Annotated in this window: 57 protein-coding genes and 1 tRNA gene (1 of these 58 cut by a window edge); 48 read left to right on the top strand and 10 right to left on the bottom strand. The window is 60.2% G+C overall.

Going from position 1 to position 56,680, the window contains the following annotated elements:
- Positions 1–76: transfer RNA gene (locus tag SB725_RS21420), tRNA-Gly, on the top strand.
- Between the two features lie 255 nt (positions 77–331).
- Here SB725_RS21420 and SB725_RS21425 read toward each other — a convergent pair.
- The 4 genes from SB725_RS21425 to SB725_RS21440 form a co-directional block, all read right to left on the bottom strand.
- Positions 332–2,071 (bottom strand): dipeptidase, encoded by a 1,740-nt coding sequence (locus SB725_RS21425; protein ID WP_410922564.1) that lies wholly within the window; start codon positions 2,069–2,071, stop codon positions 332–334.
- Positions 2,072–2,268: 197 nt separating this feature from the next.
- On the bottom strand, positions 2,269–2,907 hold the full coding sequence (locus SB725_RS21430) for a LysE family translocator (protein WP_027924012.1): 639 nt from the start codon (positions 2,905–2,907) through the stop codon (positions 2,269–2,271).
- Position 2,908: 1 nt separating this feature from the next.
- A complete protein-coding gene (locus SB725_RS21435) occupies positions 2,909–3,679 on the bottom strand; it encodes a 2OG-Fe(II) oxygenase (protein ID WP_027924013.1) in 771 nt (256 codons plus the stop codon).
- 92 nt (positions 3,680–3,771) lie between these two features.
- The gene (locus SB725_RS21440) at positions 3,772–4,398 is read right to left on the bottom strand and encodes a serine-tRNA(Ala) deacylase AlaX (protein ID WP_027924014.1); all 627 of its coding nucleotides are present in this window, start codon (positions 4,396–4,398) and stop codon (positions 3,772–3,774) included.
- Positions 4,399–4,488: 90 nt separating this feature from the next.
- Here SB725_RS21440 and SB725_RS21445 point away from each other — a divergent pair, with 90 nt between their 5' ends.
- Positions 4,489–5,487, top strand: a complete 999-nt coding sequence (locus tag SB725_RS21445; protein WP_027924015.1) for a LysR family transcriptional regulator — start codon at positions 4,489–4,491, stop codon at positions 5,485–5,487.
- Between the two features lie 59 nt (positions 5,488–5,546).
- Here the strand turns inward: SB725_RS21445 and SB725_RS21450 are convergent, their stop codons facing one another.
- Together SB725_RS21450 and SB725_RS21455 are read right to left on the bottom strand one after the other, a co-directional pair.
- A complete protein-coding gene (locus tag SB725_RS21450; protein ID WP_059182330.1) occupies positions 5,547–5,954 on the bottom strand; it encodes a PA2817 family protein in 408 nt (135 codons plus the stop codon).
- 74 nt (positions 5,955–6,028) lie between these two features.
- Positions 6,029–8,476 carry an acyl-CoA dehydrogenase gene (locus SB725_RS21455; protein WP_194940676.1) on the bottom strand — a complete coding sequence of 816 codons (2,448 nt, stop codon included), beginning with the start codon at positions 8,474–8,476 and terminating at the stop codon, positions 6,029–6,031.
- A gap of 248 nt (positions 8,477–8,724) precedes the next feature.
- Here SB725_RS21455 and SB725_RS21460 point away from each other — a divergent pair, with 248 nt between their 5' ends.
- The 4 genes from SB725_RS21460 to SB725_RS21475 all read left to right on the top strand — a co-directional run bounded on the left by SB725_RS21460 (position 8,725) and on the right by SB725_RS21475 (position 11,891).
- Entirely contained in the window at positions 8,725–9,384 is a 660-nt protein-coding gene (locus SB725_RS21460) for a transglutaminase-like domain-containing protein (protein ID WP_059182332.1), read from the top strand.
- Positions 9,385–9,427: 43 nt separating this feature from the next.
- Positions 9,428–10,051, top strand: coding sequence for a glutathione S-transferase family protein (locus tag SB725_RS21465; RefSeq protein ID WP_027924019.1), 624 nt, complete (start codon positions 9,428–9,430; stop codon positions 10,049–10,051).
- Positions 10,052–10,182: 131 nt separating this feature from the next.
- Entirely contained in the window at positions 10,183–11,115 is a 933-nt protein-coding gene (locus tag SB725_RS21470) for an ABC transporter ATP-binding protein (protein ID WP_027924020.1), read from the top strand.
- Positions 11,112–11,891 carry an ABC transporter permease gene (locus SB725_RS21475; protein ID WP_027924021.1) on the top strand — a complete coding sequence of 260 codons (780 nt, stop codon included), beginning with the start codon at positions 11,112–11,114 and terminating at the stop codon, positions 11,889–11,891. The genes SB725_RS21470 and SB725_RS21475 overlap by 4 nt, the downstream gene beginning before the upstream one ends.
- A gap of 67 nt (positions 11,892–11,958) precedes the next feature.
- Here the strand turns inward: SB725_RS21475 and SB725_RS21480 are convergent, their stop codons facing one another.
- Entirely contained in the window at positions 11,959–12,474 is a 516-nt protein-coding gene (locus tag SB725_RS21480; RefSeq protein ID WP_027924022.1) for a DUF2062 domain-containing protein, read from the bottom strand.
- 135 nt (positions 12,475–12,609) lie between these two features.
- Here SB725_RS21480 and SB725_RS21485 point away from each other — a divergent pair, with 135 nt between their 5' ends.
- From SB725_RS21485 to SB725_RS21540, 12 genes are all read left to right on the top strand, one after another.
- The gene (locus tag SB725_RS21485) at positions 12,610–14,844 is read left to right on the top strand and encodes a DNA internalization-related competence protein ComEC/Rec2 (RefSeq protein WP_059182334.1); all 2,235 of its coding nucleotides are present in this window, start codon (positions 12,610–12,612) and stop codon (positions 14,842–14,844) included.
- Between the two features lie 98 nt (positions 14,845–14,942).
- Positions 14,943–15,578, top strand: a complete 636-nt coding sequence (locus tag SB725_RS21490) for a MotA/TolQ/ExbB proton channel family protein (protein ID WP_027924024.1) — start codon at positions 14,943–14,945, stop codon at positions 15,576–15,578.
- Complete coding sequence (locus SB725_RS21495; protein WP_027924025.1) at positions 15,575–16,006, top strand: ExbD/TolR family protein; 432 nt, start codon at positions 15,575–15,577, stop codon at positions 16,004–16,006. Before SB725_RS21490 ends, SB725_RS21495 begins: the two co-directional genes overlap by 4 nt.
- Positions 16,006–17,016 (top strand): tetraacyldisaccharide 4'-kinase, encoded by a 1,011-nt coding sequence (gene lpxK, locus SB725_RS21500; RefSeq protein WP_027924026.1) that lies wholly within the window; start codon positions 16,006–16,008, stop codon positions 17,014–17,016. The genes SB725_RS21495 and lpxK overlap by 1 nt, the downstream gene beginning before the upstream one ends.
- A 25-nt stretch (positions 17,017–17,041) precedes the next feature.
- Positions 17,042–17,227, top strand: coding sequence for a Trm112 family protein (locus SB725_RS21505; protein WP_007945752.1), 186 nt, complete (start codon positions 17,042–17,044; stop codon positions 17,225–17,227).
- The gene (gene kdsB / locus SB725_RS21510) at positions 17,224–17,988 is read left to right on the top strand and encodes a 3-deoxy-manno-octulosonate cytidylyltransferase (protein WP_027924027.1); all 765 of its coding nucleotides are present in this window, start codon (positions 17,224–17,226) and stop codon (positions 17,986–17,988) included. Before SB725_RS21505 ends, kdsB begins: the two co-directional genes overlap by 4 nt.
- Positions 17,988–18,452: a low molecular weight protein-tyrosine-phosphatase gene (locus SB725_RS21515; protein ID WP_027924028.1), complete on the top strand. Its 465-nt coding sequence runs from the start codon at positions 17,988–17,990 to the stop codon at positions 18,450–18,452. The genes kdsB and SB725_RS21515 overlap by 1 nt, the downstream gene beginning before the upstream one ends.
- Positions 18,449–19,468 carry a UDP-N-acetylmuramate dehydrogenase gene (gene murB / locus SB725_RS21520; RefSeq protein WP_059182337.1) on the top strand — a complete coding sequence of 340 codons (1,020 nt, stop codon included), beginning with the start codon at positions 18,449–18,451 and terminating at the stop codon, positions 19,466–19,468. Before SB725_RS21515 ends, murB begins: the two co-directional genes overlap by 4 nt.
- A gap of 240 nt (positions 19,469–19,708) precedes the next feature.
- On the top strand, positions 19,709–20,179 hold the full coding sequence (locus SB725_RS21525) for a (2Fe-2S)-binding protein (RefSeq protein WP_027924030.1): 471 nt from the start codon (positions 19,709–19,711) through the stop codon (positions 20,177–20,179).
- Positions 20,176–22,497, top strand: coding sequence for a molybdopterin cofactor-binding domain-containing protein (locus SB725_RS21530; protein WP_410922565.1), 2,322 nt, complete (start codon positions 20,176–20,178; stop codon positions 22,495–22,497). The genes SB725_RS21525 and SB725_RS21530 overlap by 4 nt, the downstream gene beginning before the upstream one ends.
- A complete protein-coding gene (locus tag SB725_RS21535) occupies positions 22,497–23,480 on the top strand; it encodes an XdhC family protein (RefSeq protein WP_410922566.1) in 984 nt (327 codons plus the stop codon). The genes SB725_RS21530 and SB725_RS21535 overlap by 1 nt, the downstream gene beginning before the upstream one ends.
- Entirely contained in the window at positions 23,477–24,073 is a 597-nt protein-coding gene (locus SB725_RS21540; protein ID WP_027924033.1) for an NTP transferase domain-containing protein, read from the top strand. The genes SB725_RS21535 and SB725_RS21540 overlap by 4 nt, the downstream gene beginning before the upstream one ends.
- Positions 24,074–24,152: 79 nt before the next feature.
- Here the strand turns inward: SB725_RS21540 and rne are convergent, their stop codons facing one another.
- Entirely contained in the window at positions 24,153–27,410 is a 3,258-nt protein-coding gene (gene rne / locus SB725_RS21545) for a ribonuclease E (protein WP_410922567.1), read from the bottom strand.
- A gap of 700 nt (positions 27,411–28,110) precedes the next feature.
- On the opposite strand from rne, the gene rluC reads away from it, so the two are divergent.
- From rluC to SB725_RS21560, 3 genes are read left to right on the top strand one after another with little or no spacing between them, the layout of a single operon-like run.
- On the top strand, positions 28,111–29,073 hold the full coding sequence (gene rluC, locus SB725_RS21550) for a 23S rRNA pseudouridine(955/2504/2580) synthase RluC (protein ID WP_027924035.1): 963 nt from the start codon (positions 28,111–28,113) through the stop codon (positions 29,071–29,073).
- The gene (locus SB725_RS21555; protein ID WP_027924036.1) at positions 29,060–29,722 is read left to right on the top strand and encodes an HAD-IA family hydrolase; all 663 of its coding nucleotides are present in this window, start codon (positions 29,060–29,062) and stop codon (positions 29,720–29,722) included. Before rluC ends, SB725_RS21555 begins: the two co-directional genes overlap by 14 nt.
- Positions 29,723–29,746: 24 nt before the next feature.
- The gene (locus SB725_RS21560; protein ID WP_027924037.1) at positions 29,747–30,736 is read left to right on the top strand and encodes a S49 family peptidase; all 990 of its coding nucleotides are present in this window, start codon (positions 29,747–29,749) and stop codon (positions 30,734–30,736) included.
- Positions 30,737–30,803: 67 nt separating this feature from the next.
- Here SB725_RS21560 and SB725_RS21565 read toward each other — a convergent pair whose 3' ends face one another.
- A complete protein-coding gene (locus tag SB725_RS21565) occupies positions 30,804–31,382 on the bottom strand; it encodes a Maf family protein (protein WP_194940680.1) in 579 nt (192 codons plus the stop codon).
- Between the two features lie 106 nt (positions 31,383–31,488).
- On the opposite strand from SB725_RS21565, the gene SB725_RS21570 reads away from it, so the two are divergent.
- The 27 genes from SB725_RS21570 to SB725_RS21700 all read left to right on the top strand — a co-directional run bounded on the left by SB725_RS21570 (position 31,489) and on the right by SB725_RS21700 (position 56,437).
- Complete coding sequence (locus SB725_RS21570; RefSeq protein WP_004371317.1) at positions 31,489–32,016, top strand: YceD family protein; 528 nt, start codon at positions 31,489–31,491, stop codon at positions 32,014–32,016.
- Positions 32,017–32,029: 13 nt separating this feature from the next.
- Positions 32,030–32,212, top strand: a complete 183-nt coding sequence (gene rpmF, locus SB725_RS21575; protein ID WP_003179396.1) for a 50S ribosomal protein L32 — start codon at positions 32,030–32,032, stop codon at positions 32,210–32,212.
- A 4-nt stretch (positions 32,213–32,216) separates the two neighbouring features.
- Entirely contained in the window at positions 32,217–33,227 is a 1,011-nt protein-coding gene (gene plsX, locus SB725_RS21580) for a phosphate acyltransferase PlsX (RefSeq protein WP_027924039.1), read from the top strand.
- Positions 33,228–33,351: 124 nt separating this feature from the next.
- Positions 33,352–34,290, top strand: coding sequence for an ACP S-malonyltransferase (gene fabD / locus SB725_RS21585; RefSeq protein ID WP_027924040.1), 939 nt, complete (start codon positions 33,352–33,354; stop codon positions 34,288–34,290).
- A gap of 16 nt (positions 34,291–34,306) precedes the next feature.
- On the top strand, positions 34,307–35,050 hold the full coding sequence (gene fabG / locus SB725_RS21590; protein WP_027924041.1) for a 3-oxoacyl-ACP reductase FabG: 744 nt from the start codon (positions 34,307–34,309) through the stop codon (positions 35,048–35,050).
- A 191-nt stretch (positions 35,051–35,241) separates the two neighbouring features.
- The gene (acpP, locus tag SB725_RS21595) at positions 35,242–35,478 is read left to right on the top strand and encodes an acyl carrier protein (RefSeq protein WP_003442511.1); all 237 of its coding nucleotides are present in this window, start codon (positions 35,242–35,244) and stop codon (positions 35,476–35,478) included.
- A 109-nt stretch (positions 35,479–35,587) separates the two neighbouring features.
- Positions 35,588–36,832, top strand: coding sequence for a beta-ketoacyl-ACP synthase II (gene fabF, locus SB725_RS21600; protein WP_027924042.1), 1,245 nt, complete (start codon positions 35,588–35,590; stop codon positions 36,830–36,832).
- Entirely contained in the window at positions 36,832–37,647 is an 816-nt protein-coding gene (pabC, locus tag SB725_RS21605; protein WP_027924043.1) for an aminodeoxychorismate lyase, read from the top strand. The genes fabF and pabC overlap by 1 nt, the downstream gene beginning before the upstream one ends.
- A 3-nt stretch (positions 37,648–37,650) precedes the next feature.
- Positions 37,651–38,892 (top strand): endolytic transglycosylase MltG, encoded by a 1,242-nt coding sequence (gene mltG / locus SB725_RS21610; RefSeq protein WP_410922568.1) that lies wholly within the window; start codon positions 37,651–37,653, stop codon positions 38,890–38,892.
- A gap of 19 nt (positions 38,893–38,911) precedes the next feature.
- Positions 38,912–39,544: a dTMP kinase gene (tmk, locus tag SB725_RS21615; protein WP_027924045.1), complete on the top strand. Its 633-nt coding sequence runs from the start codon at positions 38,912–38,914 to the stop codon at positions 39,542–39,544.
- A complete protein-coding gene (locus SB725_RS21620) occupies positions 39,537–40,523 on the top strand; it encodes a DNA polymerase III subunit delta' (protein WP_027924046.1) in 987 nt (328 codons plus the stop codon). The genes tmk and SB725_RS21620 overlap by 8 nt, the downstream gene beginning before the upstream one ends.
- A gap of 42 nt (positions 40,524–40,565) precedes the next feature.
- Positions 40,566–40,922, top strand: a complete 357-nt coding sequence (locus tag SB725_RS21625; RefSeq protein WP_059182343.1) for a PilZ domain-containing protein — start codon at positions 40,566–40,568, stop codon at positions 40,920–40,922.
- A 14-nt stretch (positions 40,923–40,936) separates the two neighbouring features.
- Entirely contained in the window at positions 40,937–41,725 is a 789-nt protein-coding gene (locus SB725_RS21630) for a TatD family hydrolase (RefSeq protein WP_059182344.1), read from the top strand.
- 377 nt (positions 41,726–42,102) lie between these two features.
- On the top strand, positions 42,103–42,741 hold the full coding sequence (locus tag SB725_RS21635) for a TetR/AcrR family transcriptional regulator (protein ID WP_008152317.1): 639 nt from the start codon (positions 42,103–42,105) through the stop codon (positions 42,739–42,741).
- A gap of 139 nt (positions 42,742–42,880) precedes the next feature.
- Positions 42,881–43,849 (top strand): GTP 3',8-cyclase MoaA, encoded by a 969-nt coding sequence (locus SB725_RS21640; protein ID WP_027924049.1) that lies wholly within the window; start codon positions 42,881–42,883, stop codon positions 43,847–43,849.
- A 232-nt stretch (positions 43,850–44,081) separates the two neighbouring features.
- Entirely contained in the window at positions 44,082–44,687 is a 606-nt protein-coding gene (locus SB725_RS21645; RefSeq protein ID WP_027924050.1) for a DUF4823 domain-containing protein, read from the top strand.
- Positions 44,688–44,703: 16 nt separating this feature from the next.
- Positions 44,704–45,264: a DUF1285 domain-containing protein gene (locus SB725_RS21650; RefSeq protein WP_410922569.1), complete on the top strand. Its 561-nt coding sequence runs from the start codon at positions 44,704–44,706 to the stop codon at positions 45,262–45,264.
- A 190-nt stretch (positions 45,265–45,454) separates the two neighbouring features.
- Complete coding sequence (locus tag SB725_RS21655) at positions 45,455–46,171, top strand: FadR/GntR family transcriptional regulator (protein ID WP_027924052.1); 717 nt, start codon at positions 45,455–45,457, stop codon at positions 46,169–46,171.
- Between the two features lie 132 nt (positions 46,172–46,303).
- On the top strand, positions 46,304–47,179 hold the full coding sequence (locus tag SB725_RS21660; protein WP_027924053.1) for an SMP-30/gluconolactonase/LRE family protein: 876 nt from the start codon (positions 46,304–46,306) through the stop codon (positions 47,177–47,179).
- Between the two features lie 195 nt (positions 47,180–47,374).
- Positions 47,375–48,193 (top strand): SDR family oxidoreductase, encoded by an 819-nt coding sequence (locus SB725_RS21665; RefSeq protein WP_410922570.1) that lies wholly within the window; start codon positions 47,375–47,377, stop codon positions 48,191–48,193.
- 123 nt (positions 48,194–48,316) lie between these two features.
- Positions 48,317–49,321, top strand: coding sequence for a substrate-binding domain-containing protein (locus SB725_RS21670; protein ID WP_027924055.1), 1,005 nt, complete (start codon positions 48,317–48,319; stop codon positions 49,319–49,321).
- Positions 49,322–49,384: 63 nt separating this feature from the next.
- On the top strand, positions 49,385–50,929 hold the full coding sequence (gene araG, locus SB725_RS21675; protein WP_027924056.1) for an L-arabinose ABC transporter ATP-binding protein AraG: 1,545 nt from the start codon (positions 49,385–49,387) through the stop codon (positions 50,927–50,929).
- 12 nt (positions 50,930–50,941) lie between these two features.
- Entirely contained in the window at positions 50,942–51,910 is a 969-nt protein-coding gene (gene araH / locus SB725_RS21680; protein WP_410922571.1) for an L-arabinose ABC transporter permease AraH, read from the top strand.
- Positions 51,911–52,132: 222 nt separating this feature from the next.
- Entirely contained in the window at positions 52,133–52,846 is a 714-nt protein-coding gene (locus SB725_RS21685) for a GntR family transcriptional regulator (RefSeq protein WP_027924058.1), read from the top strand.
- Positions 52,843–53,841 carry an ADP-ribosylglycohydrolase family protein gene (locus tag SB725_RS21690; RefSeq protein WP_027924059.1) on the top strand — a complete coding sequence of 333 codons (999 nt, stop codon included), beginning with the start codon at positions 52,843–52,845 and terminating at the stop codon, positions 53,839–53,841. Before SB725_RS21685 ends, SB725_RS21690 begins: the two co-directional genes overlap by 4 nt.
- A 219-nt stretch (positions 53,842–54,060) precedes the next feature.
- Positions 54,061–55,527: a purine-cytosine permease family protein gene (locus SB725_RS21695; protein WP_194940684.1), complete on the top strand. Its 1,467-nt coding sequence runs from the start codon at positions 54,061–54,063 to the stop codon at positions 55,525–55,527.
- Positions 55,520–56,437 carry a PfkB family carbohydrate kinase gene (locus SB725_RS21700; protein WP_194940685.1) on the top strand — a complete coding sequence of 306 codons (918 nt, stop codon included), beginning with the start codon at positions 55,520–55,522 and terminating at the stop codon, positions 56,435–56,437. The genes SB725_RS21695 and SB725_RS21700 overlap by 8 nt, the downstream gene beginning before the upstream one ends.
- A 131-nt stretch (positions 56,438–56,568) precedes the next feature.
- On the opposite strand, the gene SB725_RS21705 is transcribed toward SB725_RS21700, so the two are convergent.
- Positions 56,569–56,680 carry the 3' portion of a termination factor Rho gene (locus SB725_RS21705; protein WP_059182348.1) on the bottom strand. The gene runs 269 nt beyond the window's last position, so the window shows 112 of its 381 coding nt (coding positions 270–381); its start codon lies beyond the right edge, outside the window; the stop codon is at positions 56,569–56,571.

The following is a 56,680-nucleotide window of genomic DNA, read 5'->3' on the forward strand; positions in this document are numbered from 1 at the left end:
GCGGGAATAGCTCAGTTGGTAGAGCACGACCTTGCCAAGGTCGGGGTCGCGAGTTCGAGTCTCGTTTCCCGCTCCATATTTAACGAAAACGCCGCTCAGCAATGAGCGGCGTTTTTGTTTGTGCGTTTTTTATGGCGCAACAAAAAAGCTTCTTCGAGTTGTGCCGATCAGTTCAAGTGTTCAGCAACGCAATCCTTGTGGGAGCGAGCTTGCTCGCGATGGCGGAGTTACATTCAACATCAATGTTGACTGCCCCATCGCTATCGCGAGCAAGCTCGCTCCCCCAGGTTTTGTTCCCTGATTGATGAGCATCAGGTGGGTCGGAAGGCGATCAGAGCTTCGGCAACTGCCCGATGCGCCCCATCATTTCGGTCACGATCTGCAGGTCCAGCAGGAACTGGTCGACCGTCTTGAACTCGTTATCCGTGTGGCCGGTGTATTTCACTTCCGGCCGGGCCAGGCCGAATTGCACACCATTGGGCAGTTCATGCACCGACGTGGCGCCGGCAGAAGTGCCGTACTTGTGTTCCATGCCCAGGTTTTCGCTGGCCACGGCCAGCAAGGCCTTGACCCACTCACCCTCAGGATTGCGATACATCGGCTCGGCGATGGAATAGTCGAACGTTGCCGCTACGTGGCTCTTCTTGCTCCAGGCGCCAATCTTTTCGGCAATTTCGGCCTTGAGGGCTTCCGGGGACTTGCCCTTCGGCACGCGCAGGTTGACCGCCAGCTTGAAGGTTGTGTCATTCATCCCGACAAAGGTCAGAGACGTCGTCAGCGGCCCCATGAAGTCATCGGCAAAACCGACACCCAATTTCCCGCCCAGGTAATCCAGCCCCCAGTTGTCGGCAGCGTAGCGGGCGGCGTCGGTGATGTGGTTGTGCTTGAGCGCGACTTTTCCGTCGAGGCTGTTGATGAAGTCCAGCATCCTGGCGACCGGGTTGACGCCAGACTCGGGCTCGGAGGAGTGGGCGGAAACGCCGGTCACCGTGAGCTTGACGTCCTTGTCGACGACTTTGGCGCTTACCTCGAAGTTTCCACCATTGCGCTTGGCATACTCGCTACCGGCCTTTTGCAGGCTGGCGGCCAGTTCGGCAGGCTTGTCAGTCACTAATGTGGCGACCGAAGCCGACGGAATCTGGTTGGTGGCCAAGCCGCCGGTCATCGAGGTGATTTCCGCGCCCTGGCCCTCGCCGTCACGCCGGGCAAAGCTGCCCATCACGGTGCCGTAGCCTTTTTCGGCGATGACCACCGGGTAGCCGCCGTCCAGCGCCAGGTTGTAGTTGGGCGTCGGGTTGTGTTCGAAGTAATAGGGGATGGCGTCGCCGGTGGTTTCTTCGGTGGTGTCGATCAGCAGCTTGAAATTCCTTGCCAGCGGCAGCTTCTCTTCCTTGATCACCTTCATGGCGTACAGGGCCACCACGATACCGTTCTTGTCATCCTCGGTGCCCCGGCCATACATGCGGTCGCCGATCAGGGTGACCTTGAACGGATCCAGGCGGGTGCCGTCTTTCAGGACCCAGTTCTCTGGCGTCACCGGCACCACGTCGGCATGTGCGTGAATGCCCACCACTTCATCACCGCTGCCCTCAAGGGAAATTTCATAGACACGGTTGTCGATGTTGCGGAAATTCAGGTTGAAGGACTGGGCAAGGCTTTTGATCTTGTCGGCGATCTTGATGAATTCGGGGTTGTCGTGCTGAGCAACGCCCTCCACCTGGAAGGTCGGGATTGCCACCAGCTCACGCAACGTCTCGGTAGCCGCAGCGCCATATTTCACCCGTGCATAGAGGCCCAGAAGACGATGGATTTCGTTCTGCTGTTCCGGGGTAAGCGTCTTGTTGTCCTGGAAAGCGCTGATGGCCGGGCCGAGGTCGGCGGTTTTGGCCAGGTTGCTTTTGGCCACGCCGGCCAGGAACTGCCTGAAATCCGTGGCGGAGACGTCGCTGAAATTCTTGAGAATGGTCGCACTCTGTTGCGGGGTGATGTTGGTTTGCGCGGCTACGGTAAACGACGAAAGGCTGGCCAGAATCAGGGTCGACGCGGCCAGATGCTTAAGTGAGAAGTCCATTGTGAAAGGCATTCCTTTGCAGGCGGTTTGTGGGAAGTGTCTGATCGATTGGTCAGAAACATTTCCAAACTAACACCACGTAGGCGTGAAAGGGGAGGCTTTAAAGTGGGATCTGTCGCACAGAAATGCAAAAGCGACGCAGATATGAAAAAGGCCCGCGAGTCAGACTCGGCGGGCCTTTTGCGTGGGCGCAGGTTTTACATCGACAGAATCAGGCGCCCGGCGAACAGGATCAGAATCACCCCCATCGTCCGTTCAAACCAATGCCCCATGCGCATGAACAGCACGCGCACCCGGGTGCTGGAAAAGAACAGCGCGACGATCACAAACCACACCGCATTCACAAAACACATCCAGACCCCATACAGCGCCTGGATGTTCAGCGGTGTTGTGGCGCTGATGATGGTGGTGAAAATCGCCAGGAAAAACAGCGTCGCCTTGGGGTTGGTCGCGTTGGTCAGAAACCCGGTGGTGAAGGCCTTCAACAGCGTTTGTTCGACGACGGGTTCGTCCGGGACTTTATCGCCCTCAAGCGTGGATTTTGGTTTGCTGCGTAGCAAGCTGATCCCGAGGTACAAAATGTAGGCGCCGCCCACGACCTTGGCCACGGTCAACAGCCACGGTGTGGTATGCATCAGGGCGCCGACCCCGAGCAGGGTGTAAAGCACGTGCACGGAAATCCCCGCGCCGATACCCAGCGCCGTGCAGATGCCCACCAACCGGCCGAAACGCACGCTCTGGCGGATGGTCACGGCAAAGTCCGGCCCGGGTGCGACCACGGCCAGGAAGTGAATGGTTGCCAGCGCCAGGAACTCGCCCAAGTAATTCGAAAGCATCTCAACTCCAGAAGGTAAGGGGTGAAGCATTGCCGCGGTAGCCGACAAAGAATGAAAGGCTCAATCGCGGATCCGCCACGCCCGGTGTCACCGAGTGCATACAGCGCGAATTGAACATGATGAAATCGCCCGGCTCGGGGCGTATCTCCAAGGTCGGAGGGCCGAGCAAGGCCGGGTCGATGCCGTAGCTGTCGCCGCGCATCTCGTCGAACCGGTCCGGCGAAATGTCGTCGTCCCACATCTGCAGTGCGCCGCCCTCGGTCGGCATGTTCAGGTAAACGTTGCAGGCAAACTGTGCTTCCAGGCTTCTGGCCTGGTAACTGTCGGGGGCGTCCTTGGCGAAAATGTCGTGGTGGGCAAGAAAACAAACGCCCGGTTTCACCACCCGCGACAAGCCGACATACATCTTGCGACCGTAGAGGTTCTCCAGGTGCGCGCCTGCCGGCCAGGATTCGTCGAGCATGCAGCGCAGGGTGTCGACCGGGGACGAATAGGGCGCGCACCGGTTACGCAATTCCGCAATGTTGCGGGTGGCGCGTTCGAAGTAGTCCTCGATCAGCAGCGGCTGGTTTTCCGCTTCATAAAACGCCATGCCAATGCGGCCGATGCTTGGCGCATTGATATAGCCTTCGAAACCGGGGGCGAGGATCTTGTCGCCAATCTGAATCGCCAGCGGCTGGGGCAGCAAGCCTTTGACGCGGATGGCGAGGACTTCTTCATTGGCCAGTTTTTTTATGCACGTCTCATCGAGACGCTCGACGTCAAGCATCATGTCTTAGGTCCATCTATCAGATAGTCAACAGAACCCGCGAGCGCAGGCTCCCCCGGCGTCAGGCGATGACGGTGCCGTCATCGCCCAAATGCTCAGTCCACGGTGTAGTGGACTGACAGCGTTCCCTTCTTCAATGAAAGGGAGGCGATCGTGACCGTGGCCAATTCCTTCAGGCTACGTACATGGGTGCCGCCGCAGCCGTAGGCGGGCAGTGCCCCGAAACCGATTTCCCGGGCGCCTTCGCGCAATGACGTCAGGCGCGGAAAATCCTCGGCAATCCACTGTTCAATGCCGAGTTGAACGGTTTGGGCGTCGACGTCCTGTGCACTTTCCAGTGCTTTGAACTGCACCCGCCCTTCGCCCGGCCAGTGATGCGCCTTGATCGGCATCCAGCCCTTGGCCTGGACGAAGTGACCGATCAGATGCCCGGCTGAATGCATGCGCGTATTGAACTGGCGTCGCTCGCCGTCCACGCGAATCTGGGTCATGCCGGGTTTTACCGGTCGGTCGACGAAATGAATGATCCGCTCAGGATCCTGGATTACCCGCAGGACCTGGCTATCGCCAATTGAGCCGGTATCAAAGGGCTGTCCGCCACCTTGTGGGTGGAACAGCGTGGCGCGCAGCACCACCGCAAATTCGTTTTCGTGGGGCGTGCAATCCAGGACTTCCACATTAGCCTTGAGGTCATCACTATGGAAAAAGAGGCGAAGCGTCATATTCCATGCCCTTATTAAAGTTTCTATTTTTATTATATGAAGCGTGGAATTGCGTGATAATCCGTTCAAACATCAAAGGACTGTTGCGCTGTGAGCATAAATCTTCCACTGCCGCTGCTTGGGGAAATGGCGATTTTCGTCAAGGTTGTCGAGACCGGCAGCTTTTCCGAGGCGGCCCGCCAACTGGGTTCTTCACCTTCGGCGGTCAGTCGCAGCATTTCGCGGCTGGAGAAGGCGCTGGCCACGCGCCTGCTGCAACGAACCACGCGCAAATTACGCTTGAGCGACGGTGGCGAAGAAGTGTTCAAGCGTTGCCAGGAAATGGTCAGCGCGGCCAAGTCGGTGATGGAAATCAGCGGGCAGTTCACTGACGAAGCCGAAGGGTTGGTGCGTCTGAGCGTTCCAAAAGCGGTGGGAAGAATTGTGATTCACCCGCACATGCCGGAGTTTTTACGCCGCTATCCCAAAGTGGATGTAGAACTGATGCTTGAAGATCGCCAGGTCGATTTGATCGATGATCACGTCGACCTGGCGATTCGCATCACCGATCGGCCACCTTCGGGGCTGGTGGGGCGGCAGTTGCTGACGATCGACCATTTGCTCTGTGCGACACCGCAATATTTGGCCGAACACGGGACGCCGACGCACCCCCATGACTTGCTCAATCACAGTTGTATCTACCTGGGTGAAACCCCGAGCGATGCGCGCTGGAAATTCAAGAAAGGCAGCAAATCGGTGACTGTCGGTGTGCGCGGGCGATATGCCGCCAATCATACTGGCGTACGGTTTGGAGCGGTGTTGCAGCACATCGGCATTGGCAGCCTGCCGTATTTCACGGCGCGGCGGGCCTTGGAGAAGGGGGTGATGGTGCAAGTGCTGCCGGACTGGACCTTTCTGGCCTCCTACCACGGCGGGGCCTGGTTGCTGCATTCGCCCACTCGGTACCTGCCTCCCAAAATACGGGTATTGATTGATTACTTGGTGGAGTGTCTGGAGAAGGAGCCGACGTTGGGCAAGCCCGGTAAGTCGAGCAGTCTGGTGATGGGCGTATCGGAGTATGAGCTGCCCGAGAGTGACGGCTTGTTTTGATCGCACAAAAAAGGCCCGCATGTTCAACCATGCGGGCCTTTTGTGTAACTGGTCGGAAATCAGTGCTTGCTTTCGTCGTTCGACATCGCCAGCAGCTGCTTTTCCTGGTTCCAGTCAAACGGTTCGTCGTTCTGTTCAGCTTCGAAGCGACGTTCTTCCAGCGCCTGATACAGATCGATTTCATCATCGGGCATGTAATGCAGGCAGTCACCGGCGAAGTACCACAGCAGGTCGCGCGGAACCAGGTGGGCAATTTGCGGGTAGCGGGTGATTACCTGGCAGAGAATGTCCTGGCCCAGGTATTGGCTTTCGATCGGATCGACCGGCAGCAACGCACGCAATTCATCGAAGCGCTCCAGGAACAAGGCATGGCTTTCTTCGGGAACCTGTTCGGCCTCACCCACGGCGACCAGGATGCTGCGCAAGTGGTCAAGCAAGACGAGATGGTCGGCAACGACGTTGGACACGAGATAAGTCCTCAAGAGCAAAACGGGCGCGGGAGTATAAAGCCCCTGCGCCCGTTTTGCATGGGGGCACTGGATCAGCGGACCTTTCCGGGTGCCAGTGCCAGTTCTTCTTTGTCAAAATCATCGACGTCGATCACCTTGCGTCGTGCCGCTTCGGCGGCCCGCAGGGTTTGCGCTTCCGTTGCCTGCAATACTCCCGCCTCCAGCGCGGCATCGATGACGTGTTCCCCGGCGGCCGGTTTGACCTGGCCACTTTTGAGCGCGATGTGCAGTTTTTTCTGCAGCGGCTGCGCAGCGTTCAACAAATTGCAGGCGTGTTGCAAAGCACCGACGGCGTCCTCGGCCGATTGCGGACGGTAGCAACCGCCCAGCAGCTCTTCGAGCGTCGGGTCGCCCTTGGCGCGACCAATCACGGCAGCCACTTCGGCGCCGAGTTTGTCCGATGGCCCTTTGTGTCGACGGCCGAACGGGAACACGATCACCCGCAACAGGCAACCCAGTACCTTGTTCGGGAAGTTGGTCAGCAGTTCATCCAGTGCCCGTTCCGACTGACCAAGGCTTTCCTCCATGGCCCAGGTAAACAGCGGCGCCATGTGCTCTGGTGAATCGAGATCGTGGTAACGCTTGAGGGCGGCAGAGGCGAGGTACAGGTTGCTGAGTACATCCCCGAGGCGTGCAGACAGGCGTTCGCGGCGTTTCAGTTCACCGCCCAACAGCATCATGCTCAGGTCCGCCAGCATGGCGAACGCTGCGGCCTGACGGTTGAGTGCGCGGAAGTAGCCCTGGCTGAGCGTGTTGCCCGGCGTGTGCTCGAAGTGCCCGAAACCGAGGTTCAGCACCAACGTGCTGGCGGCGTTGCTCACGGCAAAACCAATGTGTTTGAGCAGCAGGCCATCGAACTCGGTAAGGGCCTGGTCCTTGTCTTCACGACCGGCGAGGGCCATTTCCTTGAGTACGAACGGATGGCAGCGAATGGCACCCTGGCCGAAGATCATCAGGTTGCGCGAAAGAATGTTCGCGCCTTCCACGGTGATGAAAATCGGCGCGCCATTCCAGCTGCGACCGAGGTAGTTGTTCGGTCCCATGATGATGGCTTTACCGCCGTGAACGTCCATCGCGTGGCTGATGCACTCGCGACCGCGTTCGGTAAGGTGATACTTGAGAATCGCCGAGAGCACCGACGGTTTCTCACCCAGGTCCACCGCGTTGGCAGTCAACATGCGCGCCGCGTCCATCATCCAGGCGTTGCCGCCGATGCGCGCCATGGCTTCCTGAATCCCTTCGAACGCCGACAATGGAACGTTGAATTGCTCGCGAACCTGAGCGTACTGCCCCGTCACCAGACTGGTGAACTTGGCCGCGCCGGTGCCGACTGCTGGCAACGAAATCGAACGCCCGACCGACAGGCAATTCATCAGCATCATCCAGCCCTTGCCGAGCATTTCCTGGCCGCCGATGAGGAAATCGAGCGGCACGAACACGTCCTTGCCGGAGTTCGGGCCGTTCATGAACGCGGCCCCCAGCGGCAGGTGACGGCGGCCGATTTCAACACCGGCCGTGTCGGTTGGAATCAGCGCCAGGCTGATGCCCAGGTCTTCCTTGTCTCCCAGCAAGTGGTCCGGGTCATAGGCCTTGAAGGCGAGGCCGAGCAGGGTCGCCACCGGGCCTAAGGTGATGTAACGCTTTTCCCAGTTCAGGCGCAGGCCGAGGGTTTCCTTGCCTTCCCATTCACCTTTGCAGATCACCCCGGTGTCGGGCATTGCCCCGGCGTCGGAACCGGCCAGCGGACCGGTCAACGCGAAGCACGGAATGTCGTCACCACGGGCCAGCCTTGGCAGGTAATGATTGCGTTGTTCATCGGTGCCGTAATGCAGCAGCAGTTCGGCCGGGCCGAGGGAATTGGGGACCATCACGGTGGACGCAAGATCGCCGCTGCGGGTCGCCAGTTTCATCGCGACCTGTGAGTGGGCGTAGGCGGAGAAGCCCTTGCCGCCAAATTCCTTGGGAATGATCAGCGCGAAGAAGCCGTTTTCCTTGATGTGTGTCCAGGCTTCAGCGGGCAGGTCCATGTCTTGCCCGATCTGCCAGTCGGTGACCATGGCGCAGAGTTCCTCGGTCGGGCCGTCGATGAAAGCCTGTTCCTCCTCAGTCAGTTGGGCTTTTGGATAGGACAGCAATTTGTCCCAGTCCGGACGGCCGCTGAACAATTCGCCGTCCCACCATACGGTGCCGGCGTCGATGGCGTCGCGTTCGGTTTGCGACATCGGCGGCAGGGTTTTCTGGAACCAGCTGAACAGCGGCGCGCTGAAGAACTTGCGACGCAGGTCGGGCAGCAGCAAGGGTGCCGCAACGGCTGCAATCAACACCCAGAACACCAGCAGCAGCCAACCCGGCGCGTGGCTGAAAGCGCCCATCGCGACGATGTAGACGGCAATAATGCACAGGGCGGGCAGGGGGGCGGTGCGACGATGGGCTAACCAGGCTATCCCGACAATCAGAACCAGTATCCACAACAGCAGCATATTTAATCCTCCGTGAACCAGGGTAAAACCAACCTTCAGAGCTTAGACGGCATCCGCCAAACAGGGTGGTCAGAGCGAGGTGATTGAAATCGTGGGAAACCTTGGGCGAGATTTGTAGGCTCGGTTGGCAACACGCTCGGGAATTCGTTCGTTTCCTACGCGACAATACGCGCATGTTTGGCCGAAACGTCGTTATCTCTGTGCTGAGCCTGTCGCTAGACTCGGGGCTTCCCCAGGAGATTGATCTCATGCACGAGTACTTGAGTCCCGGCCGCTTCATCGATAGTGACCACCCCTCGGTGGTGGAGTTCGCCGAAACACACCGCGGCAGTGGTCGCGATCCGCTTGAGCAGGCAATCAACCTCTATTACGCGGTGCGCGAGGCCGTGCGTTACAACCCCTACACGTTCAGCCGCAACCCAGAGACCTTGCGCGGCAGTTATGCGCTGGCCGCCGGGGAAAGCTATTGCGTGCCCAAAGCCACGTTGCTGGCCGGTGCCGCACGACATTGCGGGATCCCTGCGCGCATCGGCCTGGCGGACGTGCGCAATCACCTGTCGACCCCGCGATTGCTCGAACTGCTGAAAAGCGATGTGTTCGCCATGCACGGCTACACCGAGCTGTATCTGAACGACCGCTGGGTCAAGGCCACGCCGGCCTTCAACCAGCAACTCTGTGAATTGTTCAATGTTGCGCCGCTGGAATTCGACGGGATCAACGACAGTGTCTTTCATCCGTTCAATCGCGATGGCGCGCAGTTGATGGAGTACCTGGTCGATCACGGCCAGTTCACCGACGTGCCGGAAGCCTTCTTTTTCGAGCACCTGGAAAAGTGCTATCCACACTTGTTCAGCGACACACTGCCGGCCCTGCTGGGGGATATGCAGAGCGATTTGAGTCGCGCCTGATCCGGCGTATGCTGCCTGCCCACTTATCGAAAAAGAGGCGGTCATGCTGAAGATCTGGGGTCGTAAAAACTCGTCGAATGTCAGAAAGCCTTTGTGGGCCGCCGAAGAGCTGGGGCTGGCCTACGAGGCCATCGATGCGGGCGGCGCCTTTGGTGTCGTCGATACACCGGAGTACCGGGCGATGAACCCCAACGGTCGCATTCCGGTGATCGAGGATGACGGCTTTGTCCTGTGGGAATCCAATGCCATCGTGCGTTACTTGATGGCCCGATATGCCGACGGCAGCGCCTGGTATCCGGCGGATGTAAAAGCTCGCGCCACGGCCGACAAGTGGATGGACTGGACCACTTCAAGCCTCGCCGGCCCGTTCCGCACCGTATTCTGGGGCGTGATGCGTACTTCGGCAGACAAGCAGGACTGGTCGGCCATCAACGCCGCAATCAAAGAATGCACTGAGCTGCTGTCGATGGCCGATCAAGCGTTGTCGATCAAGCCTTACCTGTCCGGTGATGAAATCGGCATGGGCGATATTCCGCTCGGCAGTTTTATTTATGCCTGGTTCGAGATGCCGATCGAGCGCGCGCCGCAGCCGCACCTCGAAGCCTGGTATGCCCGGTTGAAACAGCGTCCGGCGTATCAAAAAGCCGTTATGACCGCGTTGAGTTAATACTCACTATCGACACACTTGACTGTACTTGTGTGGCGGCGACAAGCACCATTGCGCTCATGTGCCGTGGTTGCTCCAGTCGCCGCAGGCCGTCTTTTATCCCTTTCTTCCTTCTTGGTGCGTAATCCGATATGAGTTCCGCTCTGTCCATCCGGCAGCTAACCAAAACCTACGGCAACGGTTTCCAGGCCCTGAGTGGTATCGATCTGGACGTTGCCGAAGGTGACTTCTTCGCCCTGCTCGGCCCTAACGGCGCGGGCAAATCCACGACCATCGGCATTCTCTCGACCCTGGTGAACAAGACCAGCGGAACGGTGAATATCTTCGGTCACGACCTGGACAAGGAGCCGGCGGCGCTCAAGCGTTGCATCGGCGTGGTGCCCCAGGAATTCAACTTCAACCAGTTTGAAAAGACTTTCGACATCGTCGTCACCCAGGCTGGTTACTACGGCATCCCGCCGAAAATCGCCAAGGAACGCGCCGAGCAATACCTGACCCAACTGGGGCTGTGGGACAAACGCGATGTGCCGTCGCGTTCACTGTCCGGCGGCATGAAGCGTCGACTGATGATCGCCCGTGCGCTGGTCCACGAACCGCGTCTGCTGATCCTCGACGAACCGACGGCGGGTGTGGACATTGAACTGCGTCGCTCGATGTGGACCTTCCTCACCGAGCTGAACCAGAAAGGCATCACCATCATCCTCACCACGCACTACCTGGAAGAGGCTGAGCAGTTGTGCCGCAACATCGGCATCATCGACCACGGCACTATTGTCGAAAACACCAGCATGAAACAGTTGCTCAGCCAACTGCATGTGGAAACCTTCCTGCTCGACATCAAAAACACGTTGACCAGTGCGCCGCAGTTACTCGGCTACCCGACCCGACTGCTCGATGGTCACACGCTGGAAGTCCAGGTCGACAAGGCCATGGGCATCACCGCGCTGTTTACTCAACTGGCGCAGCAAAACATCGAAGTGCTGAGCCTGCGCAACAAAACCAATCGCCTCGAGGAGTTGTTCGTGTCCCTGGTGGAGAAAAATCTGTCGAAGGTGGCGGTATGAGTTCCGAGCTGCAGCCCAACCTCGTTGCCCTCAATACCATCGTTTACCGTGAGGTCCGGCGTTTTACCCGGATCTGGCCGCAGACGCTGCTGCCGCCGGCCATCACCATGGTTTTGTATTTCGTGATCTTCGGCAATCTGATCGGCAAGCAGATTGGTGGCATGGGTGGCTTCACCTACATGGAGTACATCGTGCCGGGGCTGATCATGATGTCGGTGATCACCAACTCCTATGGCAACGTGGTCTCGAGTTTCTTCGGCAGCAAGTTCCAGCGTTCCATCGAGGAACTGATGGTGTCGCCAGTGTCGCCGCATACGATTCTGATCGGCTATACCCTGGGCGGCGTGTTGCGCGGGCTGATGGTCGGGATCATCGTGACGATACTGTCGCTGTTCTTCACCGATTTGCAGGTGCATCACCTGGGCGTGACCATTCTGGTGGTGGTACTGACGGCGACGATCTTTTCGCTGCTGGGCTTCATCAACGCCGTGTTTGCACGCAACTTCGATGACATCTCGATCATCCCGACCTTCGTGCTGACACCGCTGACTTACCTGGGCGGGGTGTTTTACTCGATCTCCCTGTTGCCACCGTTCTGGCAGACCGTGTCCCTGGCGAACCCGGTGTTGCACATGGTCAACGCGTTCCGATACGGCATTCTTGGGGTTTCGGACATTAAGATCAGCATCGCAATCACCTTTATGCTGGTGGCGACGATTGTGTTGTATGTCGGTTGCGCACGGTTGCTGGTCAGTGGGCGCGGGATGCGTACCTGATTCAAGACCGCCAGCACAAACACCGCATGAAAAAACGGCCTCCAACAATGGAGGCCGTTTTGCATTCCTACATCCGGCTTTTCTTGCGCCGCTTCCACTGCCGCGCCACCCACCACCGCCAGTACGTCATGGTCAGGAAATAGGCGAGAGCCCCCAACACCAACCCTGTCACCACCGAACCCAGCAAAAACGGTTGCCATAACGTCGACAATTCGCTGCTGACCCATTCCCAGGACAAAGAGTCGGGCAACTGGCGAGTGGGCACATCCAACAGCCAGGCCCCGGTCTGGTACGTGCAGAAAAACACCGCCGGCATGGTGATCGGGTTGGTCAGCCAGACCAGGCTCACCGCAATCGGCATGTTGCCTCGCACCATGATCGCCAGCACCGCAGCCAGGAGCATTTGCAACGGGATCGGTAGAAACGCCGCGAACAGGCCAACCGCCATCGCGCGGGCCACGGAGTGACGGTTGAGGTGCCAGAGGTTGGGGTCATGCAGCAGGGTGCCGAGAAAGCGTAAGGATTTGTGTTCCCTGATGCTGGTCGGGTCTGGCATGTAGCGTTTGAACAAGCGCCGGGGCATAAGGCTTCTCGGTCGGTTAAGGCGGCAAGTATGTCTGGATTCTACGAACCGCCCATTCAGACTTTGTGACAATTGATAACGGCGCCGGTGCGGTTGGCCGGCTATGCCTAGGTGGGGACTCTCAAGGATGAGTGTATGCGCACAGGGATGTTGGCGCTCGCGCTGGGTTTGTTGGCCCTGCGTTTTTTGCCGGTTTTACCGCCGGTCTGGTTTTGGATGTGGCTGCCACTGTCGGGTTTGATGCTGCTGCCGTTTCGGACGTATCCGTTGGCGTTTTTCCTGTTCGGCTTCAGTTGGGCGTGCGCGAATGCGCAGTGGGCGCTGGATGATCGGCTGCTACAAAAACTCGACGGCGAAACCCGTTGGGTTGAAGGGCGGGTGACGGGGCTGGCGCAAAATGCCGACGGCGTGGTGCGATTCGAACTGACGGACAGTCAATCCAGGCGAACGAAGCTGCCCAGGCGTTTGCGCCTGGCCTGGTATGGCGGGCCGCCGGTCAGCAGCGGCGAACGCTGGCGACTGGCGGTCAAATTGAAGCGTCCTGCCGGGCTGCTCAATCCGCATGCCTTCGATTACGACGCCTGGCTGCTGGCTCAACGCATCGGTGCGATCGGCACGGTCAAGGACGGTGAGCGACTCGCCGAAGCCCGATGGGCCTGGCGTGACGGTATCCGCCAGCGTTTACTCGCGGTCGATGCCCAAGGCCGAACCGCCGCGTTGACCGCGCTGGTACTGGGCGATGGCGCCGGGCTGAGCCGTGAGGAGTGGCAGGTGCTGCAAGACACCGGCACGGTGCATCTGCTGGTGATTTCCGGGCAGCACATCGGAATGTTGGCGGGGCTGGTCTACCTGCTGATCGCCGGGTTGGCGCGGTTTGGCCTCTGGCCAGGCCGTTTACCGTGGCTGCCATGGGCCTGCGGGCTGGCGTTCTCGGCGGCGCTGGCTTACGGGCTGCTGGCCGGCTTCGACGTTCCGGTGCAACGCGCCTGCGTGATGATCGGTCTGGTGCTGCTATGGCGGCTGCGCTTTCGTCACCTCGGCGCCTGGTGGCCGCTGTTGCTGGCGCTCAATGGTGTTTTGCTGCTGGATCCGTTGGCCAGCCTGCAGCCGGGTTTCTGGTTGTCCTTCGCCGCCGTGGGGGTGTTGATCTTCACCTTTGGCGGGCGGCTGGGCCCCTGGCGATGGTGGCAAACCTGGACGCGGGCTCAATGGCTGATCGCGATCGGCCTGTGCCCGTTGCTGCTGGTGCTCGGCTTGCCGATCAGCCTCAGCGGGCCGGTGGTCAATCTGCTGGCCGTGCCCTGGATCAGCCTGGTGGTGTTGCCGCCCGCCTTGCTCGGGACATTGTTGTTGCTCGTCCCTTATGTGGGCGAAGGCTTGCTATGGCTGGCGGGCGGTTTGATCGACGGGATGTTCTGGGCGCTGACAATGATGGCCGGGCATTTGCCGGCGTGGGTGCCGGTGGCGATCCCGTGGTGGTGTTGGGCACTGGGTACATTGGGCGCCGTCCTGCTGTTGTTGCCGCGAGGCGTGCCTCTACGCCCATTAGGATGGCCGCTGCTGTTGTTGCTGGTGTTCCCGCTTCGGCCGTTGTTGCCGGAAGGCAGGGCCGATGTCTGGCAACTGGATGTCGGTCAAGGCTTGGCCATTCTGGTGCGGACCCGACATCACACGCTGCTGTATGACGCAGGGCCGCGTTTCGGCGATCTGGACATGGGGGAGCGGGTGGTGCTGCCGTCGTTACGCAAACTCGGGGTAAGGGGCCTCGACCTGATGCTGATCAGTCACGCCGATGCCGATCACGCAGGCGGAGCGCGAGCCGTGAGCAATGGCCTGCCGGTCAAGCAGATACTCAGTGGCGATCCCGAGGGTTTACCTGACGCACTGCAAGCCCAAGGCTGTGAAAGTGGCCGGCAATGGACTTGGGACGGTGTGAATTTCCAATTGTGGCAATGGACGTCAGCCCAGGACCGCAATCAGAAATCCTGCGTCTTGCAAATAGAAGCCAGCGGCGAGCGACTGTTGCTGACCGGTGATATCGACACCGCTGCCGAACGGGTCTTGTTGGAGAGCCCGCTGGCGGTGGCCACCGATTGGTTGCAGTCACCGCATCACGGCAGCCGCAGTTCCTCGTCAATGGTTCTTTTGAACGTGTTGCAACCCAAGGCCGTATTGATCTCTCGTGGCCAGGGCAATTCCTTTGGCCATCCGCACCCCACGGTCGTGGCGCGTTATCAAAAACGCGGCATGGCGATTTACGACAGTGCCGAGCACGGTGCCATTCATCTGCAACTGGGGTGTTTCCAGCCACCGTGGACGATGCGTCTGGACCGGCGTTTCTGGCGCGAACCACCGCCGGTCAATAAATAGCCGAGAGTTATTAAAGCCCGACCGGATGCGACATCACGGTCTTCGGTGCGCCGACCCCCTATGTTAGAGTGGCGCACTTTTTCGAGGGGACTGTCACTGTGTGGGAATTGGTCAAATCCGGCGGCTGGATGATGCTGCCGATCATTCTGAGTTCCATCGCGGCCATGGCCATCGTCGCCGAGCGCCTGTGGACCCTGCGCGCCAGCCGTGTGACCCCCGAGCACTTGCTCGGCCAGGTCTGGGTCTGGATCAAAGACAAACAGCTCAATAAAGAAAAACTCAAGGAACTGCGCGCCAACTCGCCGTTGGGCGAAATCCTGGCGGCGGGCCTGGCCAACTCCAAGCATGGTCGCGAGATCATGAAAGAGTGCATCGAAGAGGCCGCCGCCCGGGTCATCCATGAACTGGAGCGTTACATCAACGCCTTGGGCACCATCGCCGCCATGGCCCCGTTGCTGGGGTTGTTGGGGACGGTGCTGGGCATGATCGATATCTTCAGCGCGTTCATGGGCACAGGCATGGGCACCAACGCCGCGGTGCTCGCCGGCGGCATTTCCAAAGCCTTGATCACCACAGCTGCGGGCCTGATGGTTGGTATCCCGTCGGTGTTCTTCCATCGTTTCCTGCAACGCCGGATCGATGAACTGGTGGTGGGCATGGAGCAGGAAGCGATCAAACTGGTCGAGGTGGTGCAGGGTGACCGTGATGTGGACCTGACCGAGGGCCGAGCGTGAAATTCCGCCGCAAGCCGCGGGAAACGGTAGACATCAACCTCGCGTCGCTGATCGACGTGGTGTTCATCCTGCTGCTGTTTTTCGTTGTCACGACCACGTTTACCCGTGAAACCCAGTTGCGCGTCGACTTGCCGGAAGCGGTCAGTGGTTCGCCAGCTGAGGATCAGCAGGTCAAGCAACTGGACATCGGTATTAACGCCGAAGGCGTGTTCTCGGTGAACAATCGAGTCCTGCCCAAGAGCGACCTGGCAACGGTGATGGAAGCGCTGCAAAAAGAGTCCAACGGCGACACTAATCTGCCGCTGTCCATCAGCGCTGACGGCAAGACGCAGCATCAGTCTGTCATTACCGCCATGGACGCCGCCGGCAAGCTCGGTTTCAGCCACTTGCGCATGACCACTGTCGAGGCGGCGCCGCCCGCGCATTGATGGCCATGTCTGATCGCTTGCTCGCCGCGTGGTACGAAGGTCATCCGGCCCTGAAGCTGCTGCAGCCACTGGAGTGGCTGTATCGGCGGGTGGTCATGAACAAGCGCAAGCGTTTCCTCGCGGGTGAGGGCGAGATCTATCAACCGCCCGTGCCGCTGATCGTGGTCGGCAATATCACCGTGGGCGGTACCGGCAAGACGCCGCTGATCCTGTGGATGATCGAGCATTGCCAGCGCAGTGGCTTGCGGGTGGGCGTGGTCAGTCGTGGTTACGGCGCCAAGCCGCCGCAGCTACCCTGGCGGGTCAAAGCCGACCAACGTGCCGAAGTGGCGGGTGATGAACCGTTGTTGATCGTCCAGCGTACCGGCGTGCCGTTGATGATCGACCCGGACCGCAGCCGCGCGGTAGAAGCACTGCTGGCGAGCGAGCCGCTGGACCTGATCCTCTCCGATGACGGCATGCAGCATTACCGTCTGGCCCGCGACCTTGAACTGGTGCTGATCGACGCCGCCCGAGGCCTGGGCAACCAGCGTTGCCTGCCAGCCGGGCCGTTGCGTGAGCCAGTCGAACGCCTGCAAAGCGTCGACGCGGTGCTCTACAACGGCGCCGCGGAGGATCGCGACGGCGGGTTTGCCTTCCAGTTGCAACCGACCGCCCTGATCAACTTGCGCAGCGGTGAACGACGTCCTCTCGATCACTTCCCCGCAGGTCAGGCGGTGCACGCCGTAGCCGGGATCGGCAATCCGCAGCGTTTCTTCACCACCCTCGAAACGCTACACTGCAAACCTGTCCCGCATGCGTTTGCCGACCACGCCGAATACAGCGTGCAGGCCTTGAATTTCACACCGTCATTGCCGTTGGTGATGACTGAAAAGGACGCGGTGAAGTGCCGTGCCTTCGCCGCCGCCGATTGGTGGTACCTGGCGGTCGATGCTGCGCCATCGCCGGCCTTCGTGGCCTGGTTCGATACGCAGCTGATGCGCCTGTTGCCGGCTCGTCTTTTGCCTTAACTCCGTTTTTATCCAGGGAATGCTCATGGACACCAAATTGCTCGACATCCTCGCTTGCCCGGTCTGCAAAGGCCCACTCAAGCTCAGCGCCGACAAGACCGAGCTGATCAGCAAGGGCGCCGGCCTCGCGTACCCGATTCGCGATGGCATCCCGGTGATGCTCGAAACCGAAGCCCGCACCCTGACCACCGACGAGCGACTGGATAAATGACCACAGCCTTTACCGTTGTCATTCCATCGCGTTATGCCTCGACCCGTTTGCCGGGCAAACCGCTGCTGCTGATCGCCGGCAAGCCGATGATCCAGCATGTCTGGGAACAGGCGAGCAAAAGCAGCGCCCAGCGCGTGGTGGTTGCCACTGACGATGCGCGCATCGTCGAGGCGTGCAACGGCTTCGGCGCCGAAGTGGTGCTGACCCGCGAAGACCACAATTCCGGCACCGACCGTCTGGCCGAAGTCGCCGCGAAGCTGGGCCTGGCGCCTGACGCCATCGTGGTCAACGTCCAGGGTGACGAGCCGCTGATTCCGCCGAGCGTGATCGATCAGGTCGCGGCTAACCTCGCGGCCCATACCGAAGCGCGCATGGCCACCCTCGCGGAGCCGATCGAAGACGTAGACACCCTGTTCAACCCCAACGTGGTCAAGGTCGTCAGTGACCTAAATGGTCTGGCGCTGACCTTCAGTCGCTCGACCTTGCCGTGGGCGCGGGACGCGTTTGCCAAAAGCCGCGAGCAACTGCCGGAAGGCGTGCCGTATCGTCGCCACATTGGCATTTATGCCTACCGCGCCGGTTTCCTGCATGACTTCGTCAGCTGGGGCCCGTGCTGGCTGGAAAACACCGAATCCCTGGAACAGCTGCGTGCCCTGTGGCACGGCGTACGGATTCACGTCGCCGACGCGTCGATCGCACCACCCACCGGGGTCGACACCGTTGAAGACCTTGAGCGCGTTCGTCGCCTGCTGGAGGCCTGATGCGCGTTCTGTTCGTGTGCCTGGGTAACATCTGCCGTTCTCCAACGGCCGAAGGTGTGCTGCGGCACAAACTGCGCGAAGCGGGGCTGGCCGATCAGATTGAGGTCGCCTCCGCCGGCACCGGTGACTGGCACGTCGGCAAGGCGCCGGACAAACGCAGCCAGGCTGCGGCCAAACTGCGTGGCTACGACCTGTCCGCCCAGCGCGCCCAGCAAGTCACCCGCGCCGATTTCGCCACTTACGACCTGATCCTGGCGATGGACAACAGCAACCTGCGGCACCTCAAGGCCTTGCAGCCGGCCAAGGGCAAGGCCGAGCTGGACCTGTTCCTGCGCCGCTACCAGTCGGAGCTCGATGAAGTGCCGGATCCGTATTACGACGGCGACCAGGGCTTCGAGCAGGTGCTGGACCTGATCGAGCGCGCCAGTGACTTGCTGGTGATCGAATTGAAGGGACGGTTATGAGTTTGCAGGTTCAATCACAGGTTTCGCTCAAGCCGTTCAACAGCTTTGGTGTCGACGTTCAGGCTCGCCTGTTCGCCGAGGCCCATAGCGATTCTGACGTGCGTGAGGCCCTGGCCTACGCCGCACAGCATGACGTTCCGTTGTTGGTGATTGGCGGCGGCAGCAATCTGCTGCTGACCGCCGATATCCAGTCGCTGGTGCTGCGCATGGCCACGCGCGGAATTCGCATCCTCAGTGATGATGGCAGCAAAGTCGTGATCGAAGCCGAGGCTGGCGAGCCGTGGCATCCGTTCGTGCAACACACCCTGGCGCAGGGTTTGTCGGGCCTGGAAAACCTCAGCCTGATCCCCGGCACCGTCGGTGCGGCGCCGATGCAGAACATCGGTGCGTACGGGGTCGAGATCAAGGACGTGTTTGCCGGCCTGACCGCGCTGGATCGCCAGACTGGCGAGCTGCGGGACTTCACCTTGGCCGAGTGCAACTTTGCTTACCGCGACAGCCTGTTCAAGCAGGAGCCGGGACGCTGGCTGATCCTGCGCGTTCGTTTCACCCTCGACCGTGCGGCGCACTTGCATCTGGAATACGGCCCGGTGCGCCAGCGCCTGACCGAGCAAGGCATCGAGCACCCGACGGCCACGGATGTCAGCCAGGCGATTTGCAGCATCCGCAATGAAAAGCTGCCGGACCCGGCGGTGCTGGGCAATGCCGGCAGCTTCTTCAAAAACCCGTTGGTGCCAGCGGCGCTGGTCGCCCAACTCAGGGGCGAATACCCGGATCTGGTGGCGTATGCGCAGCCCGACGGGCAAATGAAACTGGCCGCAGGCTGGTTGATCGAGCGGGCGGGGTGGAAAGGTTTCCGCGACGAGGATGCCGGCGTGCATAAGTTACAGGCGCTGGTGCTGGTCAATTACGGCGGTGCCACGGGCCTGCAATTGCTCAACCTGGCGCAGCGAATCCGGAAAGACATTTCGGACCGTTTCCATGTCGATCTGGAAATGGAGCCCAACCAGTATTGAAGCTAAGCTTTCAGGACTGATCTCAAAGCCCTGCACACTTCCACTGTGCAGGGCTTTTTTGTTAATGCTGGGTTAACTTAGCCACCTAACGATGCAAGCATTTGCTCCATCAAAGGCCCGGTGCAGACGTTCCCGTCGCATAAGAGAGCCTCTTTAGCCTGAGTCGATCTGCGTATCACGAATCAAGATCCCACGGCAGATTGCTCGACCCCATAACCCTAGATCTATGCGGGCGTGCCCATGATTACCCTGAAACTCAACGGTCAAGACCATCCACTCGACGTCACTGAGGACATGCCGCTGCTTTGGGCGATCCGCGACGTGGCCGGTTACAACGGCACCAAATTCGGCTGCGGCATGGGCCTGTGCGGTGCCTGCACGATTCACATCGACGGATCACCGGCGCGCAGTTGCATTACGCCGATTGGTTCGGTGGTCGGGCAGAACGTCACCACCATCGACAACCTGCACGCCGATCCGGTCGGGCAAGTGGTCCAGCAAGCCTGGCTCGACACCGCCGTGGCCCAGTGCGGTTTTTGCCAGGGCGGGCAGATCATGTCGGCGACGGCGCTGCTCAAGACCAACCCCAATCCTACGGATGCGCAGATCGAAGAGGCGATGGTCGGCAACATTTGCCGCTGCGGGACCTATAACCGCATCAAGACGGCTATCCGCCAGGCTTCCACTCACTTGAAGGAGGCCAAGGCATGAGCCCGTTACCGAATGATTTTGCCCTGAGTAACTTCAGCCGCCGCGGTTTCCTCAAAGGGGTCGGTGCCACCAGTGCCTTGGTGCTCGCGGCCAGCTGGGGCTGGCAGGACGTTTTCGCTGAAGAGGCCTCGAAGAAGTTCGGCGCCGACGGCATGCCCCACGGCGCGATTGATGATCCCAAGGTTTACGTCAGCATCGCCGCCGATGGCACGGTGACCGTGATCTGCAACCGTTCGGAAATGGGCCAGGGCGTACGCACCAGCCTGACGATGGTGGTGGCCGATGAACTGGACGCTGACTGGGCGATGGTGAAGGTGCAACAGGCGCCAGGCGATGAAGTGCGTTTCGGCAACCAGGACACCGACGGTTCACGCAGCATGCGTCACTGGTACGAGCCAATGCGCCGCTGCGGTGCCGCCGCGCGCACCATGCTCGAACAGGCCGCTGCCGAGCAGTGGAAGGTGCCGGTCGCCGAGTGCCATGCGCAACTGCACAAAGTCATCCATAAACCGTCCGGTCGTGAATTGGGCTATGGCGCGTTGGCTGTGGCGGCCGGAGCGCTGGCGGTGCCCGCGCGTGACAGCGTACGGCTCAAGGATCCGTCGGAGTTTCGCTACATTGGCAAAGAGGGCACCAAGGCCATCGACGGTGCCGACATCGTCAACGGCCGTGCCATTTACGGGGCCGACGTGCATTTCGACGGCATGCTCTACGCCACCATTGCGCGTCCGGCGGTGTACGGCGGCAAGGTCAAATCCCTCGACTCCAGCGCCGCGCTGAAAGTCCCTGGCGTGATCAAGGTCCTGCAGATCGAAGGCAGCCCACTGCCGTCTGAATTTCAACCGTTGGGCGGCGTGGCCGTGGTGGCCAGCAACACCTGGGCGGCGATCAAGGGCCGCGAGGCGCTGAAGATCGAGTGGGATGACGGCCCGAACGCCAGTTATGACTCGATTGCCTATCGCAAGGAACTCGAAGCGGCGTCCCTCAAGCCCGGGAAAGTGGTGCGCAATACCGGCAGTATCGACGAAGCAATGAAGAGCGCCGACAGCACCCTCGAAGCGTCTTATTACCTGCCGCACCTGGCGCAGGCACCGATGGAGCCGATGGTTGCCATTGCCCGCTTCAAGGATGGCGTCTGCGAAGCCTGGGGGCCGAGTCAGGCGCCGCAGGTCACCCGTACACGGATTGGCGAACGCCTTGGCGTTCCGTTCGATAACGTTACGTTTAACGTCACCTTGCTCGGCGGCGGTTTTGGTCGAAAGTCCAAACCTGACTTCATCATTGAAGCGGCGATACTCGCCAAAGAGTTCCCCGGCAAGGCCGTGCGGGTGCAATGGACCCGTGAAGACGACATCCACTGTTCCTATTTCCACACCGTGTCGGCCGAGTACCTCAAAGCCAGCCTGAACAAGGACGGCCTGCCCTCCGGCTGGCTGCACCGTACCGTGGCCCCGAGTATCACCGCGCTGTTTGCACCGGGGATGAACCACGAGGCAGCGTTTGAACTGGGCATGGGGTTCACCAACATGGCCTACGCGATTCCCAACGTGCGCCTGGAAAACCCGGAAGCGACGGTGCATACCCGCGTCGGCTGGTATCGCTCGGTGTCGAACATCCCCCATGGCTTTGCGATTCAGAGCTTCGTCGATGAGCTGGCGCACAAGGCCGGTCAGGATCCGCTCAAATACCAGATCAAGCTGCTTGGCCCTGATCGTCAGATCGACCCGCGCACGTTGAGTGAAGAGTGGAACTACGGCGAATCCCCCGAGCGCTATCCGATCGATACCGGCCGCCTGCGCACGGTGCTGGAAACCGCCGCGAAAGCCGCGGGTTGGGGGCGTGAATTGCCCAAGGGCCGAGGCTTGGGGCTGGCGGTGCATTACAGCTTCGTCACCTATGTGGCGGCGGTGATCGAGGTCGAAGTCAAAGATGACGGCACGTTGATCGTGCACAAGGCTGACATCGCTGTGGATTGCGGGCCGCAGATCAACCCCGAGCGCATCCGCTCGCAGTTCGAGGGCGCCTGCGTCATGGGCCTGGGCAATGCGGTGCTGGGGGAAATCAGCTTCAAGGACGGCAAGGTCCAGCAGGACAACTTCCACATGTACGAAGTGGCGCGCATGTCCCTGGCGCCCAAGGAAGTCACCGTGCATCTGGTCACCCCGCCAGGCGTTGTGCCCTTGGGCGGCGTCGGTGAGCCGGGCGTGCCGCCGATTGCGCCGGCGTTGTGCAACGCGATCTTCGCCGCCACCGGCAAGCGCATCCGTAACCTGCCGGTTCGCTTTCAGCTGCAAGGTTGGCAGAAGGCGCAAGCCTGATGGACAGCGTCGATCTGAATGTCCTGCGCAGCGTGCTCGAATGGCGCCTAGCGGGTCAGCGGGTGGTGCTGTACAGCGTGGTCCAGACCTGGGGTACCGCGCCCCGGGCACCTGGCGCCATGCTGGCCTTGCGTGAAGATGGTGTGGTGATCGGTTCGGTGTCGGGCGGTTGTGTCGAGGATGACCTGATTGCCCGGCTGCACCACGGGCGTATCCCGGTGGATGGGCCGCCGGTGCAGTTGATCACCTACGGCGTTACTCGCGAGGAAGCCGCACGGTTTGGTTTGCCGTGCGGCGGCACGTTGCGTCTGACTGAGGAGCGGGTCGGCGATCCGCAGTGGGTAGCCGAATTGCTGGCGCGCTGTGAGGCCCATGAAATCGTCGCTCGTTCGCTGGATATTGCGACCGGTGAAGTGGTTGTGCAGTCAGCGAGTAAATCCGATGTTTTGAGCTTTGACGGCACCACGTTGCGCGCGATTTATGGTCCGCGTTGGCGTTTATTGCTGATCGGCGCGGGGCAATTGTCCCGTTACGTCGCCGAGATGGCGCGGTTGCTGGATTTCGAAGTGTTGATCTGCGATCCGCGCACCGAGTTTGTTTATGGGTGGGAAGAGCAGCACGGTCGTTTTGTCTCGGGCATGCCGGATGAGGCAGTGCTGAATATCCAGACTGACGAACGCACGGCCATCGTTGCCCTGACTCACGATCCTCGCCTGGATGACATGGCGCTGCTCACGGCGCTGGATTCCAAGGCCTTTTATGTCGGCGCGCTGGGTTCGCGGGTCAACAGCGTGAAGCGCCGGGAAAACCTCGCCGAACTGGGCTTGTCGCCAGACGCTATCGAGCGTCTGCATGGCCCGGTCGGGTTGCACATTGGCAGCCACAGTCCGGCGGAAATCGCCTTGTCACTGATGGCCGAAATTGTGGCGATCAAGAACGGCGTCGAACTGAAGCAAAAGAAGCCGTTGCAGGAGGCTGTATGAGTGAATCCATCGGCGTCATCGTGCTGGCGGCGGGGCAGGGCAGTCGTTTTCGTCAGGTGGCCGGGGCTGAAAAAGACAAGTTGTTGGCCGACTGCACGGGGCGCGACGGGGCGGTTCGTTCGGTGATCGAGCAGGTGTTGGCGAGTCTGCCCGCGACGATAGAAAGGCGCGTGCTGGTGACGACAGCGGATCGTCCGCAGGTGATTCGCATGGCTCAAGCGTATGGCTGCGAGATTGTGTTGATCGACTCGACAGGCATGGGCGACAGCATTGCGGCGGGTGTGGCGGCGTGTCAGCAGCTGGATGGTTGGTTGGTTGTGCTGGGGGATATGCCGTTTATCCTGCCTTCGACGGTAGATAATGTGCTGGCGGGTGTGGCTGATGATGCGATCAGCGTGCCGGTGCTGGAGGGAGAGTTTGGGCATCCGGTGGGCTTTGGTCGCCGTTTTGGACCGGGGTTGATGAGGTTGTCGGGGGATCGAGGGGCCAAGCCGCTGTTTGCGCAGGGCAGGGTGGTTGAGTTGGTGGTGGATGATCCCGGAGTGCTGTGGGATGTCGATGTGCCTGAATCACTGACCTTCAGACCTGCATAAAATCCCTGTGGGAGCGATGTTCGGAGGCATAAAAAAGCCCCGCCTGGGTGACCAGACGGGGCTTTTTATGGCCTAGGCGTTAGACGAGAGGTTTAGGCTCGTGCTCTTTTTCCTGGGCTTGTTCGTGTTGCTTTACGGCTTCCTGAACGGAGCGCGGTGCTTCTTCGATGACCGACTCGGCAACAGGTGCCGCTTCGACCACTTCAGCAACAACCGGAGCCGGTTCGGCAGCGACAGGCGCTTCAACCGGTGCCGCAGCGGCAGCCAGTTCGGCTTCCTTCTGCAGACGCTCGGCTTCACGCTTGCGACGACGCACTTCACGCGGGTCGTTCGGCGCACGGCCGCTTGGCGTCAGGGCACTGACCGGGGCCGCTTCTGCGGCTGGTTCAGCCACTTCGGCAACAACCGGAGCCGGTGCTTCAACGACTGGAGCAGGTTCGGCAGCCACAACCACTGGCTCGGAAACCTTCGCTTCAGCCACTACAGCTTCAGCCACTACAGCTTCAGCCACCGGTGCAGGCGCTTCAACAGCAACCGTCTCGGCAACCCAGTTGAACGCGGTTTGTTCTTCACGAACTTCGCGGACAGCTTCGGTCACGGTTTCAGTGACAGTTTCGGCAGCAGGCTCGGCAGCCACCACTGGCTCGGCAGCCACCACTGGCTCGGCGACAACAGCCGCTTCAACCACCGGTTGGGCTTCTTCACGAACAAACGCTTCACGAACCGGAGCCACTTCGATTTCCGGCGCGGCGGTTGCTTCGACCGGAGTCGTTGCTTCAACCACTGGCGCTTCAACCGGAGCCGTTTCCTGAACAGACGCCGTGGCGCGTTCAGCTTGCTCGTGAGCCTGTGCTTCAGCCGGTGCGCTGATCACGGTGCTGGCAACGGCTGCGGTAACCGCCAGGCCAGCGGCCAGATCAGCAGTGCTTGGCGCATCGTTGCTTTCGCCAGCTTCGTTACCTTCGGATTCTTCCGAACCTTCGATCACGTTGCCGTTGGCGTCGCGTTGACGCTCGCGACGGTTGCTGCGACGACGCTGGCCACGGGAGCGGCGGCGTGGACGATCGCCTTCGGCGCCTTCCTGACCGTCTTCCTGCAGTTGCTCTTCGTTGCCGGTCAACTCTTCTTCAGCAACGGCGGCAGCCGCTTGTTCCGCACGTGGCTGACGTTCTTCACGCGGTGGGCGTGGCGCACGTTCTTCACGTGGCTGGCGAGCCGGACGCTCTTCAGCGGTAGCCGTTGCAGCAGCAGCGGCCGGAGCAGCATCCAGTGGCTCGCGCAGTTCACGAACCGGACGCTCTTCACGATCGCCACGTGGCTTGCGGTCTTCGCGCGGAGCACGCGGTGCACGTTCTTCACGAGGGGCGCGAGGTGCGCGCTCTTCACGTGGAGCACGTTCTTCGCGGGCTACGGCCGGAGTTTCTTCACGGGCTTCGCGTGGCTCGCGGGGTGCGCGCTCTTCACGCGGTGCACGTTCCTCACGAGGCTTGCGTTCTTCATCGCGGCGACCATTACGGTTGCGGCTCTGCTGACGACCGTTGCGACGCTCTTCGTTACGGGCCGGACGCTCGGTGGTCACTGGTTTTTCAACCACAACCGGAGCAGCAGGCTCTTCCTTGGTCGCGAACAGGCTGACCAGCGACTTCACCAGGCCTTTGAACAGGCTTGGTTCTGGCGCGGCAGCCGGTGCAGCCACTGGTGCGGCAGCGACGACTTCGGTCGGAACCGGAGCGTTGGCGCGGGCCGGAGCCGTCTTGACCGCAGCTTCCTGGCGAACCAGGGTGCGGGTCGCAGCGGCTGGCTGGACTTCTTCGACTTCGGCAGCGGCAGCAGCGATTTCGTAGCTGGACTGGCCGACAGCGGCTTCCGGGCTGTCATCGCGCAGACGCTGAACTTCGAAGTGCGGCGTTTCGAGGTGATCGTTCGGCAGAATGACGATGCGGGCACGGGTGCGCAGTTCGATCTTGGTGATCGAGTTGCGTTTTTCGTTGAGCAGGAACGCAGCCACCGGGATCGGCACTTGTGCGCGAACTTCGGCGGTGCGGTCTTTCAGGGCTTCTTCTTCGATCAGGCGCAGGATCGCCAGCGACAGCGATTCAACATCACGGATGATGCCGGTGCCGTTGCAACGCGGGCAAACGATGCCGCTGCTTTCGCCCAGGGATGGACGCAGGCGCTGACGGGACATTTCCAGCAGACCGAAGCGCGAAATGCGACCGACTTGCACGCGAGCGCGGTCGGCTTCCAGGCATTCGCGGACTTTCTCTTCCACGGCGCGCTGGTTCTTGGCAGGGGTCATGTCGATGAAGTCGATGACGATCAGGCCGCCGATGTCGCGCAAGCGCAACTGACGGGCGATTTCTTCGGCAGCTTCAAGGTTGGTCTGCAGGGCGGTTTCTTCGATGTCGCTGCCTTTTGTGGCGCGCGCCGAGTTGATGTCGATGGACACCAGGGCTTCGGTCGGATCGATAACGATGGAGCCGCCGGAAGGCAGTTCAACGACGCGCTGGAAAGCGGTCTCGATCTGGCTTTCGATCTGGAAGCGGTTGAACAGCGGAACGCTGTCTTCGTACAGCTTGATCTTGCTGGCGTACTGCGGCATTACCTGGCGGATGAAGGTCAGGGCTTCGTCCTGGGCTTCAACGCTGTCGATCAGCACTTCGCCGATGTCCTGGCGCAGGTAATCGCGGATGGCGCGGATGATCACGTTGCTTTCCTGGTAGATCAGGAATGGCGCGGAACGATCCAGCGAAGCTTCTTTGATGGCGGTCCAGAGTTGCAGCAGGTAATCGAGGTCCCACTGCATTTCTTCGCTGCTGCGGCCAAGGCCGGCAGTGCGCACGATCAGACCCATGTCGGCCGGGGCAACCAGACCGTTCAGGGCTTCACGCAGTTCGTTGCGCTCTTCACCTTCGATGCGACGGGAGATACCGCCGGCACGCGGGTTGTTAGGCATCAGAACGAGGTAACGACCGGCCAGGCTGATGAAGGTGGTCAGGGCGGCGCCCTTGTTGCCACGTTCTTCTTTTTCGACCTGAACGATGACTTCCTGGCCTTCGCTCAGGACGTCCTTGATGTTGACGCGGCCTTCGGGGGCTTTCTTGAAGTATTCGCGGGAGATTTCTTTGAGGGGCAGGAAGCCGTGGCGCTCGGAGCCGAAATCGACAAAGGCAGCCTCAAGGCTTGGTTCGATGCGAGTAATCCGGCCTTTATAGATGTTGGCCTTCTTCTGCTCGCGTGCACCGGATTCGATGTCCAGGTCGTAGAGGCGTTGGCCATCTACCAGTGCAACACGCAACTCTTCGGGTTGAGTTGCGTTAATCAGCATTCTTTTCATGTAGTACCGTCGGTTTCCGGGCTGCCGGAAACGGCGTTCGGCACACACGACTTCTCACGGTCGGTGTCAGGTGCGTCAGGAGTGGTTGGCCACTCCAGTGTCTAGCGAACCCCGACCAATTGGGCCGGTGTCGCGACGTACGCGTCCTGCTTGCTGTGGCTACTTAAGCACTCAGTCAGGAGGAGGAATCAACCAGCGGCTGTGGACGAGATGAAGCGTCTTGATAAAGCCTATTGCTACACAGTCCAGCGGTTGTGCATCTCCACCCTACACGTATCCCTGATAATTCGGGTGCTGCCGCGCGCAGAATCCGCAGCGGGTTGGCATTTACCGTGAGCTCCGAAGGGGGAGGTCACGCATCATGGCTAATTTAGGCGTTGTTTCCGAAGCGTTCGCTCAGGGTCGTTCGTGGCTGACTGCACTTTGTGAACTGGCCGTGAATATTTGCTCGCAAGGCGAGTTAAAACTCTGCTTTGCGGCATGATTCAGGCCTCATGTCACCTGCGCTCGTTACAGCTGCAAACTCCACCGTTACGTAGCGAAAGCCCCGTAGGACGGCCTCGCGTCCTGGTGAATTGCGTTGGTCAGGGCCGGTTTTTGACCGTTGGTCCGCTGTCCAGGCCGCTTTTGGCGGCGTTCGCGACTATAGCAGCAATGATTAAGTGCTTCAATTCCATAAAAAATTGTTATCATCCGCGCCATGACGACTACAACCCCTTCGACCCCAGCCGTACAACTGCTGGAGGTCTCGCCGGAATATGCCGGTCAACGTATTGATAACTTCCTTCTCGCTCGGCTCAAAGGCGTGCCCAAGACCTTGATTTACCGCATTTTGCGTAAAGGCGAAGTGCGTGTGAACAAAGGTCGGATCAAGCCCGAATACAAGCTGCAGGCGGGCGATATCGTGCGCGTGCCGCCGGTTCGCGTGCCTGAGCGCGACGAGCCGGTGCCGCTGGCCCAGGGCCTGCTGCAACGCCTCGAAGCCTCGATTGTCTTCGAAGACAAAGCGCTGATCGTGATCAACAAGCCTTGCGGCATTGCGGTTCATGGCGGCAGCGGCCTGACGTATGGGGTGATCGAAGCCTTTCGTCAGTTGCGTCCCGATTGCAAGGAGCTCGAACTGGTTCACCGTCTCGACCGTGATACCTCCGGCCTGCTGATGATCGCCAAGAAGCGCAGCATGTTGCGCCATTTGCACACGGCATTGCGCGGCGATGGCGTCGACAAGCGCTACATGGCGCTGGTCCGCGGTAACTGGGCGGCCTCGATCAAGCAGGTTCGTGCGTCGCTGGGCAAGAGCAATCTGCGCTCCGGCGAGCGCATGGTCGAAGTCGACGAGGAGGAGGGCAAGGAGTCGGTGACCGTGTTCAAGGTCCTGCGCCGCTTCGGCGACTTTGCCACCCTGATCGAAGCCAAGCCGATCACCGGCCGGACTCACCAGATCCGCGTCCATACCCTGCACGCCGGGCATAGTATTGCCGGCGATACCAAGTATGGCGACGAAGGTTTCAGCAAGGAAATCCGCGATCTGGGCGGCAAGCGCCTGTTCCTGCACGCCTACATGCTGACCGTGCCGCTGCCGGATGGTAGCGAGCTGAAATTGCAGGCGCCTGTGGATGAAATGTGGTCCAAGACCGTGGAGCGACTGAGTGCGCCACTCTGATTACAAGCTGCTGATTTTCGATTGGGATGGCACGTTGGCCGACTCCATTGGTCGGATTGTGGAGGCGATGCATGTCGCCTCCGAGCGCTCCGGATTTCAGTTGCGTGATGATTTTGCCGTCAAGGGCATCATCGGCCTGGGTTTGCCTGAGGCGATTCGCACCTTGTATCCGGAGATTGGCGATACCGAGCTTTTAGCGTTCCGTCAGCACTATGCCGATCACTACATCGCCGCCGAGGCTGTGCCTTCGCCGTTGTTCGAAGGTGTCGCCGAGTCGATGGAGGCGTTTCGTGCCGAGGGTTATCATCTGGCTGTAGCGACCGGCAAGGCCCGTCGCGGACTGGATCGGGTGCTGAAATCCCACGGCTGGGAGGATTATTTCGATATCACTCGTGCCGCTGACGAAACCGCCAGCAAGCCGCATCCGCTGATGCTTGAGCAGATTCTCGCGCATTGCGAGGTCCGCCCCGAGCAGGCGCTGATGATCGGCGATTCGTCCTTCGACTTGCAGATGGCGCGCAACGCCGGCATGGACTCGGTGGCGGTCAGCTACGGCGCGCAATCGATCGAGGCGTTGAAGTTGTTCGAGCCGGCGCTGGCTATTGATCGTTTTTCAGAATTGCATGCCTGGCTGAATCAGCGGGCTTAACCGGTTTTTGCTGGGGTAGATGTCATGACCGACGAATGGAAAGCGCCCGCCAAGGCGAGCGTAGAGAGCGGTGACGAAAAAAGCTGGAAGCTGCTGGAAAAGACCTTGCTGGCCGGCGTGCAGGAACAGCGCCGCTCCCGTCGCTGGGGGATTTTCTTCAAGTTGCTGACGTTCGTGTACCTGTTTGTGGCGCTGATCCTGTTCACGCCGCTGATGGATATGGAAAAGAGTGCGACCCGCAGCTCCAACTACACCGCATTGATCGACGTGGTTGGCATGATTGCCGACAAAGAATCGGCCAGTGCTGACAACATCGTCGGCAGCCTGCGTGCGGCCTTCGAGGACGATAAGGTCAAGGGCATCATTCTGCGCATCAACAGCCCGGGCGGCAGTCCGGTGCAGTCGGGTTATGTGTATGACGAAATCGTTCGTCTGCGTGCCCTGCATCCGCAGATCAAGGTGTACGCGGTGATCTCGGATCTGGGCGCTTCCGGTGCCTACTACATCGCCAGTGCGGCGGATCAGATCTACGCCGACAAGGCGAGCCTGGTGGGGTCCATTGGTGTAACGGCGGCCGGCTATGGCTTTGTCGGCACCATGGAGAAGCTGGGTGTGGAGCGCCGGACGTATACGTCAGGCGAGCACAAGTCGTTCCTTGATCCGTTCCAGCCGCAGAAGCCTGAGGAAACGCAGTTCTGGCAGGGTGTGCTGGACACCACGCACCAGCAGTTCATCAACAGTGTGAAGAAGGGGCGTGGCGATCGCCTCAAGGACAAAGAGCATCCGGAACTGTTCTCCGGGTTGATCTGGAACGGTGAGCAGGCGCTGCCGCTCGGTCTGATCGATGGCCTGGGCAATGCCAGTTCGGTGGCCCGTGACGTGATTGGCGAGAAGGAGCTGGTGGACTTCACCGTTCAGGAATCGCCGTTCGATCGTTTCTCGAAAAAGCTTGGTGCCAGCGTTGCCGAGCAATTGGCGATGTGGATGGGCTTTCACGGTCCATCGATGCGCTGATTCTGAGGCTGCATAATAAACCGGCCTGTGTGGCCGGTTTTTTATGCCTGCGCGGTCCTTGTAGCAGTTAGGGGATTTGCACGCCTTCGGCCAGCAGCATGTCGATCAGGCGAATCAGCGGCAGGCCGATCAGGCTGGTGGCATCAGGGCCTTCGGTGCTTTGAAACAGGCTCACCCCCAAACCTTCGGCCTTGAAGCTGCCAGCGCAGTCGTAGGGCTGCTCGGCGCGCAGGTAGCGTTCGATGCGTGCCTGATCCAGCGTGCGCATGTGGACGGTGAACGGCACGCAATCGACCTGGCATTCACCGGTCTGGCTGTTGAGCAGCGCCAGGCCGGTGAGGAAGGTCACGCTGGCGCCGCTCGCGGCCAGCAGTTGTTCGCGGGCGTTTTCGAAAGTGTGAGGTTTGCCGATAATGCGGTCGCCGAGTACCGCGACCTGATCGGAGCCGATGATCAGATGAGCGGTATGGCTGCCCGAAAGCGCCTGGGCTTTTTCTTTGGCCAGGCGTTTGACCAACTCGATGGCCGGCTCGCCCGGTCGGTGGCTTTCGTCGATATCCGGCGAGCTGCAGGTGAATGGCAGCTGCAAGCGAGCCAGCAATTCCCGGCGATACATCGAGCTTGAAGCGAGTAATAAAGGCAGCATGCGCAACTCCAAAAGTCAGGCGCGAATTCTAGCGGAGGCTTGCAAGTGACGGACAGGGCTGAATTTCCTTTGACATGGCTGGGTGCATCCCTATAATGCTGCGCCTATGTTGAATGACCCGATTCCACCTCACGTTGACCCGCGCAAATTGGCTGACCGTGGCACCACCCTTCAAGGTGAACTGCTGCTGGCCGATTTGGAGAGACTCTGCGACCCGCTTTCCGACACTGTCGGTACGGTGCAGGCTAAATTCGTTTTTGAACGAGATGAACGTAAATCTGTGGTCATCCACAGCTTTATCGACACCGAGGTCAAAATGGTTTGCCAGCGTTGTCTTGAGCTGGTCACCCTGCCGATCCATAGCGAATGCAGTTATGCTGTGGTGAAGGAGGGTGCGAATACCCAGTCGTTGCCGAAAGGTTATGACGTGCTGGAACTGGGCGAAGATCCATTGGATCTGCAGTCACTGATCGAGGAGGAGCTTCTGCTCGCCTTGCCCATTGTGCCTGCTCATCATCCGGAAGAATGCCAGCAGCCGGCGGGTCTCGATGAGCCCGAACCGAGCGAGGACGAGGTAACGCGGTCCAACCCGTTCAGTGTATTGGCGCAGTTAAAGCGTGACCCAAACGTTTAGGAGTTAATCAATTATGGCTGTTCAGCAGAACAAAAAATCCCGCTCCGCCCGTGACATGCGCCGTTCGCACGACGCTCTCGAGGCGAGCACCCTGTCTGTAGAAAAAACCACCGGTGAAGTTCACCTGCGTCACCACGTATCGCCAGAAGGCGTATACCGTGGCCGTAAAGTGATCGACAAGGGCGCTGACGAGTAATCACTTGTCCGCTCAAGTCATCGCGATTGACGCAATGGGCGGGGACTTCGGTCCCCGCAGCATTGTTCAGGCCAGCCTTGCTTGCCTGTCTGCTACACCCTCGCTGCACCTGACCCTCGTCGGTCAACCTTCCCTACTTGAAGAATTGCTCTCTGGCCAATCGGCTGTGGATCGCTCGCGCCTGTCGATCGTGCCGGCGTCCGAAGTCATTACCATGGACGAAAAGCCTGCGCAGGCCCTGCGTGGCAAGCCCGATTCGTCGATGCGCGTGGCGCTGGAGTTGCTACGTGATGGCAAGGTCCAGGCTTGTGTCAGTGCCGGTAATACCGGTGCGCTGATGGCGTTGTCGCGGTTTGTGCTCAAGACCTTGCCGGGCATTGATCGTCCGGCGATGGTGGCGGCGATTCCGACACAAAAGGGCTATTGCCAGTTACTCGACCTGGGCGCCAACGTCGATTGCAGTGCCGAGCACTTGTTGCAGTTCGCCGTTATGGGCTCGGTGGCGGCGGAGACGCTCGGTATTGTCCGCCCGCGTGTCGCGCTGCTGAACATTGGCACCGAAGACATCAAGGGCAATCAGCAGGTCAAGCTGGCTGCCACGTTATTGCAGGCAGCCCGGGGCATCAATTACATCGGTTTTGTCGAAGGTGACGGTTTGTACCGTGGCGAGGCGGATGTGGTGGTGTGTGACGGTTTTGTCGGCAATATCCTGCTCAAATCCAGCGAAGGCCTGGCGACCATGATTGCCGGGCGCATCGAAGCCTTGTTCAGGAAAAACCTCGCCTCGAAAATGGTCGGTGCCCTGGCGCTGCCGTTGATGAAACGTCTGCAAGCCGATCTCGCGCCTGCGCGGCACAACGGTGCCAGCTTCCTCGGTTTGCAGGGGATTGTGGTGAAGAGCCATGGTTCGGCGGGTGTGCAGGGCTTTCAGAGCGCCATTTCCCGTGCGCTGATCGAGATTCAGGAAAACCTGCCGGAACGGATACACGGTCGTCTGGAGGATTTGTTGCTTTAGGCGTTTTCGTCGGACAATGCTTAAATGTGACCGCTCAGTTTAATTGGCCATCCAACTGTCAGTTTCTTGCGTCCCCAAGCGGGACGTCATTTCTCCGACGACAAGATCATTAGGGGCTCGTTACATGTCTGCTTCCCTCGCATTCGTCTTTCCAGGACAGGGTTCGCAGTCCCTCGGCATGCTGGCCGAGTTGGGCGCGCAACATCCGGTTGTCCTCGAAACATTCAAAGAAGCTTCCGATGCTCTGGGTTACGACCTGTGGGCACTGACCCAGCAAGGGCCGGAAGAGCAGCTCAATCAAACCGATAAAACCCAGCCGGCCATTCTGACCGCCTCGATCGCCTTGTGGCGTCTGTGGCTGGCCGAAGGTGGCGCGCGCCCGGCTTATGTTGCCGGTCACAGCCTGGGCGAATACAGCGCCCTGGTTGCTGCGGGCAGCCTGAGTCTGGGTGACGCCGTGAAGCTGGTTGAGCGTCGCGGTCAGTTGATGCAGGAAGCCGTACCGGCCGGGCAGGGCGGCATGGCCGCGATCCTCGGTCTGGATGACGCTGATGTACTGGCTGCCTGTGCCGAAGCGGCGCAAGGCGAAGTGGTCAGCGCGGTGAACTTCAACTCCCCGGGCCAAGTGGTCATCGCCGGCGCCAAGGCGGCGGTCGAGCGTGCCATCGAAGGCTGCAAGGCTCGTGGTGCCAAGCGCGCCATGCCATTGCCGGTCAGCGTGCCGTCGCACTGTGAGCTGATGCGCCCGGCAGCCGAGCGTTTTGCCGCGTCCATCGCTGCTATCGACTGGCAGGCGCCGCAGATCCCAGTGGTACAGAACGTCAGTGCCAATGTGCCGGCCGATCTGGAAACCCTCAAGCGTGATCTGCTTGAGCAGCTCTACAAGCCCGTGCGCTGGGTGGAATCGGTCCAGGCACTGGCTGCCAAGGGCGCGACCCAATTGGTCGAATGCGGTCCTGGCAAAGTGCTGGCCGGTCTGAACAAGCGTTGCGCCGAAGGCGTGTCGACATCCAACCTCAATACCCCAGACGCTTTCGCTGCCGCTCGTGCAGCGCTGGCCTGAATCAGGAGAAGCTTGCATGAGTCTGCAAGGTAAAGTTGCACTGGTCACCGGCGCGAGCCGTGGCATTGGCCAGGCCATCGCCCTGGAACTGGGTCGTCAGGGCGCCATCGTGATTGGCACCGCGACCTCCGCTTCCGGTGCCGAGCGAATTGCCGCGACCCTGAAAGAAAATGGTATTCAAGGCACGGGTCTTGAGCTGAACGTCACCAGCGATGAATCCGTTGCTGCGGTACTGGCGAGCATCACTGCACAGTTCGGTGCGCCGGCGATCCTGGTCAACAATGCCGGCATCACCCGCGATAACCTGATGATGCGCATGAAAGACGACGAGTGGCATGACGTTGTCGATACCAACCTGAACAGTCTGTTCCGCCTCTCCAAGGGCGTTTTGCGTGGCATGACCAAAGCCCGTTGGGGACGAATTATCAGTATTGGCTCTGTTGTGGGTGCCATGGGCAACGCAGGCCAAGTAAACTACGCAGCCGCCAAGGCCGGTCTGGAAGGTTTCAGCCGTGCACTGGCGCGTGAAGTCGGTTCGCGTTCGATTACGGTAAACTCGGTGGCCCCTGGGTTCATCGATACCGATATGACTCGCGAACTGCCCGAGGCACAGCGTGAAGCCTTGCAGACGCAGATTCCGCTGGGCCGTCTGGGACAAGCACAAGAGATCGCGTCTGTGGTCGCTTTTCTTGCGTCGGACGGTGCAGCTTACGTTACTGGGGCTACAATCCCGGTGAACGGCGGGATGTACATGAGTTAAATGTGACGGATCGCTTCAAAAAAATGTCATACGAGCTGTCTAAAATCCGTTATAAAGCTGCAATCTATTTATAGGCAGAGGGCTGTCGGGTTTGAGGAGTGAAGCTTTCAGTTGAAAAGCTGAAAAGTCTTTCTATACACTTACCCACTGGCCAGCTGCCTGAATTTGTCCATTAGGAGTGAAAACAAGGTATGAGCACCATCGAAGAGCGCGTCAAGAAAATCGTTGCTGAGCAACTGGGCGTTAAAGAAGAAGAAGTGGTCAACACTGCTTCCTTCGTTGAAGACCTGGGTGCCGACTCCCTTGACACCGTTGAGCTGGTGATGGCTCTGGAAGAGGAATTCGAGACCGAAATCCCTGACGAAGAAGCTGAGAAGATCACTACTGTACAAGCCGCAATCGATTACGTTACTAACCACCAGGCTTAATAGCTTGTAATCGTTGCTTGCTGTCATGGAAAAACCGCACTGCCATCACGGCGTGCGGTTTTTTCTTTAGGCCTGATGCAAAGTCGTCATTTGAAAAAAGGAGAGTGCTGTGTCGCGTAGACGCGTCGTAGTCACCGGTATGGGTATGTTGTCGCCACTGGGCACGGATGTGCCGAGCAGTTGGCAGGGCATTCTGGCTGGCCGCAGTGGCATTGGTCTGATCGAACACACCGACCTTTCTGCCTATTCCACCCGTTTTGGCGGCTCGGTAAAGGGCTTCAATGTCGAGGAATACCTGTCGGTCAAGGAAGCGCGCAAGCTCGACCTGTTCATTCAATACGGTCTGGCCGCAGGTTTTCAGGCGGTGCGTAACTCGGGGCTGGAAGTTACTGATGCCAACCGAGAGCGTATCGGCGTGGCCATGGGCTCGGGTATTGGCGGTCTGACCAATATCGAAGAAACCAGCCGCACCCTGCATGATTCCGGCCCACGGCGGATCTCTCCGTTTTTCGTGCCAGGCTCGATCATCAATATGATTTCCGGTTTCCTGTCCATCCACCTGGGTGCACAGGGACCTAACTACGCCATCGCCACGGCGTGTACCACCGGTACGCACTGCATCGGCATGGCAGCCCGCAACATCATGTACGACGAAGCCGACGTGATGATTGCCGGCGGCGCCGAAATGGCCGCGTGCGGACTGGGCATGGGCGGCTTCGGTGCTTCCCGCGCGCTGTCGACCCGCAACGACGAACCGACCCGTGCCAGCCGTCCGTGGGACAAGGGCCGTGACGGCTTCGTCCTGTCCGACGGTGCCGGTGCCCTGGTGCTTGAAGAGCTGGAGCACGCCAAGGCGCGCGGCGCGACCATCTATGCCGAGCTGATCGGTTTCGGCACCAGTGGCGACGCTTACCACATGACGTCGCCACCGGCAGACGGTGCGGGTGCTGCACGTTGCATCACCAACGCCCTGCGTGATGCCAAGGTCAACGTTGATCAGGTTCAATACATCAACGCCCACGGCACCTCGACCTCGGCCGGTGACCTTGCCGAAGCCTGTGCGATCAAGTCGGTGTTCGGCGATCATGCCTACAAGCTGGCCGTCAGTTCGACAAAGTCCATGACCGGTCACCTGTTGGGGGCGGCGGGCGCCGTTGAAGCCATCTTCAGCGTACTGGCGATCAACAGCCAGGTCGCGCCGCCGACCATCAACCTTGATGAGCCGGACGAAGGCTGCGACCTCGACTTCGTACCGCACACGGCGCGCAACATGGACATCGATGTGGTGCTGTCGAACTCCTTCGGGTTTGGCGGGACCAACGGCTCGCTGGTTTTCCGCCGGTTCGCTGACTGATGGACAGCTGGGTCGACGGTCAGCCGGCTGACACTCTGTCGCTGAAGGATCGCGGCCTGGCCTACGGTGATGGTCTGTTTGAGACCATTGCCGTGCGCGGCGGGCAGCCGCTGTTGCTGGAGCGGCATCTGTCGCGTTTGGCGCAGGGCTGTTCGCGCCTGGCGATTTCGGCGGATCACGACCTGGTTCGCAACGAATTGCTGGCCTATGCCGCAGCGCTCGGTGAGGGCGTGCTCAAGCTCATCCTCACGCGCGGCGACAGTCTGCGCGGTTATGCGCCTGATCCTTCGGCGCAAGTCCGACGCATTCTGCAAGGCAATCCTCCGGCGGTATATCCCGCTGCGCATGCCGAGCAGGGCGTTCGATTGTTTCCCTGTGCCACACGACTTTCAAAACAACCCTTGCTTGCCGGGCTCAAACATTTGAACCGTCTTGAGCAAGTGATTGCCCGCTCCGAATGGCAAGACAGCGAACATGCCGAAGGCTTGATGCTGGATCAGGCCGGTCGCGTGATCGAGGGTGTGTTCAGTAATCTGTTCCTGGTGCGCGATGGCGTGCTAATCACCGCCGATTTGAAACGCTGCGGCGTGGCCGGTGTGATGCGTGACGAATTATTGTTTCAAGCCGAGTCATCGGGGATCCCCACGCAAGTGGGCGACATCACGCTCGAACAGCTGCAATGGGCCGATGAAGTCTTTGTCTGCAACAGCGTGTATGGCGTTTGGCCCGTGCGCGCCTATGCTGCGCTGAGCTGGCCGGTTGGGCCGCTCACCCGTAAACTCCAAACCATTGCCCGCGCGCTACTGGATGCTTGATACGTGAGACGTAAATTCTTGCTGCTGCTGGAAACCGGATTGGTACTGGCGGGGCTGTGTCTGGGCGCTTCTGCCTGGAAAATCCATTCGGCGCTGGAACAACCGCTGAACATCACCCAGGAAGAGCTGCTGGACGTGCCCAAAGGCACGACACCCACCCGCACCTTCTATCGACTCGAAGCCGACGGCGTCATCAAGGACGCGTTCTGGCTGCGCGTTTACTGGCGCTTCAATCTGCCCAAGCAACCGTTGCACAGTGGCGAATACCGCATGCTTCCGGGCATGACGGTTGAAGGGCTGATCGACCTGTGGAAACGCGGCGAAATGGTTCAGTACAGCGTGACGCTGGTCGAAGGCTGGAATTTCCGCCAGGTCCGCGCCGCCCTGGCCAAAGATGAAAAACTCGAGCAGACAATCGCAGGTTTGAGCGACAGCCAGGTCATGGAAAAACTCGGTCACCGCGGGATTTTCCCGGAAGGTCGTTTCTTCCCCGACACCTATCGCTTTGTACGTGGCATGAGCGACGTCGATCTGCTGAAAAAAGCCTATGACCGCCTCGACGAAGTCCTCGCCAAAGAGTGGGATCAACGTTCTGCGGATGCGCCGTACACCGAACCCTATCAGGCGCTGATCATGGCCTCGCTGGTGGAGAAGGAAACCGGCGTGCCGCAAGAGCGCGGGCAGATTGCCGGGGTCTTTGTTCGACGCATGGCGATCGGCATGTTGCTGCAGACCGACCCGACGGTGATCTACGGTCTGGGTGATCGCTACAGCGGCAAACTGACCCGCGCCCACCTCAAGGAAGCGACCCCGTACAACACCTATATGATCTCGGGGCTGCCACCGACGCCGATTGCCATGGTCGGCCGCGAAGCCATCCATGCCGCTTTGAACCCGGTGGCCGGCAACAGCCTGTACTTCGTTGCGCGTGGCGATGGCAGCCATGTGTTCTCCGATGATCTGGATGCCCATAACAACGCAGTGCGTGAGTTCCAGCTCAAGCGTCGTGCCGATTATCGTTCCAGCCCGGCACCGATCCCTGGGCCAGAGGCGGCGAATGGCGAAGCACCGGAGGCCGAGGCGCCGATTCCGGCGGCTTCACCTGATCCCGATCCCGAGGCGTTGCCCTCCGTCGTGCCGCAAGAACCGGCTCCGGCTCCGGCTCCGGCTCCGGTTCCGGTTCCGATGCCTGCACCGGCAGCTGAGCCCGCGCCGGAAGCTGTCGCTCCGCAAGGCGCGCAATAATTTCTGATAAGGACTGCCCGTGACTGGCTTGTTTATTACCCTGGAAGGCCCGGAAGGCGCCGGCAAAAGTACCAATCGCGAATACCTGGCCGAGCGCCTGCGCGCTGCCGGTATCGAAGTGGTGCTGACCCGCGAACCGGGTGGTACGCCGTTGGCCGAGCGGATTCGCGAAGTGCTGCTGGCCCCGGTTGATGAAGTCATGAACCCCGACACGGAGCTGCTGCTGGTGTTTGCCGCGCGCGCCCAGCATCTGGCCGAAGTGATTCGCCCGGCGCTGGCCCGTGGTGCGGTGGTGTTGTGTGATCGTTTCACGGATTCTACATACGCCTATCAAGGTGGCGGTCGTGGTCTGTCGCTGGAGCGCATCGCGACGCTCGAAACCTTCGTCCAGGGCGATCTGCGCCCGGACCTGACCTTGATCTTCGACCTGCCGGTGGAAGTGGGCCTGGCCCGCGCCAGTGCTCGCGGTCGTCTGGACCGCTTCGAACTCGAAGGCCGAACCTTTTTTGATGCCGTGCGCAGTGCGTTCCTCAAGCGCGCCGAGGCGGATCCGGCGCGCTATGTGCTGGTCGATGCCGCCCAGCCGCTGGTGCAGGTTCAGCATTCGCTGGACGCCTTGTTGCCGCGTCTGCTGGAGTTGACCCGTGGCTGAAGCCTATCCGTGGCAGGACAGCCTCTGGCAACAGTTGGCCGGTCGTAAGCAACACGCTCACGCCTATCTGCTGCATGGCCCGGCCGGGATCGGCAAGCGCGCGCTGGCGGAACGCTTGATGGCCAGCCTGCTGTGTCAGCGGCCAACCGCGCAGGACGCATGCGGTGAATGCAAATCCTGCCTGCTGCTCAAGGCTGGCAGTCATCCCGACAACTACATCCTCGAGCCGGAAGAAGCCGACAAGGCGATCAAGGTCGATCAGGTCCGCGATCTGGTCAGCTTCGTGGTGCAGACCTCGCAAATGGGCGGGCGCAAAGTGGTGTTGATCGAGCCGGTCGAGTCGATGAACGTCAACGCCGCCAACGCCTTGCTCAAAAGCCTGGAAGAGCCGTCGGGCGATACCGTTTTGCTGTTGGTCAGTCACCAGACCAGTCGCCTGTTGCCAACCATCAAGAGCCGTTGCGTACAGCAGGCCTGCCCACTGCCGAGCGAAGCGATGAGCCTTGCATGGTTGGCGAAGGCGTTGCCGGACAGCTCGGAAGACGAGCGCGTCGAACTGCTGACGCTGGCCGCCGGTTCTCCGCTGGGCGCGGTCAAATTGCAGGCCCAGGGTGTGCGCGAACAGCGCGCGCTGGTGGTGGAGGGCGTGAAGAAGTTGCTCAAACAACAGCAATCGCCGACACAATTGGCCGAAGAATGGAAAACCATTCCGCAGTTGCTGCTGTTCGACTGGTTCTGCGACTGGTCGAGCCTGATCCTGCGCTATCAGCTGACCCAGGATGAAGACGGTCTGGGATTGACGGACATGCGTAAGGTGATTCAGTACCTGGCGCAGAAAGCCGCTCAGGATAAAGTCCTGAATATCCAGGACTGGATCCTTGCCCAGCGTCAGAAGGTGATGAGCAAAGCCAACCTCAATCCGGCACTTTTGCTGGAAGCGCTGCTGGTGCAATGGGCCTCGCTGCCTACCCAGAAGTGATCGTCTGCGCCTAGACTCTGTGCATCAGCAGTGGAGGTCAGCATGAATGAACTCGTCAACCCGGGGCCGCGTAACGGCATTTTGTCCCTGACCATCAAGGACAAATCCGTGCTGTACGCGGCCTACATGCCCTTCATCAAGAACGGCGGGCTGTTTATCCCGACCAACAAAAGCTACAAGTTGGGCGATGAGGTCTTCATGTTGCTGAACCTGATGGATGAAGCCGAAAAGATTCCGGTCGCGGGCAAAGTCACCTGGGTCACGCCCAAAGGCGCTCAGGGTAACCGCGCCGCTGGCGTCGGCGTGCAGTTCAACGACGGCGACAACACGGCGCGCAGTCGAATCGAAAACCACCTGGCCGGAGCCCTCAAATCCGACCGTCCCACCCATACGATGTAAGTTGCAGCCCTTTTATGCTCGTAGATTCCCATTGTCACCTTGATCGTCTCGACCTCGCCGCCCACGACGGCTCTCTGGATGCGGCACTCGACGCGGCCCGTCAGCGCGGGGTAGGGCACTTCCTGTGCATCGGCGTCAGTGTCGACAACGCGGCCGACGTCAAAGCCCTGGCTGAACGTTATGACGACGTCGATTGTTCGGTCGGCGTGCATCCGCTGGATGTGCAGCCAGGCGCTGCGCCCGCACTGGACTGGTTGTTGCGCGAACTCAATCATCCGCGCGTCGTCGCGATTGGCGAAACCGGTCTGGATTATCACTACGAACCAGAAGCGGCCGAGTTGCAGCAGGAGTCATTCCGCCTACATTTGCAGGCAGCACAGCAGACCGGCAAGCCAGTGATCATCCACACCCGCGGCGCCCGTGCCGATACTTTAAGCTTGCTGCGTGAGGCGGCACTGCCACAGGCCGGCGTACTGCATTGCTTCACCGAAGACTGGGACATGGCCAAGGCCGCGCTGGACATGGGTTATTACATTTCCCTGTCTGGTATTGTCACTTTCCGCAATGCCGACGCGCTGCGCGATGTGGCCAGCAAAGTGCCTGCCGACCGCTTGCTGGTGGAAACTGACTCGCCATACCTCGCGCCGATCCCGTATCGCGGCAAGCCGAACCTGCCGCAGTATGTAAGGGAAGTCGCGGAATTTCTGGCCATGTTGCGGGGTGAGCCTTACGAGCGATTTGCCGAGCAGACCACCGAGAACTTCAAGCGGCTGTTCCCTTTGGCGCATGTGAAACCGGTTTAGGGCTAGCGCGAGCAAGCTCGCTGCGCAGGGTCAAATCGCAGGCAAAAAAAACCCGGGTTCTGGGGGGTGAATCCGGGTTAAGACCATTAGGAGTAAAACAATGGTACGCGGTCCGTTGGTACCAATATCGGCGCAACACTTGGGGGAGATGTCTCGCCGACAGTTCAAGTATTGATCACTATTGCGCCTAGTCCAGTTTACGGGCCCCGGTTTTTAAACAATTTTGGAATACGCCCGCTTCGGAAGAGTTCTCATCAATGAGCGAGCCTGCGGGAAATCATCAAGAAACACAGATATGGTCGGATGATCCGTGCATTTTTGCGTAAGTTAGGCATAATACGCGGCTTCGAATTTTGACCCCCAACAGACCTTTTCTTATGCATAAAGAACCTCGTAAGGTCCGTGAGTTTCGTCGCCGCGAGCAAGAAATTCTCGATACCGCGCTCAAGCTGTTCCTCGACCAAGGTGAAGACAGTGTCACCGTCGAGATGATTGCTGATGCCGTCGGTATCGGCAAAGGCACGATCTACAAGCACTTCAAATCCAAGGCAGAGATCTATCTGCGCCTGATGCTCGATTACGAGCGTGATTTGAACGAGCTGTTGCATTCGGCCGATGTCGACAAGGACAAGGAAGCGCTGTCCCGGGCCTACTTCGAATTCCGCATGCGCGATCCGCAACGCTATCGGTTGTTCGACCGCCTGGAAGAGAAGGTGGTCAAGGGCAATCAAGTGCCGGAGATGGTCGAGGAACTGCACAAGATCCGCGCCTCGAACTTCGAACGCCTGACCCTGCTGATCAAAGGCCGGATCAGCGAAGGCAAGCTCGAAGACGTGCCGCCGTACTTCCATTACTGCGCATCGTGGGCGCTGGTGCATGGCGCGGTGGCGCTGTATCACTCGCCGTTCTGGAGCAACGTGCTGGAAGATCAGGAAGGCTTCTTCCAGTTTCTGATGGACATCGGCGTGCGCATGGGCAACAAGCGCAAGCGCGATACCGACACTCCGAGCAGCTGAACCATTCAGCTGCCTGATTGCGCCATGATTTCTCTATATGGCGCAGTACCGCAGGAATATACTCAGGCTTGGGACTTGCCAAAACTTGAATTCTGAGTCAAGTTTTGTGCGTTCCACTTGTCCATCGCCGGAGTGATCCATGATCGTTGACCGTCAAGGCAGGCGTTTTCGCAATTTGCGGATCAGTCTGACCTCAGCCTGCAATTACGCGTGTACCTACTGTGTGCCCAACGGCAAGCGGCTGGTAGCTGCGCAGGATGAATTGTCGGCCGAGGCCATGGCGCGCGGCGTGGCGTATTTGATCGAAGCGGCGGGCATCGAGCGTTTGCGTATCACTGGCGGCGAGCCGCTGGTCAGCCCCAAACTCGAAGCCTTCATGACCGCCGTCGGCCAGATGGGCCTGGAAGACATCAGCCTGACCACCAATGGTCAGCTGCTGGCGAAAAAGCTGCCGTTGCTGGTGGACGCCGGCATTCGTCGTATCAACGTTTCCCTCGACACCCTGGACGCCAGCGCCTTTCGCAGCATTGCCCGCGGCGGCGATCTGGCGACCGTGCTCGACGGCATGGATCAGGCCAGCGCGGCGGGCATAAAGATCAAGGTCAACATGGTGCCGCTGCGCGGACAGAACCTTGATCAGGTGATGCCGCTGCTCGATTACTGCCTGGAGCGCGGCTATGAGTTGCGCTTCATCGAGCTGATGCGCATGGGCCACCTGGCCACCGACTCCAATGCGTTCCTGCAACAGTTCGTCAGCCTCCAGCAGTTGCTGAGCCTGATTGGCGAGCGTTATGAGTATCTGCAGGCCGATGCACCGGTCGATGCCACTGCGGTGCGCTACGAGATTCCGGGGCAGGGGCATTTTGGTGTAATCGCCAATGAAAGCGTTCCATTCTGCCGTACGTGCTCGCGCTTGCGTCTTTCGTCCACGGGTTGGCTGCATGGCTGCCTGTCGTCGAGCAACCGTCACTATGTCGGCGACTTGCTCGACAAACCTCGCCATCAAGCGCTGCCGGCGTTGCAGCGGCTGCTGGTGAAGGCCTTGGGTGACAAGCAGGAAGTGGCGTTCTCCGGCGGCGCGACAGTCATGAAGATTATTGGCGGCTGACACGCCCTGTGGCGAGGGAGCTTGCTCCCGTTGGGGCGCGAAGCGGCCCCCGAATTTCCAAAGACACTGCATTCCTCAGAATTTACGGCTGCTGCGCAACCGAGCGGGAGCAAGCTCCCTCACCACAGATTTGCATTATCTATTTGCAAACATCCCTATGCTCAAGACTGGCGCGGAAGCTGCATCCCATGGCCATTCGCCGGTTTTCCGTCACCGGCCTCTGGAGGGTAGGATGCGTAGCCTGGTTTTGCTGCTGGCCGTTTTGGCGCTTGGTGGCTGCATGAATGTCAGCGACATGGCTGAAGGGACTCGCTACCAGATGAGCGACGCGGGGCTGCTGGATCACAGCGACAGCCGTCGGGTGAACAACCTGCGGATTCAGCCGGACTCGTTCATCTACATCGCCCAAGGTGCCTTTTCGCCACCAGGCAGTCCTTATCCGCGCCCAAACGTGGTGGCCGAAGAAGCCTTTAACGGCTTTGTCGAATACTTCCCGATGGTCCGCCGCGCCCGTGCACCCGAAGGCCTCGACCAGGCCATGGCTGAAGCCCGTGCCGCCGGTGCCCATTACCTGCTTTACACGCGGTTCGCCAAGGCTGACGACCGCATCGGCAACTCCGATGAGTGGCTCGATCAGGAATACGTGGACCGCCTCGGCATCGACAGCGGCGTGATTCAGATCATGTTGATCGAGACCAGCACCCAGTATTTGATTGATACTGCACGCATCAAGAGTCGTGGCGGTTTACTGACGTTCCACGACAACAAGCCAGAAGACCTGATCGGCCCACCCCTGCAGCAATACGCGCGCAGCCTGATCGGGATCAGCGACCAGTAATTTAAAGGAGAACGCCATGAGTGGCCCGCAAAAAGCCAACGACTTGTTGGGGCAAATCCCCAAGACCAAAGGCTTGCCGCCGGTCCACCTGTGGAACCCCGACTTCTGTGGCGACATCGACATGCGCATCGCCCGCGACGGCACCTGGTATTACCTGGGCACGCCAATCGGGCGCAAGCCGATGGTCAAATTGTTCTCGACCATCATTCGTCGCGATGGCGATGATTACTTCCTGATCACTCCGGTCGAGAAGGTCGGGATCAAGGTCGATGATGCGCCGTTCGTGGCGATTGCCGTCGATGTGGAAGGCGAGGGTGAGGCTCAGCTCCTGCGATTCACCACCAACGTGGATGAAACGGCCGAGGCAGGCGCGGAGCACCCGATTCGGGTGGTCATTGATCCGGTCACTCAAGAGCCCGCGCCCTACGTGCATGTGCGGACCAATCTTGAAGCGCTGATCCACCGCAATGTGTTCTATCAACTGGTGGAACTGGCCGTGACCCATGAAATCGACGGGCAACGCTGGCTGGGTGTGTGGAGTGGCGGCGAGTTTTTCCCCATCGGTCTCGAGCCTTAATGCAAAACCCTGTGGGAGCGAGCTTGCTCGCGATGGCGGTGTGACAGTCAACATTGATGTTGAATGTTACGGCCTCATCGCGAGCAAGCTCGCTCCCACAGGGTTCTCTGTGTTCTTTCAATAATCCAATTGACACCCAATCGTATGATGATTAGCGTGTTGCTCCATCGCGCGCGGTCTTGAGGTTTCCATGTCCAGCAGTTTTCACGCCTCAACGGTCGATTGGCTGGGTTGCTGGATTGCCGCTGGCGAGGTCAAGCCCGGCGAAACCCTCAAGGTCGAAGCCGACCTGGGCGAGCAGCTGGGTGTCAGCCGCACGGTCATCCGTGAAGCGATCAAGACACTGGTCGCCAAAGGCATGCTTGAAGTCGGGCCGAAAGTCGGTACGCGGGTGCTGCCGGTGCGGCGCTGGAACCTCTTCGATCCGCAAGTCGTCGGCTGGCTGTCACGCAGTGGTTTGCCGGAAAACTTCGTCGACGACTTGCTCGACCTGCGCCGCACCATCGAGCCGATGGCCGTGCGCTGGGCCTGTGAACGGGCGACGGTCGAGCAAGTGCAGGCCATCCTCCTGGCCTACAACGCGCTGGAGCGGGCCGTGGACAGTGGCGTCGATTACAACCGCGCCGACCGGGTATTCCACGAGTGCATCCTCGCCGCCAGCCACAACCAATTCATCGAACAAATGGTCCCGGCGCTCGGCGCGCTGCTGGCGGTGTCATTCGAAGTCTCTGCCGCCGACCCCGACGAACTGCGGCGTACGCTGCCCATCCACAAAGACATGGCCGACGCCATCGCCGCCCGCGACGCCGCGCGCGGGGTGTGGGCGTGCATGACCCTGATCGATAACGCAGACCTGGCGATCAAACGCTTCTACCCCCAAGTCGTGGCCGACAAAAGAACCGGCTGACTACTAAAGAACCCATGTGGGACCGAGCCTGCTCGCGAAAGCGTCGGCACACCCGACATAGATGTCACAGACACACCGCTATCGCGAGCAAGCTCGCTCACACCTAAAAACAAGAACAAGGCAGGAGGTTTCATGACGTTGAATGCGCTGACCCAGCACCGGGCGCGGCTTGGCGAAGGCCCGTTCTGGGATGCCCCGACACAGGCGCTGTACTGGGTCGACATCGCCGGCAAACAAGCCCTCCGGTTAATCGGCGCCAACGTCCAGATTTGGCAAATGCCGGAACACATCTCCGCCTTCATTCCGTGTGAAAGCGGCGATGCGCTGGTCGCGTTGAGCAGCGGCGTCTATCGTCTGGACCTCGACTCCCCGGGCCTTGAACCACGACTGACCTTGCTCTGCATGGCCGACCCGCAACCCGGCAACCGCCCCAACGAGGCCCGTTGCGATGCGCAGGGGCGGCTCTGGCTCGGCACCATGCAGAACAACATCGGCGAAAACGGCGAAGACTTGCCGGTCACCCGTCGCTCCGGTGGCCTGTTCCGTATCGACCGCGATGCCCGGGTTACGCCGTTGCTTCGCGGACTGGGAATTCCCAACACGCTGCTGTGGAGCGAAGACGCCACCACTCTGTTTTTCGCTGACAGCCTCGACGCCACGCTGTACCGCTACTTCATCCACGCCGACGGCAATCTGGACACCGCTTATGTCTGGTTCGGTCCCGACAAGCGTGGGGTCCCCGACGGCTCGGCCATGGATGCCGAAGGTTACATCTGGAACGCCCGCTGGGATGGCAGTTGCCTGATAAGACTGACCCCGGACGGACACGTCGATCGAATCATCGAACTGCCTGTCAGCCGTCCCACCAGTTGCGTATTCGGTGGCGAAGACCTGAAAACCCTGTACATCACCAGCGCGGCGAGCCCGCTCAACCATCCGCTGGACGGGGCGGTGTTGTCGCTTCGAGTAAATGTGGCCGGGAAACCTTGTACGCGCTTTGCTGGATAAATCCCAAAATATGGGATGTAAAATTATATATTGAGATTATTTGCCGGGCAGGTTTATAGTCGGCCATCAGTTACACGCACTCACACTTAAAAAAACAAAACAGGTGAAGTGATGCAGCGATTTTCCAGACAGTCTTTTGACCGGACATCGACAGATGCCCGGTTTTTGTCGTGCCCGCAAAAGGAGTCTTGATTCATGGCTGAACCTCTTTCCTTGCCAGCGGTGCCGGAGCCGCCCAAAGGCGAGCGCCTGAAGAACAAGGTGGTGTTGCTGACCGGCGCTGCCCAGGGCATCGGCGAGGCCATCGTCGCGACGTTCGCGGCCCAGCAGGCCAAGCTGATCATCAGCGATATCCAGGCTGAGAAAGTCGAGAAAGTCGCGGCGCATTGGCGTGAACAGGGTGCGGACGTGGTCGCGATCAAGGCTGACGTTTCGCACCAGCAAGACCTGCACGCCATGGCCAGGGTGGCGATTGATCTGCACGGCCGCATCGACGTCCTGGTCAACTGCGCCGGGGTCAATGTGTTCCGTGATCCGCTGGAAATGACCGAGGAAGATTGGCGTCGCTGCTTCGCCATCGACCTCGACGGCGCCTGGTATGGCTGCAAGGCTGTGCTGCCGCAAATGATCGAGCAGGGCATCGGCAGCATCATCAACATTGCGTCGACCCATTCCAGCCACATCATTCCGGGCTGTTTCCCGTACCCGGTGGCCAAGCACGGTTTGCTCGGCCTGACCCGTGCACTGGGCATCGAATACGCGGCCAACGGCATTCGCGTCAACGCCATCGCGCCGGGCTACATCGAAACCCAATTGAACGTGGATTACTGGAACGGGTTTGCCGACCCGCATGCCGAGCGTCAACGCGCCCTGGACTTGCATCCGCCGCGTCGCATCGGTCAACCGATGGAAGTGGCCATGACCGCCGTGTTCCTGGCCAGCGATGAAGCGCCGTTCATCAATGCCTCGTGCATCACCATCGATGGTGGGCGCTCGGTGATGTACCACGACTGAATAGAACCGCTTTCAGGCGCGGAACTCCGTCTGAAAGCCAATCATCATACGATATGACTATTAGCTTCAAAGTGTTCACCGGCTTTCAAATAACGCTCAAAAAAAATAACAAGGAGTCAGCTTATGAATCGTCGTCGCGGGATCCGTTCCCTGTGCTGTGCCGCTCTGGCGGTCACCGCGGTTAGCCTGAGCAGTACGCTGCTGGCAGCCGAGGAAGTAAAGATTGGTTTTCTGGTCAAGCAAGCGGAGGAGCCTTGGTTCCAGACCGAGTGGGCCTTCGCTGAAAAGGCCGGTAAAGACAAAGGCTTCACCGTTATCAAGATCGCTGTGCCGGACGGCGAGAAAACCCTGTCTGCCATCGACAGTCTTGCGGCCAACGGCGCCAAGGGTTTTGTGATCTGCCCGCCGGACGTCGGCCTCGGCCCGGCCATCGTGGCCAAGGCCAAGGCCAATGGTTTGAAAGTGATGGCGGTCGATGACCGTTTTGTCGATGCCAGCGGTAAGTTCATGGAAGACGTGCCTTACCTCGGCATGGCCGCCTTTGAAGTCGGCCAGAAACAGGGCGCGGCGATGGCCACCGAAGCGAAGAAACGCGGTTGGGACTGGAAAGACACCTACGCGGTGATCAACACGTTCAACGAACTCGACACTGGCAAGAAGCGCACCGACGGTTCGGTCAAGGCGCTGGAAGACGCGGGCTTCCCGAAAGACCACATTCTCTTCACGGCGCAGAAAACCCTCGACGTCCCGGGCAGCATGGACGCCACCAACTCTGCATTGGTGAAACTGCCGAGTGGCGCGAAAAACCTGATCATCGGCGGCATGAACGACAACACGGTGCTGGGCGGCGTGCGCGCTACCGAAACCGCCGGTTTTGCAGCGGCCAACGTCATCGGCATCGGCATTAACGGTACGGATGCTATCGGCGAACTGAAAAAGCCCAATAGCGGCTTCTTTGGCTCGATGCTGCCAAGCCCGCACATCGAAGGCTACAACACCGCCAGCATGATGTTTGACTGGGTCACCACCGGCAAAGAACCACCGAAATTCACCGCCATGGACGACGTGACGCTGATCACGCGCGAGAACTTCAAGCAGGAACTGGAAAAGATCGGCCTCTGGAACTGAGGCGCGGTTGATTTCAACGACGGCCCTGGCGACGGGGCCGTCTGATCTGTGAAGAGGTGGTTTATGCACGCGCAAGTACAGACACATGAGCACAGCGTCGGCGGCAGCCTGCGCTTCAACGGGATCGGCAAGACCTTTCCCGGCGTGAAGGCGCTGGATGGCATCAGCTTCGTCGCGCACCCGGGGCAGGTTCACGCCTTGATGGGCGAGAACGGTGCCGGCAAATCGACCCTGCTGAAAATCCTCGGTGGCGCCTACACGCCGAGCAGCGGCGACCTGCAGATCGGCGAACAGACGATGGCGTTCAAATCCACCGCCGACAGCATCGCCAGCCGCGTCGCGGTGATCCATCAGGAATTGCACCTGGTGCCGGAAATGACCGTGGCGGAGAACCTGTTCCTCGGGCACCTGCCGGCCAGTTTCGGCCTGATCAATCGTGGCGCCTTGCGCCAACAGGCGTTGGCTTGCCTCAAAGGCCTGGCCGATGAAATCGACCCGCAAGAAAAAGTCGGGCGCTTGTCCCTCGGGCAGCGGCAACTGGTGGAAATCGCCAAGGCGTTGTCCCGTGGCGCGCATGTGATTGCGTTCGACGAACCGACCAGCAGCCTGTCGGCACGCGAGATCGACCGCTTGATGGCGATCATCGGACGCCTGCGCGACGAAGGCAAAGTGGTGCTCTACGTCTCCCATCGCATGGAAGAAGTGTTCCGCATCTGCAACGCGGTGACAGTGTTCAAGGACGGCCGCTATGTGCGCACCTTCGAGGACATGAGCGAACTGACCCACGACCAACTAGTGACGTGCATGGTCGGTCGCGACATTCAGGACATCTACGATTACCGCGCTCGGCAACGTGGCGCGGTGGCGCTGAAGGTCGATGGCCTGCTCGGCCCCGGCTTGCGCGAGCCGGTGAGTTTCGAGGCACACAAAGGCGAGATTCTCGGGTTGTTCGGGCTGGTCGGTGCCGGGCGCACCGAGCTGTTCCGCCTGCTCAGCGGGCTGGAACGCAATACGGCCGGACGCCTGGAACTGCGCGGCCATGAACTGAAACTGCGCTCACCTCGCGATGCGATTGCGGCCGGGATTCTGCTGTGCCCCGAGGACCGCAAGAAGGAGGGCATCATCCCGCTCGCCAGTGTCGCCGAGAACATCAACATCAGTGCTCGCGGCGCGCATTCCACCTTTGGCTGCCTGTTGCGTGGCCTGTGGGAAAAGGGCAATGCCGACAAACATATCAAGGCGCTGAAGGTGAAGACGCCCAGCGCTGAACAGAAAATCATGTACCTGTCCGGCGGCAATCAGCAGAAGGCCATTCTCGGTCGCTGGCTGTCGATGCCGATGAAAGTCCTGTTGCTCGACGAACCGACACGCGGCATCGACATCGGCGCCAAGGCGGAGATCTACCAGATCATCCATAACCTCGCCGAAAGCGGCATCGCGGTGATCGTGGTGTCCAGCGACCTGATGGAAGTGATGGGTATTTCCGACCGCATTCTGGTGCTCTGCGAAGGCGCGATGCGCGGCGAGTTGTCTCGCGCCGAGGCCAATGAATCCAACCTGCTGCAACTGGCTTTGCCACGCCAACGCGCTGACGACGTGGCGAACTGAGAGGTGACTATGATGACAATCCAAAACAACGCGCTGCCTACCGAGCGCAAACCCTTGGACCTGCGACGCTTTCTCGATGACTGGGTGATGCTGCTGGCAGCCGTCGGGATCTTCGTGCTCTGCACGTTACTGATCGACAACTTCCTCTCGCCACTGAACATGCGCGGCCTGGGCCTGGCGATTTCCACCACCGGCATCGCCGCGTGCACCATGTTGTATTGCCTGGCATCCGGGCATTTTGACTTGTCCGTGGGCTCGGTGATTGCCTGTGCCGGTGTGGTTGCGGCGGTGGTCATGCGCGACACCGACAGCGTCTTTCTTGGGGTGACGGCAGCACTGTTCATGGGCCTGATTGTCGGGCTGATCAACGGGATCGTGATTGCCAAGCTGCGGGTCAACGCGTTGATCACCACGCTGGCGACCATGCAGATTGTTCGCGGTCTGGCTTACATCTTTGCCAATGGCAAAGCGGTCGGCGTCTCGCAAGAACAGTTCTTCGTCTTCGGCAATGGCCAGTTGTTTGGCGTGCCGGTGCCGATCCTGATCACCATCGTCTGCTTCCTGTTTTTCGGCTGGCTGCTGAACTACACCACCTACGGGCGCAACACCATGGCCATCGGCGGCAACCAGGAAGCGGCGTTGCTGGCCGGGGTCAACGTTGACCGGACCAAGATCCTCATCTTCGCCGTGCATGGCGTGATTGGCGCGTTGGCCGGGGTGATCCTGGCGTCGCGCATGACCTCCGGGCAGCCGATGATTGGCCAGGGTTTTGAGCTGACGGTGATCTCGGCTTGCGTGCTGGGCGGGGTGTCGTTGAGCGGCGGGATCGGCATGATCCGGCATGTAATTGCCGGGGTGTTGATTCTGGCGATTATTGAAAATGCGATGAACCTGAAGAACATCGATACGTTTTACCAGTATGTGATTCGTGGATCGATCCTGTTGTTGGCGGTCGTCATCGACCGACTCAAACAACGCTGAGACTCGTGCTGTCTTAGCTGACGCCATCGCGGGCAAGCCACGCTCCCACAGGTCATGTGTCGTGCACGGATTATGCGACTGACACATAACCGGTGGGAGCGTGGCTTGCCCGCGATGGCGGTGTATCTGAATCACCCCTCTATCGCGTACAACCGCGTCCTCCCGTCACTTTCCTGAAATATCCCTTGCCCGCACGGACCCGTTTCGGCTATTTCTTTGTACATGATTAGACAGGTACGATTTGACAAGAAACAACGGGTGGTCGACGAACTCATCCGGCGCATTGAAAGCGGCCTCATGGAGGACGGCTTTCTGCTGCCGGGCGAGCATCAGTTGGCTCAAGAATTCAAAGTCAGCCGAGGGACGCTGCGTGAAGCACTCGCCGAGTTGAAACGGCGCAACTACATTGCGACGCAAAGTGGTGTCGGTTCCATCGTCACCTTCGACGGTGTGGTGCTCGATCAGCGCAGCGGCTGGGCCCAGGCGCTGGCCGACAGCGGAGCGTTGATCAATACCGAAGTGCTGCGCCTGGAAGCGGTGACGCGTCCGGACCTGTTGCCGCGTTTCGGCACCGACCAATTCATCACCCTCGACCGGCGCCGCCGCTCCAACAACGGCACGCTGGTCTCCCTCGAACGCTCATTGATGCCCGCGACCGGTGGCCTGGAAAGCCTGCCGCGCGTTGGTCTGATCGACAATTCACTGACCATCACCCTGGCCGCCTACGGCTACATCGGCGAACGCGGCGATCAATGGATCGGCGCCGAACCCCTGAATGCCGAAGACGCCGAATTGCTGGGGCGTCCGGTGGGCACCGTATTCCTCAAGGCGCTGCGGACCACCTACGACCGGCAAAACCGCTTCATGGAGCAAGTCGAAAGTCTGCTCGATCCCGTACATTTTCGCCTGCACCTGCAATTTGGAACCCCGAAATGACTGCGCTCAATCGTGCCCTGGGCGCGTTCTACGGACTGGCCCTGGGCGATGCGCTGGGCATGCCGACCCAGTCCCTGAGCCGCGCCGAAATCAAGGCGCGCTTCGGCGAAATCACCGATCTGGAAGACGCCGGCCCCGATCAACCGATCGCCGCCAACATGCCCAAGGGCTCGATCACCGACGACACCGAACAGGCGATTCTGGTCGGTCAGTTGCTGATTGAGGGTGAGGGACGGATCGAGCCGACGGTGCTCGCGCAGCGGCTGATCGAATGGGAAGCCGAGATGCAGGCCAAGGGCTCGCAGGACTTGCTCGGGCCTTCGACCAAGCGGGCGATCGAGATGATCCTCGCCGGTCATTCGCCGGAAGAAGCGGGGCGTTACGGCACCACCAATGGCGCAGCGATGCGCATCACGCCGGTCGGCATTGCGGCGGATGTCGCCGACCCGGAGCGTTTCATCAAAGCGGTGGTGCAGGCGTGTCAGGTCACCCACAACACCACGCTGGGCATCTCCAGCGCGGCGGCGGTGGCGGCGGTGATTTCTGCCGGGATCAATGGCATGGATTTGGGCGAAGCGCTGAACCTCGGCCAGCAGATCGCGCAGCAAGCCGAAGGTCGTGGTCACTGGGTGGCGGGCGGACGGATTGCCTCGCGCATCAGTTGGGCACGCAGCATTAGTGTCGACAGCGACAAGGCGCTGCTGGCGGACGTGATGTACGACGTGATTGGCACCTCGGTGGCCTCGCAGGAATCGGTGGTGGTCTCGTTTGCCCTGGCGCAGCAAGTGGCCATTGGCGAGATGAGTGCCTTTGAAGCGGTGTGCATGGCTGCGGGACTGGGCGGTGACACCGATACCATGGCGGCGATTCTCGGCGCGATGCTGGGGGCTTGCCTGGGCCTTGAGAGTTGGCCGGTGGCGATGATCGACAAGGTCAAAGCGGTTAATGGCCTTGAATTGGAACCGTTGGTGCAAGGGCTTTTGGCTTTGCGTTGACCGGGCTGACGCCTTCGCAAGCAAGCCCGCTCCCACAGGTAAAGTGCAAACCTTGAGGTACACACTGTCCCTGTGGGAGCGGGCTTGCCCGCGATAGGCGCGCCCCTTGTTTGAATTTTTCACCGCAATGGATCGCACTGACTTGGCCAGGACAGCCGGGCTGTAGTTGTCGTCTTCCGTCATTGCCCATAATCACAACAAGGCAACAGGAGTATTTCCATGAGTTCATCAACCGCCGGGCAAAGTGCCGGGCAACTGGAAACGCGCGGCATCGAACCGGTGCCGGAAGCGGAGTGCAACGGGCATCCGCTGCAACTGTTCTGGGTCTGGTTCGCCGCCAACATTTCCATCCTCGGCCTGCCGTTGGGCGCCACGCTGGTGGCGTTTCGTGGCTTGGCGATCTGGCAGGCAATCATCGTTGCGATCCTCGGCGCTGCCGGTTCGTTCGCGGTGGTCGGGATTATCTCCATCGCCGGTCGGCGTGGCCGCGCACCGAGCCTGACCCTGTCGCGAGCCATCTTCGGCGTACGGGGCAATATCGGCCCGACCCTGGTTTCGCTGATGTCGCGCCTGGGCTGGGAAACCGTCAACACCACCACTGCCGCGTTCGTGTTGCTGTCGCTGTGCTCGATCCTGTTCGGATCGCCCGTAGAAGCCAAAAGCGCGCCGGTTCTGACGTTGCTGTTTATCGCGATTTTCGTGTTGCTGACGTTGTCGGTGTCCGGCCTCGGTCACGCCACGCTGCTGGTGATTCAGAAGTGGGCGACCTACGTGTTCGGCGCGCTGAACATTGTGGTCGGCGGTTTCCTCTGCGCCACCATCGACTGGAGCGCCGTGTTCAACGCCACACCTGCACCGTTGAGCGCCATGATCATCGGCGTCGGCACCATGGCCGCCGGCACCGGGATCGGTTGGGCCAACGCCGGTGCCGACATGTCGCGCTACCAGCATCGCAGTGTCAAAGCCGTGCGCCTGGTGGCGTCGGCAGCGTTCGGTGCGGGGATTCCACTGGTGTTGCTCATCACTCTCGGCGGCCTGTTGTCGGTGGGTAACAATGACCTGGCTTCCGCCACTGACCCGATCATCGCGATCCGCGACATGCTGCCGACCTGGATGGCCGTGCCGTACCTGATCACCGCGTTCGGCGGCTTGCTGCTGTCGAATAACCTGTCGGTGTATTCGGCTGGCCTGACCACGTTGACCCTCGGTTTGAAGGTCAAGCGTGTGTACGCGGTGGTAGTGGATATCGTCGCGATCTTCGCCGGTTCGATCTACTTCATGCTGATCGCCGACAGCTTCTACGGTCCGTTCATCACCTTCATTTCCTTGCTGGCAGTGCCGATCACCGCGTGGGTCGGGATCTTCGTCGTCGACCTGATTCACCGTCATTACTACAGCCCCAAAGACCTGCTGGACGTCAGCCCGAGCAGCGCTTACTGGTACAGCGGTGGTATCGAATGGCGCGCCTTCGGTGCATGGGCCGTGGCGATCGTGTTGGGCTTCAGCTTTACCACCATCGGCACCACCGAACAGACGGTGTGGTTCCGTGGTTTCCTGTCCGACTCGTGGCTGGGCCATAACGGCCTGGGCTGGATCGTCACGTTCCTGGTGGCCGGCGGGATTTATTTTGTACTCGGTGGCGCCAAGGATCGCCGCGCCGCCATGACTGAGAATGCTCATGCCTAATTTGTTGCACACCGGCCAGGTCATCATCGACCTGGTCATGGCCGTGGATAAATTGCCTCAAACCGGCGGCGACGTGCTGGCGAAGTCCGCCAGTTTCGAAGCCGGCGGCGGCTTCAATGTGATGGCTGCAGCCCAGCGTAATGGCTTGCCCGTGGTCTACCTCGGGCGCCATGGCACCGGGCGTTTCGGCGATCTGGCGCGTGAGGCGATGCAGGCGGAAGGCATTCGGATCGGCATCGCCCAACCCGCAGACCGGGACACGGGTTTGTGCGTGGCGGTGACGGATGCCTCGGCCGAACGCAGTTTCATTTCCTACATCGGCGCCGAAGGCGAACTGACCGCCGAGGACCTGGCCAGCGTGCCGGCCGAGGCGGGCGACTATGTCTACGTCAGTGGCTACAGCCTGCTGCAGGTCGGCAAGGCGAAGGCGCTGGTGGATTGGGTGCTGGATTTGCCGAAAGGCATCAACGTGGTGTTCGATCCGGGGCCGTTGGTGGATTCACCGGATGAGCCGTTGATGAAAGCCTTGCTGGCGCGCATCGATATCTGGACCAGCAACAGCGTTGAGGTGCTGCGATTTACCGGTGCATCGGATATTGCCCAGGCGTTGGATCTTTTGGGCGATCACCTGCCCGCCGAGGTGTTGATGGTGGTGCGCGATGGGCCGCAAGGGTGTTGGATCAGCCAGCGTGGCGAGCGTCAGCATGTGCCGGGTTTCAGGGTGACGGCGGTGGACAGCAACGGGGCGGGCGATGCGCATGCCGGGGTGTTTGTGGCCGGGTTGGCGCATGGATTGTCGGCGGTTGAGGCGGCGCGCCGGGCGAATGCCGCGGCGGCGTTGGCGGTCACTCGGTGGGGGCCGGCGACTTCGCCGGGGAGTGCTGAGGTGGATGCTTTAATCAATCCGTAAGATTGATGGTGTCTGAACGATAGCCTTCGCGAGCAGGCTTGCTCCTACCGTTGATCTGCGTCGTGCACTGATCCTATGTGGGAGCGAGCCTGCTCGCGAAGGGGCCAGTCAATTCACCGCAGATTCTGAATTTACCCAGCCTTGCGCAACGCCTCAATCAACGCCTGCTTGCGCATCCCGGACCGCCCGGGAATCTGCTTCGCTCGAGCCTCTTTCATCAGGCTATCAACCGTCTGCGTATCC

It is taken from the genome of Pseudomonas sp. SIMBA_041 (genome assembly GCF_046535095.1).
Taxonomy (GTDB): domain Bacteria; phylum Pseudomonadota; class Gammaproteobacteria; order Pseudomonadales; family Pseudomonadaceae; genus Aquipseudomonas; species Aquipseudomonas mucoides.

What these genes read in the sequence shown, in the direction of transcription:
- SB725_RS21425 (WP_410922564.1), bottom strand. Translation starts at nt 2,071, where the DNA reads ATGGACTTCTCACTTAAGCATCTGGCCGCGTCGACCCTGATTCTGGCC.
- SB725_RS21430 (WP_027924012.1), bottom strand. Translation starts at nt 2,907, where the DNA reads ATGCTTTCGAATTACTTGGGCGAGTTCCTGGCGCTGGCAACCATTCAC.
- SB725_RS21435 (WP_027924013.1), bottom strand. Translation starts at nt 3,679, where the DNA reads ATGATGCTTGACGTCGAGCGTCTCGATGAGACGTGCATAAAAAAACTG.
- SB725_RS21440 (WP_027924014.1), bottom strand. Translation starts at nt 4,398, where the DNA reads ATGACGCTTCGCCTCTTTTTCCATAGTGATGACCTCAAGGCTAATGTG.
- SB725_RS21455 (WP_194940676.1), bottom strand. Translation starts at nt 8,476, where the DNA reads ATGCTGCTGTTGTGGATACTGGTTCTGATTGTCGGGATAGCCTGGTTA.
- SB725_RS21460 (WP_059182332.1), top strand. Translation starts at nt 8,725, where the DNA reads ATGCACGAGTACTTGAGTCCCGGCCGCTTCATCGATAGTGACCACCCC.
- SB725_RS21465 (WP_027924019.1), top strand. Translation starts at nt 9,428, where the DNA reads ATGCTGAAGATCTGGGGTCGTAAAAACTCGTCGAATGTCAGAAAGCCT.
- SB725_RS21470 (WP_027924020.1), top strand. Translation starts at nt 10,183, where the DNA reads ATGAGTTCCGCTCTGTCCATCCGGCAGCTAACCAAAACCTACGGCAAC.
- SB725_RS21475 (WP_027924021.1), top strand. Translation starts at nt 11,112, where the DNA reads ATGAGTTCCGAGCTGCAGCCCAACCTCGTTGCCCTCAATACCATCGTT.
- SB725_RS21480 (WP_027924022.1), bottom strand. Translation starts at nt 12,474, where the DNA reads ATGCCCCGGCGCTTGTTCAAACGCTACATGCCAGACCCGACCAGCATC.
- SB725_RS21485 (WP_059182334.1), top strand. Translation starts at nt 12,610, where the DNA reads ATGCGCACAGGGATGTTGGCGCTCGCGCTGGGTTTGTTGGCCCTGCGT.
- lpxK (WP_027924026.1), top strand. Translation starts at nt 16,006, where the DNA reads ATGGCCATGTCTGATCGCTTGCTCGCCGCGTGGTACGAAGGTCATCCG.
- SB725_RS21505 (WP_007945752.1), top strand. Translation starts at nt 17,042, where the DNA reads ATGGACACCAAATTGCTCGACATCCTCGCTTGCCCGGTCTGCAAAGGC.
- kdsB (WP_027924027.1), top strand. Translation starts at nt 17,224, where the DNA reads ATGACCACAGCCTTTACCGTTGTCATTCCATCGCGTTATGCCTCGACC.
- SB725_RS21515 (WP_027924028.1), top strand. Translation starts at nt 17,988, where the DNA reads ATGCGCGTTCTGTTCGTGTGCCTGGGTAACATCTGCCGTTCTCCAACG.
- murB (WP_059182337.1), top strand. Translation starts at nt 18,449, where the DNA reads ATGAGTTTGCAGGTTCAATCACAGGTTTCGCTCAAGCCGTTCAACAGC.
- SB725_RS21525 (WP_027924030.1), top strand. Translation starts at nt 19,709, where the DNA reads ATGATTACCCTGAAACTCAACGGTCAAGACCATCCACTCGACGTCACT.
- SB725_RS21530 (WP_410922565.1), top strand. Translation starts at nt 20,176, where the DNA reads ATGAGCCCGTTACCGAATGATTTTGCCCTGAGTAACTTCAGCCGCCGC.
- SB725_RS21535 (WP_410922566.1), top strand. Translation starts at nt 22,497, where the DNA reads ATGGACAGCGTCGATCTGAATGTCCTGCGCAGCGTGCTCGAATGGCGC.
- SB725_RS21540 (WP_027924033.1), top strand. Translation starts at nt 23,477, where the DNA reads ATGAGTGAATCCATCGGCGTCATCGTGCTGGCGGCGGGGCAGGGCAGT.
- rne (WP_410922567.1), bottom strand. Translation starts at nt 27,410, where the DNA reads ATGAAAAGAATGCTGATTAACGCAACTCAACCCGAAGAGTTGCGTGTT.
- rluC (WP_027924035.1), top strand. Translation starts at nt 28,111, where the DNA reads ATGACGACTACAACCCCTTCGACCCCAGCCGTACAACTGCTGGAGGTC.
- SB725_RS21560 (WP_027924037.1), top strand. Translation starts at nt 29,747, where the DNA reads ATGACCGACGAATGGAAAGCGCCCGCCAAGGCGAGCGTAGAGAGCGGT.
- SB725_RS21565 (WP_194940680.1), bottom strand. Translation starts at nt 31,382, where the DNA reads ATGCTGCCTTTATTACTCGCTTCAAGCTCGATGTATCGCCGGGAATTG.
- SB725_RS21570 (WP_004371317.1), top strand. Translation starts at nt 31,489, where the DNA reads ATGTTGAATGACCCGATTCCACCTCACGTTGACCCGCGCAAATTGGCT.
- rpmF (WP_003179396.1), top strand. Translation starts at nt 32,030, where the DNA reads ATGGCTGTTCAGCAGAACAAAAAATCCCGCTCCGCCCGTGACATGCGC.
- fabD (WP_027924040.1), top strand. Translation starts at nt 33,352, where the DNA reads ATGTCTGCTTCCCTCGCATTCGTCTTTCCAGGACAGGGTTCGCAGTCC.
- fabG (WP_027924041.1), top strand. Translation starts at nt 34,307, where the DNA reads ATGAGTCTGCAAGGTAAAGTTGCACTGGTCACCGGCGCGAGCCGTGGC.
- acpP (WP_003442511.1), top strand. Translation starts at nt 35,242, where the DNA reads ATGAGCACCATCGAAGAGCGCGTCAAGAAAATCGTTGCTGAGCAACTG.
- pabC (WP_027924043.1), top strand. Translation starts at nt 36,832, where the DNA reads ATGGACAGCTGGGTCGACGGTCAGCCGGCTGACACTCTGTCGCTGAAG.
- SB725_RS21625 (WP_059182343.1), top strand. Translation starts at nt 40,566, where the DNA reads ATGAATGAACTCGTCAACCCGGGGCCGCGTAACGGCATTTTGTCCCTG.
- SB725_RS21630 (WP_059182344.1), top strand. Translation starts at nt 40,937, where the DNA reads ATGCTCGTAGATTCCCATTGTCACCTTGATCGTCTCGACCTCGCCGCC.
- SB725_RS21635 (WP_008152317.1), top strand. Translation starts at nt 42,103, where the DNA reads ATGCATAAAGAACCTCGTAAGGTCCGTGAGTTTCGTCGCCGCGAGCAA.
- SB725_RS21640 (WP_027924049.1), top strand. Translation starts at nt 42,881, where the DNA reads ATGATCGTTGACCGTCAAGGCAGGCGTTTTCGCAATTTGCGGATCAGT.
- SB725_RS21645 (WP_027924050.1), top strand. Translation starts at nt 44,082, where the DNA reads ATGCGTAGCCTGGTTTTGCTGCTGGCCGTTTTGGCGCTTGGTGGCTGC.
- SB725_RS21650 (WP_410922569.1), top strand. Translation starts at nt 44,704, where the DNA reads ATGAGTGGCCCGCAAAAAGCCAACGACTTGTTGGGGCAAATCCCCAAG.
- SB725_RS21655 (WP_027924052.1), top strand. Translation starts at nt 45,455, where the DNA reads ATGTCCAGCAGTTTTCACGCCTCAACGGTCGATTGGCTGGGTTGCTGG.
- SB725_RS21660 (WP_027924053.1), top strand. Translation starts at nt 46,304, where the DNA reads ATGACGTTGAATGCGCTGACCCAGCACCGGGCGCGGCTTGGCGAAGGC.
- SB725_RS21665 (WP_410922570.1), top strand. Translation starts at nt 47,375, where the DNA reads ATGGCTGAACCTCTTTCCTTGCCAGCGGTGCCGGAGCCGCCCAAAGGC.
- SB725_RS21670 (WP_027924055.1), top strand. Translation starts at nt 48,317, where the DNA reads ATGAATCGTCGTCGCGGGATCCGTTCCCTGTGCTGTGCCGCTCTGGCG.
- araG (WP_027924056.1), top strand. Translation starts at nt 49,385, where the DNA reads ATGCACGCGCAAGTACAGACACATGAGCACAGCGTCGGCGGCAGCCTG.
- araH (WP_410922571.1), top strand. Translation starts at nt 50,942, where the DNA reads ATGACAATCCAAAACAACGCGCTGCCTACCGAGCGCAAACCCTTGGAC.
- SB725_RS21685 (WP_027924058.1), top strand. Translation starts at nt 52,133, where the DNA reads ATGATTAGACAGGTACGATTTGACAAGAAACAACGGGTGGTCGACGAA.
- SB725_RS21690 (WP_027924059.1), top strand. Translation starts at nt 52,843, where the DNA reads ATGACTGCGCTCAATCGTGCCCTGGGCGCGTTCTACGGACTGGCCCTG.
- SB725_RS21695 (WP_194940684.1), top strand. Translation starts at nt 54,061, where the DNA reads ATGAGTTCATCAACCGCCGGGCAAAGTGCCGGGCAACTGGAAACGCGC.
- SB725_RS21700 (WP_194940685.1), top strand. Translation starts at nt 55,520, where the DNA reads ATGCCTAATTTGTTGCACACCGGCCAGGTCATCATCGACCTGGTCATG.